The 56186-nt window shown below is 55.7% G+C and carries 56 protein-coding genes (1 of these 56 running past the window's edge); 18 read left to right on the forward strand and 38 right to left on the reverse strand.

The features are described from left to right. Positions 1–721 (forward strand): TIM-barrel domain-containing protein (locus NUX24_RS17030; protein ID WP_308280949.1); only part of this gene is annotated, 721 nt, incomplete at its 5' end. Positions 722–820: 99 nt separating this feature from the next. Here the strand turns inward: NUX24_RS17030 and NUX24_RS17035 are convergent. Further along, on the reverse strand, positions 821–2506 hold the full coding sequence (locus tag NUX24_RS17035; RefSeq protein WP_257833012.1) for an AsmA family protein: 1686 nt from the start codon (positions 2504–2506) through the stop codon (positions 821–823). Positions 2507–2625: 119 nt separating this feature from the next. After that, positions 2626–4017: a xanthine/proton symporter XanP gene (xanP, locus tag NUX24_RS17040; RefSeq protein WP_023309879.1), complete on the reverse strand. Its 1392-nt coding sequence runs from the start codon at positions 4015–4017 to the stop codon at positions 2626–2628. Between the two features lie 225 nt (positions 4018–4242). Between xanP and gltS the strand changes: the two genes are divergently transcribed. Continuing rightward, positions 4243–5445 (forward strand): sodium/glutamate symporter, encoded by a 1203-nt coding sequence (gltS, locus tag NUX24_RS17045; RefSeq protein ID WP_042714437.1) that lies wholly within the window; start codon positions 4243–4245, stop codon positions 5443–5445. Positions 5446–5447: 2 nt separating this feature from the next. Here gltS and recG read toward each other — a convergent pair whose 3' ends face one another. From recG to gmk, 5 genes are read right to left on the reverse strand one after another with little or no spacing between them, the layout of a single operon-like run. Continuing rightward, a complete protein-coding gene (gene recG, locus NUX24_RS17050; protein ID WP_257833016.1) occupies positions 5448–7529 on the reverse strand; it encodes an ATP-dependent DNA helicase RecG in 2082 nt (693 codons plus the stop codon). Positions 7530–7532: 3 nt separating this feature from the next. Next, the gene (gene trmH / locus NUX24_RS17055) at positions 7533–8222 is read right to left on the reverse strand and encodes a tRNA (guanosine(18)-2'-O)-methyltransferase TrmH (RefSeq protein ID WP_257833017.1); all 690 of its coding nucleotides are present in this window, start codon (positions 8220–8222) and stop codon (positions 7533–7535) included. Between the two features lie 4 nt (positions 8223–8226). Continuing rightward, the gene (gene spoT / locus NUX24_RS17060; protein ID WP_023309883.1) at positions 8227–10341 is read right to left on the reverse strand and encodes a bifunctional GTP diphosphokinase/guanosine-3',5'-bis pyrophosphate 3'-pyrophosphohydrolase; all 2115 of its coding nucleotides are present in this window, start codon (positions 10339–10341) and stop codon (positions 8227–8229) included. Between the two features lie 19 nt (positions 10342–10360). Beyond that, positions 10361–10636: a DNA-directed RNA polymerase subunit omega gene (gene rpoZ / locus NUX24_RS17065; protein ID WP_000135058.1), complete on the reverse strand. Its 276-nt coding sequence runs from the start codon at positions 10634–10636 to the stop codon at positions 10361–10363. Positions 10637–10690: 54 nt separating this feature from the next. Further along, the gene (gene gmk / locus NUX24_RS17070) at positions 10691–11314 is read right to left on the reverse strand and encodes a guanylate kinase (protein WP_010426438.1); all 624 of its coding nucleotides are present in this window, start codon (positions 11312–11314) and stop codon (positions 10691–10693) included. A gap of 251 nt (positions 11315–11565) precedes the next feature. Here gmk and ligB point away from each other — a divergent pair, with 251 nt between their 5' ends. Further along, the gene (gene ligB / locus NUX24_RS17075; protein ID WP_257833021.1) at positions 11566–13236 is read left to right on the forward strand and encodes an NAD-dependent DNA ligase LigB; all 1671 of its coding nucleotides are present in this window, start codon (positions 11566–11568) and stop codon (positions 13234–13236) included. A gap of 2 nt (positions 13237–13238) precedes the next feature. Here ligB and NUX24_RS17080 read toward each other — a convergent pair whose 3' ends face one another. Together NUX24_RS17080 and NUX24_RS17085 are read right to left on the reverse strand one after the other, a co-directional pair. Further along, complete coding sequence (locus NUX24_RS17080; RefSeq protein WP_023334014.1) at positions 13239–13856, reverse strand: trimeric intracellular cation channel family protein; 618 nt, start codon at positions 13854–13856, stop codon at positions 13239–13241. A 204-nt stretch (positions 13857–14060) separates the two neighbouring features. After that, positions 14061–14924: a YicC/YloC family endoribonuclease gene (locus NUX24_RS17085; protein ID WP_023309886.1), complete on the reverse strand. Its 864-nt coding sequence runs from the start codon at positions 14922–14924 to the stop codon at positions 14061–14063. Positions 14925–15049: 125 nt separating this feature from the next. On the opposite strand from NUX24_RS17085, the gene rph reads away from it, so the two are divergent. Both rph and pyrE read left to right on the forward strand, forming a co-directional pair. Beyond that, positions 15050–15766, forward strand: a complete 717-nt coding sequence (gene rph / locus NUX24_RS17090; protein WP_010426431.1) for a ribonuclease PH — start codon at positions 15050–15052, stop codon at positions 15764–15766. A gap of 67 nt (positions 15767–15833) precedes the next feature. Beyond that, positions 15834–16475 (forward strand): orotate phosphoribosyltransferase, encoded by a 642-nt coding sequence (gene pyrE / locus NUX24_RS17095; RefSeq protein WP_257833025.1) that lies wholly within the window; start codon positions 15834–15836, stop codon positions 16473–16475. A gap of 40 nt (positions 16476–16515) precedes the next feature. On the opposite strand, the gene slmA is transcribed toward pyrE, so the two are convergent. From slmA to coaBC, 3 genes are all read right to left on the reverse strand, one after another. Further along, positions 16516–17112, reverse strand: a complete 597-nt coding sequence (slmA, locus tag NUX24_RS17100; protein ID WP_010426428.1) for a nucleoid occlusion factor SlmA — start codon at positions 17110–17112, stop codon at positions 16516–16518. Between the two features lie 120 nt (positions 17113–17232). After that, positions 17233–17691, reverse strand: a complete 459-nt coding sequence (dut, locus tag NUX24_RS17105) for a dUTP diphosphatase (protein ID WP_257833027.1) — start codon at positions 17689–17691, stop codon at positions 17233–17235. Beyond that, entirely contained in the window at positions 17669–18880 is a 1212-nt protein-coding gene (gene coaBC, locus NUX24_RS17110) for a bifunctional phosphopantothenoylcysteine decarboxylase/phosphopantothenate--cysteine ligase CoaBC (protein WP_257833119.1), read from the reverse strand. Before coaBC ends, dut begins: the two co-directional genes overlap by 23 nt. A gap of 172 nt (positions 18881–19052) precedes the next feature. On the opposite strand from coaBC, the gene radC reads away from it, so the two are divergent. The 4 genes from radC (at position 19053) to mutM (ending at position 21248) form a co-directional block, all read left to right on the forward strand. Beyond that, complete coding sequence (gene radC, locus NUX24_RS17115) at positions 19053–19721, forward strand: DNA repair protein RadC (RefSeq protein ID WP_023309889.1); 669 nt, start codon at positions 19053–19055, stop codon at positions 19719–19721. A 218-nt stretch (positions 19722–19939) separates the two neighbouring features. Further along, entirely contained in the window at positions 19940–20176 is a 237-nt protein-coding gene (gene rpmB, locus NUX24_RS17120; RefSeq protein WP_002436699.1) for a 50S ribosomal protein L28, read from the forward strand. Between the two features lie 22 nt (positions 20177–20198). Beyond that, complete coding sequence (gene rpmG / locus NUX24_RS17125) at positions 20199–20366, forward strand: 50S ribosomal protein L33 (RefSeq protein WP_003024094.1); 168 nt, start codon at positions 20199–20201, stop codon at positions 20364–20366. A 72-nt stretch (positions 20367–20438) separates the two neighbouring features. Next, a complete protein-coding gene (gene mutM, locus NUX24_RS17130; RefSeq protein WP_023309890.1) occupies positions 20439–21248 on the forward strand; it encodes a bifunctional DNA-formamidopyrimidine glycosylase/DNA-(apurinic or apyrimidinic site) lyase in 810 nt (269 codons plus the stop codon). A 2-nt stretch (positions 21249–21250) separates the two neighbouring features. Here mutM and coaD read toward each other — a convergent pair whose 3' ends face one another. The 7 genes from coaD to rfaQ form a co-directional block, all read right to left on the reverse strand. Next, positions 21251–21730: a pantetheine-phosphate adenylyltransferase gene (gene coaD, locus NUX24_RS17135; RefSeq protein ID WP_063408583.1), complete on the reverse strand. Its 480-nt coding sequence runs from the start codon at positions 21728–21730 to the stop codon at positions 21251–21253. A 3-nt stretch (positions 21731–21733) separates the two neighbouring features. Then, positions 21734–22504 carry a glycosyltransferase family 2 protein gene (locus NUX24_RS17140; RefSeq protein WP_257833031.1) on the reverse strand — a complete coding sequence of 257 codons (771 nt, stop codon included), beginning with the start codon at positions 22502–22504 and terminating at the stop codon, positions 21734–21736. Beyond that, positions 22504–23778: a lipid IV(A) 3-deoxy-D-manno-octulosonic acid transferase gene (gene waaA, locus NUX24_RS17145; RefSeq protein ID WP_257833033.1), complete on the reverse strand. Its 1275-nt coding sequence runs from the start codon at positions 23776–23778 to the stop codon at positions 22504–22506. The genes NUX24_RS17140 and waaA overlap by 1 nt, the downstream gene beginning before the upstream one ends. Positions 23779–23844: 66 nt before the next feature. After that, complete coding sequence (locus NUX24_RS17150; RefSeq protein ID WP_257833035.1) at positions 23845–24834, reverse strand: glycosyltransferase; 990 nt, start codon at positions 24832–24834, stop codon at positions 23845–23847. A gap of 11 nt (positions 24835–24845) precedes the next feature. Further along, positions 24846–25946 (reverse strand): glycosyltransferase, encoded by a 1101-nt coding sequence (locus NUX24_RS17155; protein ID WP_214577289.1) that lies wholly within the window; start codon positions 25944–25946, stop codon positions 24846–24848. A 2-nt stretch (positions 25947–25948) separates the two neighbouring features. Further along, complete coding sequence (locus NUX24_RS17160) at positions 25949–27076, reverse strand: glycosyltransferase family 4 protein (protein ID WP_257833036.1); 1128 nt, start codon at positions 27074–27076, stop codon at positions 25949–25951. Then, positions 27073–28143 (reverse strand): putative lipopolysaccharide heptosyltransferase III, encoded by a 1071-nt coding sequence (gene rfaQ, locus NUX24_RS17165; RefSeq protein WP_257833038.1) that lies wholly within the window; start codon positions 28141–28143, stop codon positions 27073–27075. The genes NUX24_RS17160 and rfaQ overlap by 4 nt, the downstream gene beginning before the upstream one ends. Before the next feature lie 150 nt (positions 28144–28293). Between rfaQ and NUX24_RS17170 the strand changes: the two genes are divergently transcribed. Then, positions 28294–29256 carry a polysaccharide deacetylase family protein gene (locus tag NUX24_RS17170; protein ID WP_257833040.1) on the forward strand — a complete coding sequence of 321 codons (963 nt, stop codon included), beginning with the start codon at positions 28294–28296 and terminating at the stop codon, positions 29254–29256. A gap of 15 nt (positions 29257–29271) precedes the next feature. Here the strand turns inward: NUX24_RS17170 and NUX24_RS17175 are convergent, their stop codons facing one another. The 6 genes from NUX24_RS17175 to rfaD are packed head-to-tail and all read right to left on the reverse strand — an operon-like array spanning position 29272 to position 35389. Beyond that, positions 29272–30435, reverse strand: a complete 1164-nt coding sequence (locus NUX24_RS17175) for an O-antigen ligase (RefSeq protein WP_257833041.1) — start codon at positions 30433–30435, stop codon at positions 29272–29274. Further along, complete coding sequence (locus NUX24_RS17180; RefSeq protein WP_257833043.1) at positions 30422–31279, reverse strand: sugar glycosyltransferase; 858 nt, start codon at positions 31277–31279, stop codon at positions 30422–30424. Before NUX24_RS17180 ends, NUX24_RS17175 begins: the two co-directional genes overlap by 14 nt. 49 nt (positions 31280–31328) lie before the next feature. Further along, positions 31329–32417 (reverse strand): glycosyltransferase family 9 protein, encoded by a 1089-nt coding sequence (locus NUX24_RS17185; RefSeq protein ID WP_214577283.1) that lies wholly within the window; start codon positions 32415–32417, stop codon positions 31329–31331. A gap of 3 nt (positions 32418–32420) precedes the next feature. Beyond that, positions 32421–33404 (reverse strand): lipopolysaccharide heptosyltransferase RfaC, encoded by a 984-nt coding sequence (gene rfaC, locus NUX24_RS17190; protein WP_257833045.1) that lies wholly within the window; start codon positions 33402–33404, stop codon positions 32421–32423. A 3-nt stretch (positions 33405–33407) separates the two neighbouring features. Continuing rightward, positions 33408–34454 (reverse strand): ADP-heptose--LPS heptosyltransferase RfaF, encoded by a 1047-nt coding sequence (gene rfaF, locus NUX24_RS17195; protein ID WP_257833047.1) that lies wholly within the window; start codon positions 34452–34454, stop codon positions 33408–33410. Between the two features lie 2 nt (positions 34455–34456). Further along, positions 34457–35389, reverse strand: coding sequence for an ADP-glyceromanno-heptose 6-epimerase (gene rfaD / locus NUX24_RS17200; protein ID WP_008502707.1), 933 nt, complete (start codon positions 35387–35389; stop codon positions 34457–34459). Positions 35390–35604: 215 nt separating this feature from the next. Between rfaD and kbl the strand changes: the two genes are divergently transcribed. Together kbl and tdh are read left to right on the forward strand one after the other, a co-directional pair. After that, a complete protein-coding gene (kbl, locus tag NUX24_RS17205) occupies positions 35605–36801 on the forward strand; it encodes a glycine C-acetyltransferase (RefSeq protein ID WP_257833050.1) in 1197 nt (398 codons plus the stop codon). 9 nt (positions 36802–36810) lie between these two features. After that, positions 36811–37839 carry an L-threonine 3-dehydrogenase gene (gene tdh, locus NUX24_RS17210; protein ID WP_047651782.1) on the forward strand — a complete coding sequence of 343 codons (1029 nt, stop codon included), beginning with the start codon at positions 36811–36813 and terminating at the stop codon, positions 37837–37839. Between the two features lie 28 nt (positions 37840–37867). On the opposite strand, the gene NUX24_RS17215 is transcribed toward tdh, so the two are convergent. Both NUX24_RS17215 and NUX24_RS17220 read right to left on the reverse strand, forming a co-directional pair. Then, a complete protein-coding gene (locus NUX24_RS17215; protein ID WP_257833052.1) occupies positions 37868–38782 on the reverse strand; it encodes a hypothetical protein in 915 nt (304 codons plus the stop codon). A 15-nt stretch (positions 38783–38797) separates the two neighbouring features. After that, positions 38798–40003 (reverse strand): glycosyltransferase, encoded by a 1206-nt coding sequence (locus NUX24_RS17220; RefSeq protein WP_257833053.1) that lies wholly within the window; start codon positions 40001–40003, stop codon positions 38798–38800. Positions 40004–40207: 204 nt separating this feature from the next. Here NUX24_RS17220 and NUX24_RS17225 point away from each other — a divergent pair, with 204 nt between their 5' ends. Continuing rightward, a complete protein-coding gene (locus NUX24_RS17225; protein WP_257833055.1) occupies positions 40208–41008 on the forward strand; it encodes a glycosyltransferase family 2 protein in 801 nt (266 codons plus the stop codon). 3 nt (positions 41009–41011) lie between these two features. On the opposite strand, the gene NUX24_RS17230 is transcribed toward NUX24_RS17225, so the two are convergent. From NUX24_RS17230 to gpmM, 3 genes are read right to left on the reverse strand one after another with little or no spacing between them, the layout of a single operon-like run. Further along, positions 41012–41944, reverse strand: a complete 933-nt coding sequence (locus NUX24_RS17230) for a divergent polysaccharide deacetylase family protein (protein ID WP_257833057.1) — start codon at positions 41942–41944, stop codon at positions 41012–41014. Between the two features lie 3 nt (positions 41945–41947). Further along, entirely contained in the window at positions 41948–43207 is a 1260-nt protein-coding gene (gene envC, locus NUX24_RS17235) for a murein hydrolase activator EnvC (protein ID WP_257833121.1), read from the reverse strand. Between the two features lie 33 nt (positions 43208–43240). Next, positions 43241–44785: a 2,3-bisphosphoglycerate-independent phosphoglycerate mutase gene (gpmM, locus tag NUX24_RS17240; RefSeq protein ID WP_047651775.1), complete on the reverse strand. Its 1545-nt coding sequence runs from the start codon at positions 44783–44785 to the stop codon at positions 43241–43243. 247 nt (positions 44786–45032) lie between these two features. Here gpmM and NUX24_RS17245 point away from each other — a divergent pair, with 247 nt between their 5' ends. The 5 genes from NUX24_RS17245 (at position 45033) to cysE (ending at position 48142) form a co-directional block, all read left to right on the forward strand. Then, on the forward strand, positions 45033–45464 hold the full coding sequence (locus NUX24_RS17245; protein ID WP_023309913.1) for a rhodanese-like domain-containing protein: 432 nt from the start codon (positions 45033–45035) through the stop codon (positions 45462–45464). Between the two features lie 11 nt (positions 45465–45475). Continuing rightward, the gene (gene grxC, locus NUX24_RS17250; protein WP_023309914.1) at positions 45476–45727 is read left to right on the forward strand and encodes a glutaredoxin 3; all 252 of its coding nucleotides are present in this window, start codon (positions 45476–45478) and stop codon (positions 45725–45727) included. A gap of 32 nt (positions 45728–45759) precedes the next feature. After that, positions 45760–46227, forward strand: a complete 468-nt coding sequence (gene secB / locus NUX24_RS17255) for a protein-export chaperone SecB (protein WP_003860835.1) — start codon at positions 45760–45762, stop codon at positions 46225–46227. Further along, positions 46227–47246 carry an NAD(P)H-dependent glycerol-3-phosphate dehydrogenase gene (gpsA, locus tag NUX24_RS17260; protein WP_126330459.1) on the forward strand — a complete coding sequence of 340 codons (1020 nt, stop codon included), beginning with the start codon at positions 46227–46229 and terminating at the stop codon, positions 47244–47246. The genes secB and gpsA overlap by 1 nt, the downstream gene beginning before the upstream one ends. A 74-nt stretch (positions 47247–47320) precedes the next feature. Then, the gene (gene cysE, locus NUX24_RS17265; RefSeq protein WP_008502718.1) at positions 47321–48142 is read left to right on the forward strand and encodes a serine O-acetyltransferase; all 822 of its coding nucleotides are present in this window, start codon (positions 47321–47323) and stop codon (positions 48140–48142) included. Here the strand turns inward: cysE and trmL are convergent. From trmL to mtlD, 8 genes are all read right to left on the reverse strand, one after another. Next, positions 48139–48612: a tRNA (uridine(34)/cytosine(34)/5-carboxymethylaminomethyluridine(34)-2'-O)-methyltransferase TrmL gene (trmL, locus tag NUX24_RS17270; protein WP_033147028.1), complete on the reverse strand. Its 474-nt coding sequence runs from the start codon at positions 48610–48612 to the stop codon at positions 48139–48141. The two genes, cysE and trmL, sit on opposite strands and share 4 nt — an antisense overlap. A gap of 45 nt (positions 48613–48657) precedes the next feature. Next, on the reverse strand, positions 48658–49998 hold the full coding sequence (locus tag NUX24_RS17275) for an aromatic acid/H+ symport family MFS transporter (protein ID WP_257833063.1): 1341 nt from the start codon (positions 49996–49998) through the stop codon (positions 48658–48660). Between the two features lie 182 nt (positions 49999–50180). Continuing rightward, the gene (lldD, locus tag NUX24_RS17280; protein ID WP_047651772.1) at positions 50181–51368 is read right to left on the reverse strand and encodes an FMN-dependent L-lactate dehydrogenase LldD; all 1188 of its coding nucleotides are present in this window, start codon (positions 51366–51368) and stop codon (positions 50181–50183) included. After that, complete coding sequence (gene lldR, locus NUX24_RS17285; RefSeq protein WP_257833065.1) at positions 51365–52138, reverse strand: transcriptional regulator LldR; 774 nt, start codon at positions 52136–52138, stop codon at positions 51365–51367. The genes lldD and lldR overlap by 4 nt, the downstream gene beginning before the upstream one ends. Continuing rightward, on the reverse strand, positions 52135–53790 hold the full coding sequence (gene lldP, locus NUX24_RS17290; protein ID WP_257833067.1) for an L-lactate permease: 1656 nt from the start codon (positions 53788–53790) through the stop codon (positions 52135–52137). Before lldP ends, lldR begins: the two co-directional genes overlap by 4 nt. Positions 53791–54061: 271 nt before the next feature. Next, positions 54062–54424: a YibL family ribosome-associated protein gene (locus NUX24_RS17295; protein ID WP_010436679.1), complete on the reverse strand. Its 363-nt coding sequence runs from the start codon at positions 54422–54424 to the stop codon at positions 54062–54064. A gap of 58 nt (positions 54425–54482) precedes the next feature. After that, positions 54483–55073, reverse strand: coding sequence for a mannitol operon repressor MtlR (gene mtlR / locus NUX24_RS17300; RefSeq protein ID WP_023309920.1), 591 nt, complete (start codon positions 55071–55073; stop codon positions 54483–54485). Beyond that, positions 55070–56186: the 3' portion of a mannitol-1-phosphate 5-dehydrogenase gene (gene mtlD / locus NUX24_RS17305; RefSeq protein ID WP_257833070.1), read on the reverse strand. The gene runs 32 nt beyond the window's last position; 1117 of the gene's 1149 nt are visible here — the last part of the coding sequence; the start codon falls outside the window, past its right edge; it ends in the stop codon at positions 55070–55072. The genes mtlR and mtlD overlap by 4 nt, the downstream gene beginning before the upstream one ends.

Here is a 56186-nt window from a genome sequence, read left to right on the forward strand (position 1 = left end):
CTCCAGCCACAGCCGCCTGCACGGCAGCAAATCCTACCGCGTGCCGTGGGCGTACGACGACGAGTCCTGCGACGTGGTGCGCCACTTTACGCAGCTGAAATGTCAGCTGATGCCGTATCTGTATCGTCAGGCGGCGCTGGCCCGCGAGTTCGGCACGCCGATGCTGCGGGCGATGATGCTGGAGTTCCCGGACGATACGGCGTGCGATTATCTCGACCGCCAGTACATGCTGGGGGATGCGGTGATGGTCGCGCCGGTGTTCTCCGAGGCGGGCGACGTGCAGTTCTATCTGCCGGAAGGCCGCTGGACGCACCTGTGGCACAACGACGAAATTCAGGGCAGCCGCTGGCATAAGCAGCAGCACGATTTCATGAGCCTGCCGGTCTACGTGCGCGACAACGCCCTGCTGGCGCTGGGTAACAATAACCAGAAGCCGGACTACGCGTGGAACGCTGGGACGGCCTTCCAGCTGTTTAATCTGGACGATGGCGCAACGGCGGTGAGCGAAGTGCCTGCGGCGGACGGCTCCGTGGCGTTTACGCTGAAGGCGTCACGTCGGGGCGATATCGTGACCTTTACCGGCGCGGGAGACGCGCAAAACTGGTCGGTGTGCTTGCGCAACGTACAGAAGGTGAGCGGCGTAAAAGGTGGTTCACATGCGGGCAGCGAGTGGGGTGTAGTGGTGAAAGCCGAGGGGAATGAGGTGGTGGTTCACCTCTGAACCGCAAGGTATTGTGCGGTCTGATGCCCGCACCCTGACCCTCTCCCACAGGGAGAGGGAACAAACATCAAAAACGGCAACAGGGTTGCCGTTTTGCATTTACCTTGTGGTCGATACCTCGCCACCCGCCATAGTCTGCTGCACCTGCTGTTTATCCATATTTACCGCGCTCAGCTTCGCATTCACCGTTGGCTTCAGCGTGGCATTTGCCTGCACGCTGCCGCTGGCGGTGAGCTGAATATTGCCGTCGCCCGTAATCGGCAGCGCAGGCCAGCCCCACTGCTGCAGCACGTTGAGCGGCACGCCGCGCCCGTTCAGGCTCACCGTGGTCTGCCGCTGCGGCAGCTGTGAAACCGTCGCCGTGGCTTCCAGAATACCTTTTTCGGTAAAGGCGCTCAGGTCGGTAATGTTCACCGTGGCGGCGTTCGCATTCAGCGCCAGCGACGGACGGCGCACGTCCACGCGGTTAAAGGTGGCCGCCGCGCCGTTCAGCGTGGCGCTGCCGCCCCACACGCCCCACTTATGGTCTTGCGCTAGCTGCAGGTTAGCCCCATAGCCATCAAGAGAGGTGATCTGCCACGGGAAAGCCGGATCGATATCGATCACCAGGTTGCGGCTCAGGCCGAATTTTTTTAGCGTCACGCTGTTCAGCCATTCCGGCAGAGGCTCCATCCACAATGTTTTCCAGTTCTGCGGCAGGGTGTACTCCAGCCCGGCGATGGCAACATCGTCCAGCACCAGCGCTTTACCGTCGCGCAGCCAGTTACCGGACGTGCGCACCATGCCGCCCTCCCAGCGGGAGGTGAACTGACGCAGCGCCATGCCCTGCGGGGAAAACTCCGCATTCAGGATCGGATCAAAAAGATGCAGCGAGCCGTAGATAAACTCGCTGGCATTCATGGACAGCCGGCCTTCCTGGCTCTGCCAGTCGCCTTTGCTGAGAGTCAGGTTGCGCAGGCTTAGATCGAGATCGGTCACCGCCCAGTCCGGGCCCTGAAGCCGGGCGTCGGTTACGTCCAGACGACCAATCTGTAGAGAGGGGATAGTGGCCAGCGGCGCGAAGAACGCCATCAGCGTTTTATCGCTCTGCAGGCGGATCTCGTTCAGGCGCATCGTGTCGATAATCCAGCTCCCGTCGGCGTTGCGCAGGGCGGAGCCGGTGAGTGAGCCACGGGCCATATCGGCGCCAATCGTTTTCAGCACCACTTCCTTGCCGTTGAGCTGGCCCTCGATCAGCACGTTGGTCGCCGGTACACCGTTCAGGGTCAGCGAGCCCGCGCTCATCTGGATCTGCGCGTTGTTCCCCAGCACGTTGCCCGCTTCCGGCTGCCACGGGCTGACGCCGCCCGTGACCTTCTGCGCGCTCAGGTCCCATTCGGTATTCGGGCTGTTAAACGCCATGTTGTTCAGCTGCAGGCGATCCGTCTGGAAGGGCAGCGGTGCCGTCTGGGGCGAGAGATTCAGGGTGCCGTCGAACAGGGTGATGGTGTCCATATGCAGCGGATCGGTTATCTGGCGGCTGCTCAGGCCGATATCGACTTTTTTGGCGACCAGCGTGGCGGGTTTACCGTCCCGACCGAAGGTGACGTTTTCCAGAATGATGTGGGAAGGCGACGAAAAGCGGTGATTCATCTTGTCGAAACTGAGTTCGTAGTCGGTATTCACCGTCACCCAGCTGCTGACCTGAGACGCGCCCCAGCGGGTCTGGAGCAGAATGTAGAACGCCAGCAGCACAATGAGCAGGGCTACCAGAAGATAGATGAGGAGCTTTCCAATAAATTTCATGGTCTTCCATCCCGCAAAACGCACATAAGGGAGTTATGCACGATTTATGCGCAATCCTCAAGGCGGGAATGGTGTAATTAGATGTCACGGCAGGCATTGACTGCCTGCCGTGAAGAGGATCAGTTCTTTTCAGGCGGGAAAACGAGGTTCAGAACGATAGCGGTGATACCGCCCGCGGCAATGCCGGAAGAGAGCAGGTTTTTCACCCAGTCAGGCGCAAACTGCAGGATCAGCGGCTGCTGGGAAACACCCAGACCAACGGCCAGCGACAGCGCGATAATCATGATCGCGCGGCGGTTCAGCGGCTCGCGGGAGACAATACGCACGCCGGAGGCCGCGATAGTGCCGAACATCACCAGCGTCGCGCCGCCCAGCACCGGCTCAGGAATGTGCTGCACAAAGCCGCTTACCGCCGGGAACAGGCCGAGGACGATCAGCATCAGCGCCACCACGAAGCCAACGTAGCGGCTGGCCACGCCGGTCAGCTGGATCACGCCGTTGTTCTGACCGAAGCAGGAGTTCGGGAAGGTGTTGAATACCGCAGAGACAAACGAGTTCAGGCCGTTCGCCAGCACGCCGCCTTTCAGGCGCTTCATGTACAGCGGGCCGGAAACGGGCTGCTCGGAGACGTCCGAGGTAGCGGTGATGTCACCGATGGTCTCCAGAGAAGTGATCATAAAGACGAGCATCAGCGGCAGGAGCAGACCCCAGTCAATGCCCAGACCGTAGTACAGCGGCGTAGGAACGACGATCAGCGCACTGTTGGTCGGCGCGGTGTTTTCCGGCAGCATGCCCAGCGCCCACGCCAGCAGGTAGCCCGCCGCCATGGCGATCACCAGCGAGGCGACGCGGAGGTAAGGATTACGCTGACGGTTAAGCAGAATAATGATCGCCAGCACGACACCCGCCAGCAGCAGGTTTTTCGGCGCGCCGAAGGTGTGGTCGCTCATTGCGGCATAACCGCCGCCGATGGAGGTGAGGCCCACCTGAATCAGCGACAGGCCGATAATCATCACCACCACGCCGGAAACCAGCGGGGTAATGACGCGGCGAGCCAGATGCAGAACGCGGGAGATGACCATCTCCGTGCAGCTGGCCAGCATCAGAGTGCCGAACAGCGCCGCCATCATGGTTGGGACATCCGCACCACCGGTTTTCAGCGCCGTACCGCCCATGATCAGCGGTGCCACGAAGTTAAAGCTGGTGCCCTGAATCGACAATAAACCTGACCCCACCGGACCCCACGCTTTAATTTGAATAATCGAGGCCACGCCGGAGGCGAAGAGAGACATGCTGATAATGTGCTGCGTGTCCTGCGCCGGTAAGCCGAGCGCCTGACAAATCAGCAGCGCCGGGGTGATCACCGCAACAAACATCGCCAGAAGATGCTGGCAGGCGGCGAAAAGCGTTTGCGGCAGCGGCGGGCGGTCTTCAAGGCGGTAAATCAGTTCGCTATTTTGCTTCTGCGCAATCGGTTGCGCATCAGGCGACTCTATGGTGTTTACGGACATCGGCGGCAATCCCACGGTGGAAAAGCGGGCATTTTATCTGACCACCTGGTAAAAGCAAACGATTGCCAGCAAAAAAAGGGAAGAAAATCTGCCGTTGTGAGCAGGTTTTCTACAACGCGTGGGGAAAAAAAATTACACTTTTTGCGCCGGGGGCTCATGAAGAGCGCAACCCGGCCCAGGATAACGCCGCGTGTGTATGGAACACGCGCATTACAGGAGCCTTTTATGATTCATCTCGATACGTTGTCGACCCTTGTTGCCGCAACGCTGGTTCTTCTGCTTGGTCGCAAGCTGGTACATAGCGTTTCCCTTCTGAAGAAATACACCATTCCTGAACCTGTCGCCGGTGGCCTGCTGGTGGCGCTGGCCCTGCTGATACTGAAAAAAAGCATGGGCTGGGAAATCGATTTTGATATGTCCCTGAAAGACCCGCTGATGCTGGCCTTCTTTGCCACTATCGGCCTGAACGCCAACCTGGCGAGCCTGCGCTCGGGCGGTAAGGTGCTCGGCGTATTCCTGATTGTGGTGGTGGGGCTGCTGCTGATGCAAAACGCCATTGGCATCGGCATGGCAACGCTGCTGGGGCTGGATCCGCTGATGGGTCTGCTGGCGGGGTCGATTACACTTTCGGGCGGTCACGGAACCGGGGCCGCGTGGAGCAAGCTGTTCATCGAGCGCTATGGGTTTGAAAACGCGACGGAAGTGGCGATGGCCTGTGCGACCTTTGGTCTAGTGCTGGGTGGCCTGATTGGCGGCCCGGTGGCGCGGTATCTGGTGAAGCACTCCACCACGCCGAACGGCAGGCCTGACGATGAGCTGGTGCCGACCGCGTTCGAAAAGCCGGACGTCGGGCGCAGCATTACCTCGCTGGTGCTGATTGAAACTATCGCGATGATCGCCATCTGCCTGACCGTGGGCAAAGTGGTTGCGCAATGGCTGGCGGGTTCCGCGTTTGAACTGCCGACGTTTGTCTGCGTGCTGTTTATCGGGGTGATCCTGAGCAACGGTCTGGCGCTGATGGGTTTCTATCGTGTGTTTGAACGGGCGGTATCGGTGCTCGGCAACGTCTGCCTGTCGCTGTTCCTGGCGATGGCGTTGATGAGCCTCAAGCTGTGGGAGCTGGCCTCTCTGGCGCTACCGATGGTGGCGATACTGGCGGTGCAGGCGCTGTTTATGGCGCTGTACGCCATGTTCGTGACCTGGCGCATGATGGGCAAAAACTACGATGCGGCGGTGCTGGCGGCGGGTCACTGCGGGTTTGGTCTGGGGGCCACTCCAACGGCTATCGCCAACATGCAGGCGATCACCGAACGGTTCGGGCCATCGCACATGGCGTTTCTGGTGGTCCCGATGGTTGGCGCCTTCTTCATTGATATCGTCAACGCGCTGGTGATCAAGCTGTACCTGATGCTGCCGATGTTTGCCTGACATCAGGCGTTGGAATAACGCTCGGTTTCCGGCATCCAGCGCTCAATTAACGCTGCCGCCTGTTCGGGGTAGCGTTCATGAATATGGCGGGCGAGGCGCTGAACCTCGGGGATCATGGCCTGATCGCGCAGTAAATCCGCAACCTTGAATTCCGCGTTACCCGTCTGACGCGTGCCCAGCAGTTCGCCCGGGCCGCGGATCTCCAGGTCTTTTTGCGCAATCACAAAACCGTCGTTGCTGTCGCGCAGCACCTGCAACCGCATCTGTGCGGTTTTGGAAAGAGGTGCTTTGTAGAGCAGTACGCAGTGGGACGCAACCGCGCCGCGGCCGACGCGCCCGCGCAGCTGGTGGAGCTGGGCAAGGCCGAGACGCTCCGGGTTTTCGATGATCATCAGGCTGGAATTCGGGACGTCCACGCCAACTTCGATCACCGTGGTGGCGATCAGCAGATGTAAATCACCCTGTTTGAACGCCTGCATTACTGCCTGTTTTTCGGCAGGCTTCATGCGTCCGTGAACCAGACCCACGTTCAGCTCCGGCAGCGCCAGCTTAAGCTCTTCCCACGTTGCTTCGGCAGCCTGCGCTTCCAGCAGTTCAGATTCTTCAATCAGCGTACAGACCCAGTAGGCCTGACGCCCTTCCTGGGTGCAGGCGTTGCGCACGCGGTCGATGATATCGCTGCGGCGCGTGTCGGGAATGGCGACCGTGGTGACCGGCGTACGGCCCGGCGGCAGTTCATCGATGGTGGAGGTATCCAGATCGGCGTAAGCGGTCATCGCCAGGGTGCGTGGGATTGGCGTGGCGGTCATGATCAGCTGATGCGGGTGGAAGCCCTGCTGCAGCCCTTTCTCCCATAATGCCAGACGCTGATGCACGCCGAAGCGGTGCTGCTCGTCGATTATCACCAGCGCAAGACCGTTAAACTGCACCTGCTCCTGGAAGATGGCGTGCGTGCCGACAATCATCTGCACCTGCCCGCTGGCAATAGCCTCCTGTTGCGCAAGGCGCGCTTTGCCTTTTTGCTTTCCGGCAAGCCAGCCCACTTCAATCCCGAGTGGCGCAAACCAGGCGCGGAAATTGTTGGCGTGCTGTTCAGCCAGCAGCTCGGTCGGCGCCATTAGCGCCACCTGTTTACCGTTAGCAATCGCGCGCAGGGCCGCCAGCGCGGCAACCAGCGTTTTACCGGAGCCCACATCGCCCTGCACCAGGCGCATCATCGGCACGTCGAGCGCCATATCGCGTTCAATCTCGGCGGTGACGCGCGCCTGCGCGCCGGTGGGTTTAAACGGCAGCGAGGCCAGCAGCTTATCTTTGAGCGCATCATTCTGGCTTAACGGCTGAGCGTGGAAACGCTGCGCGCCCGCGCGAAGCGCCAGCATGCTCAGGTTATGTGCCAGTAATTCCTCAAGGATAAGACGCTGTTGTGCGGGGTGTTTGCCGCTTTCTAAATCGCTGAGCTGCAGCGTTGGCGGCGGGCGGTGCAGGGTTCGCAGCGCCTCGGGCAGGCTCATCATGCCCTGCGCCAGTTCGGGCGGCAGCAGCTCGGTAATGGCGCAGGTATCCAGCAGCTCCAGCGCCTGATCGGTGAGCTTGCGCAGCGTGGCCTGCTTGATGCCTTCGGTCGTCGGGTAAACCGGAGTGAGCGTCTCCTGCATTTCCGGCGTGCTGAGATCGCCCTGCACGCGGTACTCCGGGTGGATCATCTCTGCGCCGTATTTCCCGCGTTTGGCTTCGCCATAGGCCAGCACCCTGCGGCCCGTCGCCAGGCTGTTTTTCATCGCCGCACTGAAGTTGAAAAAACGCATGGTGAGAATGCCGGTGCCGTCGCTGATCTGGCAGGTCATCATCCGGCGTCCGCCGAAGGTGATGTTGCAGTTCAGGACTTCGCCTTCAACGGTGGCGTAAATGGCGGGAAGAAGATCGCCAATCTTGTAGAGCTGGGTGCGGTCTTCGTAACGCAGGGGGAGATGAAGCAGGAGATCCTGCACGGTGTGCAGGCCAATTTTTGCCAGCTTATTGCTTTGCGCCGCGCCCACGCCCGTCAGGCTGTTAAGCGGGATGGCATCCAGCAGGCGGCCTTTCATCGCTTACCCGGCGTACTGCATGGTGGCCCACCACTCGGCATCGGCTTCAATTTCGCCCTGCGCGTTGACGTGGGGGTAAGGCAATTTTTTCTGCTTCGCAACGCGAGCCAGCACCGGATAACCACCTTCAAACAGCAGGCGCTGCTGCTCATCTGCCGGCAGCATGCTGTTGCTGCGCTCGTACATCCCGGCGTTCTGACGCTGACGCTGCGCTTCATACAGAATGAGTGCGGACGCTACGGAGACGTTCAAAGACTGCACCATGCCGATCATCGGAATGATGATGTCACGATCCGCCAGATCCAGCGCTTCCTGGGTGATCCCGGTTTTCTCCTGACCCATCAAAATGCAGGTTGGGCGCGTGTAGTCGATCTCGCGGAAATCTACGGCTTTGGCGGACAGGTTAGTGGCCAGGATCTGCATCCCGCGCCCTTTCAGGTGCGATACGGCTTCGCCAATAGTGTGATGATTTTTGACAGACACCCAGCTGTTGCTGCCTGCCGCCGCCGAGACCGTATTGCGCATACGGCCGTCCGGCCAGACGGCGTGCACTTCATGCACACCGACGGCATCTGCGGTACGAACGATAGCAGAGACGTTATGAGGTTTATGCACCTGCTCCATGCAGACCGTCAGGTCAGGCTGACGCCTGGCGAGCATTTCGCAGATACGTGCATAACGTTGTGAATTCATAAACCTAGTTTCGGTTTCGGGTGACTTTAATCACGTCCGGCATGACGCGGATCTTGCGCATAATATTCGCCAGATGCACGCGGTCGCGGGCGGTCAGACGAATAAAGGCGCTGTACACGCGGCCATCTTTTTCTTCCGTATTCAGGCTCTGAATGTTGGAAGAAGCCGTGTTGATCGCTGCCGTCAGGTTCGCCAGGGCACCCTGATGGTTGAACATATCCACCTTAATTTCGGTGATAAATTCCTGCGCGGTCTCTTTATCCCACTCGACCGCCATAAACTTCTCGGCTTCTTTCTGGTAGCCGCGAATGTTACGACAGGACTCGTGGTGGATAACCAGCCCTTTACCCGGGCTGACGTGTGCAATAATCGGGTCGCCAGGTATTGGACGGCAACATTTTGCGAAGGTGATCAGCACCCCGTCTGCACCTTTAATCGGCAGGTGTCCATGGCTTTGCGTGGTTGCAGGCACCGCTGTCGTGTCGCCTTGCTGCAGGTTCTTCGCCACCACCACGCTCATGGCGTTGCCGAGGCCAATCTCTGCCAACAGGTCGTCAAGTGACGCGAGCTTCATGCGCTCCAGCTCACGCTGGACGTTCTCCTGCGGAATTTCAGCCAGCTTACGGCTGCCGCCCAACGCGTGGTTGAGCAGACGACGCCCCAGGCTGACGGAATCATCGCGCTTGAGGTTTTTCAGCAGCTGGCGAATTTTGGCGCGCGCTTTGGAGCTCACGACAAAGTTCAGCCAGGCCGCGTTCGGACGTGCGCCCGGCGCGGTAATAATTTCTACCGTCTGGCCGCTGGAGAGCGGCTGAGACAGCGGATAAGGCTGTCTGTCGACACGCGCGCCGACGCAGGCATGCCCGATATCGGTGTGCACGGCGTAAGCGAAGTCGACCGGCGTGGCGCCCGCAGGCAGTTCGACAATGCGACCTTCTGGGGTGAAAACGTAAATCTCATCCGGGAAGAGATCGGATTTAACGCTCTCGATAAATTCAAACGAGCTACCCGCACTCTGCTGAAGCTCCAGCAGGCTCTGCATCCAGCGCTGGGCGCGGATTTGTGCGGTTGTACTGCTTTCTCCACCGTGCTCTTTATACGCCCAGTGTGCGGCAACCCCCATCTCTGCCATCTGGTCCATGTCTTCGGTGCGAATCTGCACCTCAACAGGCACACCGTGTGGCCCGATCATCGAGGTGTGCAAAGATTGATAGCCGTTCGCTTTTGGAATGGCGATGTAATCTTTCATGCGCCCCGGACGTGGTTTGTAGAGGCTGTGCATCTGCCCCAGCACGCGATAGCAGGTGTCCGAGTCGTGGACGATCACGCGGAAGGCGTAGATGTCCATGATCGAGTGAAAACGCTGCTCCTTGAGCACCATTTTGCAGTAGATGGAGTACAAATGTTTCTCGCGACCGCTGACGCGGCACGGGATTCCCGCTTCCTGTAAGCGCCCTTCAATTTCCGAGAGGATTTTTTGAATCATCTCTTTACGGTTACCGCGTGCGGCTTTCACCACCTCTTTAATCACGCGATAGCGGTTCGGGTACAACGCTTCAAAACCCAGCTCTTCCAGCTCGGTTTTAATGTGGTGAATACCTAAACGGTGCGCCAGCGGACTGTAGATTTCAAGGGTTTCACGGGCAATGCGGCGACGTTTATCCGGGCGAAGTGAGCCCAGCGTGCGCATGTTGTGGGTACGGTCAGCGAGTTTGATGAGAATGACGCGGATATCCTGCACCATCGCCATAATCATCTTGCGGAAGTTTTCGGCTTGCGCCTCTTTCTTGTCGCGGAAATTCAGCTTATCAAGCTTAGAGACCCCTTCCACCAGTTCGGCAACGCTTTTGCCAAACAACTGTTCCATGTCCTGATAAGTGGCTGGGGTATCTTCGATCACGTCGTGCAGCAGAGCGGCCATCAGCGTTTCGTAGTCGAGTTTCATCTCGGCCAGAATACAGGCCACCGCTACCGGGTGCGTGATATAGGGTTCACCGCTTGAACGTGTCTGGCCCTCGTGAGCGTCACGTGCAACGAGATACGCCTGCTGAAGACGCTTAATCTGGTCTTCAGGCAGGTAGGTTTGAATCAGTTGATTCAGGCTTTCAAACAGATACAAGGGCGACCCGCAGGTTTAATTAACGACGACCTTCAGCAATAGCGGTTACGGCCTGCAGTTCTGCGGCTTCCTGCTCTTGCTGCTCCTGGCGCTCACGCACGTCGAGGATCTGGTTGTTGATCAGACCTTCTTCGATTTCGCGAAGTGCAATAACGGTGGTTTTATCGTTTTCTTCCGGTACCAGCGGATCTTTACCGCCTACCTGCATCTGACGAGCGCGACGCGCGGCGACCAGCACCAGGTCAAAACGGTTACCAATTTTCTCTACAGCGTCCTGAACAGTTACGCGTGCCATACTTAAAATGCTCCACAGGTGAAGAAATGACTGGGCATGATACTGAAAGTGGGTTCAGTCTGCCAACAGTTTGGTGATTAATGCGTCATGTCGCTGCTTCTGGCGGCTCATACGCAGACGTTCTGCACGAAGAATGGTTTTGAGATCGCTCAGCGCGGCATCAAAATCATCATTCACAATAAGGTAATCATATTCCGCGTAATGGCTCATTTCTGCAACAGCCTGTTCCATACGCTTTGCGATCACTTCTTCGCTGTCCTGACCGCGGCCACGCAGGCGGCGATCCAGCTCATCTTTCGATGGCGGTAAAATAAAGATACTGCGCGAGTCAGGCATTTTCTTACGAATTTGCTGTGCGCCCTGCCAGTCGATATCCAGGAACACATTCACGCCCGTGGCCAGAACCTGCTCAATGGTTTCACGCGAGGTACCGTAGTAATTACCAAATACTTCAGCGTGTTCAAGAAACGCGTCTCTGCCGATCATCGCTCTGAACTCGTCGTGATCCACAAAGAAATAGTGTTCACCGTGCACTTCACCCGGACGCGGCGCTCGCGTGGTGTGAGAAACAGAAACCTGCGTGTCGTACAACGGTTGGGTTTTTAACAGTGCCTGAATAAGGCTGGATTTACCCGCGCCACTAGGGGCAGAAACAATATAAAGCGTGCCTTGAGCCATGAGAGTCTTTTGTATGTGTTAACGAAGAAGTCCTACATACGGGCTTATTATACACGTCACCGCCGTGTGACGTAGCCTTTGTCACACTTTTTCCCCTGGATTATTGAATTTTGCGTGCCGTTTTCAGGTTTTATCTGTGGTTTTCAGCAACCAAAAGAAACACCGGATAGCGTCTCGCATTGTGAAATGTTGCCGTTAGCGTTGTTTCAGGCATCCGGGTATACCTCCTGCAATGAAAAGGAGGGGTAGCGATGTGGCGATGGATAAGCGGGTTAATGCTGTTGTGGTGTGGCTATGGCGCGGCGGTGTGCCCGGTGTGGTCGCAGGCAAAAGCAGAAAAAGAGATGGCGTCGTTAAGCGCGCAAATCAAAGGTTGGGATGAGGCTTACTGGAAGCAGGGCGTGAGTGAAATCAGCGACGAGGCTTACGACCAGCTTCACGGGCGGTTAACGCAGTGGCAGCGCTGTTTTGGCAGTGAGCCTTCAGAAGAGAAACTCCCGGCGCTGACGGGAAGCGTAAAACATCCCGTTGCCCACACGGGCGTGCATAAGGTGGCTAGCAAAGAGGAACTGAGGCAGTGGATGCGTGCCCGACAGCATCTGTGGCTGCAGCCGAAAGTTGACGGTGTGGCGGTGACGCTGGTCTATCGTGACGGAAAGTTAGTCCAGGCCATCAGTCGCGGTGATGGCCTGAAAGGGGAAGACTGGACCGATAAGGTGCGTTTAATCCCGTCGGTTCCGCAAAAGCTCACCGGCGCGCTGGCGAATAGCGTCTTACAGGGCGAGCTTTTCTGGTTATGCGACAACCACATTCAGAACCAGATGGGCGGAATGAACGCTCGCGCAAAGGTAGCGGGGGCGATGATGCGGCAAAAGGATAACTCGCTATTGAGCAAGATCGGCGTATTCATCTGGGCCTGGCCGGACGGACCGAAAGATATGCAGACCTCTTTAGCTGAACTGTCTCAGGCTGGTTTTACGCTGTCGGCACGGTACACGCTACCCGCCGATTCTGTCGATGCCGTCGAGAAGCAGCGCGCTGCCTGGCACGTGACCGCATTACCCTTTGCCACGGATGGCATTGTGGTGCGTTCGGAGGATGAACCTGCGGGCGAAGAGTGGTTACCGGGAGAAGGCCACTGGGTTGTCGCGTGGAAATATCCTCCTGCAGCCCAGGTCGCTGAGGTGAGTGATATTCATTTTTCCGTGGGGCGCACGGGCAAAATTTCCGTTGTAGCAGCGCTGGAACCCGTACAACTGGATGATAAACAGGTGCAGCGGGTGAGTCTGGGCTCGGTTGGGCGCTGGCAGAGTCTGGATATTGCTCCGGGGGATCAGATACAGATCAGCCTGGCCGGGCAGGGTATCCCCCGGTTTGATAAGGTGCTCTGGCGCGGAACGGACAGACATAAACCAGAGCCACCAGTCTCGCGCTATCATGCTCTTAGCTGCTTCTATGCTTCGCCGGAGTGTATGGAGCAGTTCTTTGCCCGGCTAACCTGGCTCAGTTCAAAGCAGGTATTCGATATTGAAGGAGTAGGCGAGTCAGGCTGGCGGACCCTCTGGCAGGCGCATCATTTTGAACATCTCTTTTCATGGCTGTTATTAACGCAGGCGCAGCTGCAGGCTACACCGGGTTTTTCCTCAGCACGCGGGCTGGCGCTCTGGCACCGATTTAATCTGGTGCGCGAGAAGCCGTTTATCCGCTGGCTCATGGCAATGGGTGTGCCATTGACCCAGGCTTCGCTGAAGGCGATGGGAGACATATCGTGGCAGAAGATGAGCGGGCGCAACGCAAAGGACTGGCAGACCCTGCCGGGAACAGGAGAGGAGAAAGCACGACAAATCGTTAACTGGATTCACGCGCCTCAGATTGATGTGCTGGCGAAATGGCTCGCTGAACAGCACATCAACGGGTTCTGAAGCTAGTGGGCGCTGTGTTTGTAATGAAAAACGGGCAGCCCGAGCTTCAGACGCAGCGCCAGCATGCGGGCCGTAAAGCCAAACAGCAGCGTCGAGATGACCACCACATCATGGTTTGAAACGTAATGCTGCAGAGCGATATAAAGTACTGCTGCCGCAAAGGAGATGCCGGCATACAGCTCTTTTTGAAAGACCAGGGGGATGCGTTTGCAGAACATATCGCGCAGCACACCGCCGAATACGCCCGTGACCACGGCGGCGATGGTGGCGATAACCGGTCCTTCCCCCATATCGAGCGCGATTTGCGCGCCAATGATCGAAAATACAATCAGCCCCAGCGCATCAAGCACCAGGAACAGGCGGCGAAGATGGGGCATAACGGGCGCCACGATGGTGGTTAACACGGCGGCCGTTGCCACGATAATCACGTACTCAGGGTGTTTAACCCAGCCGAGCGGGTAATGGCCAAGCAGAATATCGCGCACGGAACCGCCGCCCAGTGCGGTCGCCGTAGCAATAATGATCACGCCGAAGGTGTCCATACGGCGACGCCCGGCGGCAAGTGCGCCGGTCATGGCTTCTGCGGTGATGCCAATGAGATAAAGGATGTGAAGCAGCATATACCCTCCGGTGTGAACGCGGGGAGGTTAGCGATTTGTGCGCAAGATCACGATTGAGATTTTCTAAGGCGAGCCAGTTTGCCCTATAAATTTTTATCAAGCTCTATAGAGAAAGCTTTATGAAAGGCGGTAAAGCGACAAAATGGGCGTTGAAATGGATTAGAAATAGTAATGGGTGGTGCATTCGACACCACCCGAAAGGCATTACTCAATGTTCTGGATCTGCTCGCGCATCTGTTCAATCAGCACTTTCAGCTCAATCGCTGAATTCGTCACTTCTGCATTGATCGATTTAGACGCCAGGGTGTTCGACTCGCGGTTGAACTCCTGCATCATAAAGTCCAGACGGCGGCCCACAGCTTCTTTCTTCTTCAGAATGTTGTAGGTTTCTTTAACGTGCGCTTCCAGACGGTCCAGCTCTTCAGCGACATCAATACGCTGCGCCATCAGCACCAGCTCTTGTTCCAGACGGGTGTTTTCCAGCTGAACTTCCGCTTCTTCCAGTTTGGCGACAAGGCGCTCGCGCTGCCATTGCAGCACTTCTGGCATATGGGTGCGGACTTTCGCTACTTCGGTGCTCACGCCTTCAAGGCGCTGCTCAATCATCGCTTTCAGCGCCTGGCCTTCGGTTTCGCGGGCAACGATAAAGTCGTCCAGCGTGCCGTCGAGGGCTGCCAGGATTTCAGCGGCAATGGCATCCAGATCCTGCTCACCGGCCGCCATGACGCCAGGCCAGCGCAGAATATCAACCGGGTTAATTTCGCCTTCATCGCTCTGCATTTTGACCCAGTTCGCCGCATTCACGAGCTGTTTCGCCAGTTTTTCGTTGAGGATGAGCTCGCCCTGTGCGCTGGCATCAGGCTCAAAGCGCAGGTTACATTCCACTTTCCCGCGCGTCAGACGCGTACGGATACGTTCACGTACAACAGGCTCAAGGCTGCGGAACTGCTCCGGCATACGGAAATACGTTTCCAGGTAACGCTGGTTTACCGAGCGCATTTCCCATGTGGCGCTGCCCCAGCTACCCTTGATTTCACGCCGGGCGTAGGCGGTCATACTGCGGATCATAGACATTCCCGTTTTTAAAGGAGAGATGGGGGGATTATAGCTTTCGGGGGCTTCTCAGGATAGGAATAAGCGTCCTTTATCCGTATAATGCGCAGCCACATTCGTTTCAAGCCGGAGAATCCATCATGCGTCCATCAGGTCGTAGCGCCAACCAGGTGCGTCCCGTCACCCTGACCCGTAACTATACAAAACACGCTGAAGGCTCCGTGCTGGTTGAGTTTGGTGACACTAAAGTGCTGTGCACCGCCTCCATCGAAGAAGGCGTTCCGCGGTTCCTGAAAGGTCAGGGCCAGGGCTGGATCACCGCAGAATACGGCATGCTGCCGCGTGCGACCCATACCCGTAATGCTCGTGAAGCGGCAAAGGGTAAGCAGGGCGGCCGTACCATGGAGATTCAGCGTCTGATCGCGCGTGCGCTGCGCGCCGCCGTTGACCTGAAAATCCTTGGTGAATTCACCATCACGCTGGACTGCGACGTGATTCAGGCAGACGGCGGTACGCGTACGGCGTCGATTACCGGCGCCTGCGTGGCGCTGGCCGATGCCCTGAACAAGCTGGTTGCGGCCGGTAAGCTGAAAACCAACCCAATGAAAGGCATGGTTGCGGCGGTTTCTGTAGGTATCGTTAACGGCGAAGCGCTTTGCGATCTGGAATACGTTGAAGATTCCGCAGCCGAAACCGACATGAACGTGGTGATGACCGAAGATGGTCGCATCATTGAGGTACAGGGCACGGCGGAAGGCGAGCCGTTCACCCACGAAGAGCTTCTCTCCCTGCTGGCGTTGGCCCGAGGGGGAATCGAATCCATTGTAACGACGCAGAAAGCGGCGTTAGAAAATTGATTTTAAAGGCGACCAATGAGTCGCCTTTTTTTTGCCTGTAAGACAGAAAAACCTAAGGAGCAAATCCATGAAATCGTATCAGCGCCAGTTTATTGAGTTTGCGCTTAACAAGCAGGTACTTAAGTTTGGCGAATTTACGCTGAAATCAGGGCGTAAGAGTCCCTATTTCTTCAACGCCGGGCTGTTTAATACCGGGCGCGATCTGGCACTGTTAGGCCGTTTCTATGCCGAAGCGCTGGTGGATTCCGGGATTGATTTTGACCTGCTGTTTGGCCCGGCCTATAAAGGCATTCCAATTGCGACCACCACCGCGGTGGCGCTGGCGGAACACCATGACCGCGACGTGCCGTACTGCTTTAACCGCAAAGAGGCCAAAACCCATGGCGAAGGCGGGAATCTGGTCGGCAGCGCGCTGCAGGGCCGCGTCATGCTGGTCGATGACGTGATTACTGCGGGTACGGCGATCCGTGAATCGATGGAGATTATTCAGGCCAACGGTGCGACGCTTGCTGGCGTGCTGATTTCTCTGGATCGTCAGGAGCGTGGTCGCGGTGAAACTTCCGCTATTCAGGAAGTCGAACGCGATTACAGCTGTAAAGTGACGTCGATTATTACCCTGAAAGATCTGATTGCGTATCTGGAAGAGAAGCCTGAGATGGCGGACCATCTGGCAGCGGTAAAAGCGTATTGCGAAGAGTTCGGGGTGTAATTAAATCGCCCGGTGGCGCTACGCTTACCGGGCTTACGGATTACTGCAACTGAGCAGCCACTAACGGCCAGCGGGCGTCAAAATCGTCCGTTGGACGGTATTTGAATTCGCTACGCACAAAGCGGGAGAGCATCCCTTCACAAAACGCCAGTATCTGGCTCGCCAGCAGCGTCTCATCGATGGTGTAACCTTCGCCTTCACGCATTTTCTTTTCGCGCAGTACCTGGCGCAGCTGCGCTTCAATACGTTCGAAAAGCTGGTTAATGCGGCCCTGCAGTCTGTCCTGTTCAAACATCAGCGCGTGGCCGGTGAGAATGCGGGTTAAGCCCGGATTGCGTTCACCGAAGCCCAAAATTAACAGCACAATCAGACGCAGACGCGCGGTGGTGTCTTTTTCGTCTTTCAGAATCAGGTTGATGCGCGTAATCAGGCTGTCTTCAATAAACTCGATCAGACTGTCGAACATCCGGGTCTTGCTTGGGAAATGACGGTACAGCGCCGCCTCAGACACGCCTACAGAGGCGGCCAGTTTAGCGGTGGTGATGCGTTGACTGCCATCGCTGGATTCAAGCATCAGAGCCAGAGATTGAAGTATTTCTTCGCGACGATTCCTTTTCGCGGTTTGTTTTTCTGCCATGTTACAAAATACCCCTGAAAATAAGCACTTGCCAGGCTGGCATCCACACAGCGACCGCAAACGGGCGTTTGCGGTTTGTTATTGCATTATGACGCTGTGAGATACGTGTCTTTCGGGCCGTTATTTGCGCCCGGAATGGCCGAAGCCGCCTTCGCCACGGTCGGTGGCGTCAAAGTCTGCCACCAGGTTAAATTCTGCCTGTACCACCGGTACAAAGACCATTTGTGCGATACGCTCGCCCGGTTCAATGGTGAAGCTGTCCTGGCCGCGGTTCCAGACGGAAACCATCAGCTGACCCTGGTAGTCGGAGTCGATCAGGCCCACCAGGTTACCCAGCACAACGCCGTGCTTATGGCCCAGACCAGAACGCGGCAGGATCACCGCTGCCAGAGACGGGTCAGCAATGTGAATTGCCATGCCAGTTGGAACCAGGGTAGTGGCACCCGGAGCCAGTTCTACGGCGTCATCGAGACAGGCGCGCAGGTCAAGACCGGCAGAACCGGAGGTGGCATAGGTTGGCAGCGGGAATTGCTCGCCAACACGCGGGTCCAGAATCTTAACGTCGATTTTTTTCATCATAACGGGTAACGATCTCGTCCAGTAATTGTTGGCCCAGGAGTTCCTTGCGCTCAAGCGGTAAGACTTTATCTCCATCCTGCCAGAAAAGGTGCAGTGCGTTGCTGTCGCTGTTAAATCCTTGTGTGGCCAGCGATACGTCGTTCGCGCAAATCAAATCGAGGTTTTTGCGGGTACGTTTTTGCCGGGCATATTCTTCCACATTATTCGTTTCTGCGGCAAACCCAACAACGTATGGACGATGGCTTTTTAGTGCGGCGACACCGGCAACAATGTCCGGGTTTTTCACCATTTTTAGTGTTAATTCATCGCCTTGCTTTTTAATTTTAGCCTCGGCGATCGTTTCGGCACGATAGTCTGCGACGGCCGCACAGCCGATAAAAATCTGCTGGCTTTGCGCATGTGCCTGCACGGCGGCTTCCATCTCCAGCGCGGTGGTGACGTCGATTCGCTTCACAAACGCAGGGGTAGGCAGCGATACCGGGCCGCTCACCAGCGTGACGTTCGCGCCGCGCTTCGCCGCTGCGGCGGCAATCGCAAAGCCCATCTTACCGGAGCTGTGATTGGTGATATAGCGCACCGGGTCCAGCGGCTCGCGCGTAGGGCCCGCGGTAATCATGATGTTGAGATGTTGCAGATCGTTGACAGGCGAAAAATGGGCTGCGGCCATATCAACAATCGTCAGCGGATCAAGCATGCGACCCGGGCCAAGGTCGCCGCAGGCCTGGCTGCCGCTGTCCGGACCCCAGATAAGCAGGCCGCGTGAGGCCAGCGTCTCCAGATTGTGCTGGGTGGCCGCGTTACGGTACATCTGCTGGTTCATGGCAGGAACGACGGCAACAGGCGCAGGCGTGGCCAGACAAATGGTGGAGACCAGATCGTTGGCCATACCGGCCGCCACCCGAGCGATTAAATCAGCCGTGGCGGGGGCGAGGATAACCAGGTCTGCCCATTTACCCAGCTCAATATGGCCCATCGCGGCTTCGGCGGCCGGATCGAGCAGGCTGTCAGATACCGGGTATCCTGAAACGGCCTGCAGGCTCAGGGGAGTGATAAAGGCTTTACCGCCTTCGGTTATCGCGACCCGCACGTCAGCTCCGCGCTCGCGCAGACGACGCACCAGCTCCGGCGCTTTATAGGCGGCAATACCGCCGCTCACGCCAAGAACGATTTTTTTACCGGCCAGGCTCATCATGATTCTTTCCTGTTGGGTTTCACCAGAGAGCGGGCATTTTATCACAATCCCCAAAGTGGAGTGATTTTGTCCTTCGACCACTTTGCGAGGCGCTACGCAAGAACGCAACGTGGCCGTCGAGCGACGGATTGGCCTGTGGCAGCATGAGGTTAAAAAGGGGAGAAAGAGCATGGAAGAAGAGGATGAGGAGCTGCTGCCGCGCGAAAAACTGCTGCGCTATGGCGTCACCCTGTTAAAAGACGATGAACTGTTAGCGCTCTTTTTACGTACCGGAACGCCCGGAAAAACGGTATTTACGCTGGCAAAAGAGCTGATAGCACATTTCGGTTCGCTGTACGGTTTACTGACCGCCGATCTGGCGCAGTTTAAGCACGTTGAGGGGATTGGCGTGGCGAAATATGCCCAGCTGAGGGGCATTGCTGAACTTGCCCGCCGTTTTTACAATGTCCGCATGGAGAAGGAAGATCCGATCCTGACGCCAGAAATGACGCGCGAATTCCTGCAAAGCCAGTTAACCGATATTGAACGCGAGATCTTTATGGTGATCTTTGTCGATAACAGAAATCGGGTGCTGAAACATAGCTGTCTCTTTGCGGGCACGTTGAGCCACGTTGAGGTGCATCCGCGTGAAATTGTGCGGGAAGCGATAAAAGTGAATGCAGCGGGCGTGATCCTCGCGCATAATCACCCCTCTGGCTGTGCAGAACCGAGCAGAGCGGACAAAGAAATCACCGAACGCATTATCAAATGCTGTCAATTCATGGACATTCGTGTGCTGGACCATCTGATAATTGGCCGCGGTGAGTACATTTCTTTCGCAGAACATGGCTGGATTTAGGCTATTTCTCGCGATCCATCGGGATCTTTGTCTGTTCGGGACTTGAGCACACCGCCGAGTCAGCGTATACTACGCCACCTTTGAGAATCTCGGGTTTGGCATTTGGGCCTGGCAATCGAGAGTTCACTTAGAACTATGCGATGACCGGGCTGTAAAGCCTGACGAGGCGCCGATACCCCATACGAAGCTCGAGCTAATTTGATTTTTGGAGAATAGACATGTCCCGAGTCTGCCAAGTTACTGGCAAGCGTCCGGTGACCGGTAACAACCGTTCCCACGCACTGAACGCGACTAAACGCCGTTTCCTGCCGAACCTGCACTCTCACCGTTTCTGGGTTGAGAGCGAGAAGCGTTTTGTCACCCTGCGCGTATCTGCTAAAGGTATGCGTGTAATCGATAAGAAAGGCATCGATACAGTTCTGTCTGAACTGCGTGCCCGTGGCGAAAAGTACTAAGTACTTAAAGAGGAAATAAATCATGGCTAAAGGTATTCGCGAGAAAATCAAGCTGGTTTCTTCTGCTGGTACAGGTCACTTCTACACCACCACGAAGAACAAACGTACTAAGCCGGAAAAACTGGAACTGAAAAAATTCGATCCAGTTGTACGCCAGCACGTACTGTACAAAGAAGCTAAAATCAAATAATTTTAGTCTCCTTGTATCGAAAAACCCCGCAACTGCGGGGTTTTTTGCATTCTGTATCTCAACGGAGGAACCATGCCTGAATTACCTGAGGTAGAAACCAGCCGTCGCGGCATTGAGCCCCATCTGGTCGGCGCGACGATTCTTCACGCGGTGGTCCGCAATGGACGTCTGCGCTGGCCGGTGTCCGATGAGATCCATGCCCTGAGCGATAAACCCGTCCTTAGCGTACAGCGTCGCGCGAAATACCTGCTGCTGGAGCTGCCCGACGGCTGGATTATTATCCACCTGGGGATGTCCGGGAGCCTGCGCATTCTTACCGAAGAACTGCCTGCGGAAAAGCACGACCATGTCGATCTGGTGATGAGCAACGGCAAAGTGCTCCGTTACACCGACCCACGGCGCTTTGGCGCGTGGCTGTGGACGAAGGAGCTGGAAGGACATAACGTGCTGGCGCATCTGGGCCCGGAGCCGCTCTCAGACGCGTTTAACGCGGAATACCTCAAGGCGAAGTGTGCGAAGAAGAAAAGCCCAATTAAGCCCTGGCTGATGGATAACAAGCTGGTGGTCGGCGTGGGGAATATCTACGCCAGCGAATCGCTGTTTGCGGCCGGGATCCATCCCGATCGGCTGGCCTCTTCGCTGTCGGCGCAGGAGTGCGAGCTGCTGGTTCGGGTGATTAAAGCTGTATTGCTTCGCTCGATTGAGCAGGGCGGGACAACGTTGAAGGACTTCCTGCAAAGTGACGGCAAGCCGGGCTATTTTGCCCAGGAGCTGCAGGTATATGGCCGTAAAGGCGAACCGTGCAGAGTCTGCGGCACGCCCGTTATTGCCACGAAGCACGCCCAGCGCGCCACGTTCTACTGCCGTCAGTGCCAGAAATAGGGTTACTTTAGCTTTTCCATCAGTGCATGGTGGACGTTAGTTGGCAGGAAATGGGTGACGTCGCCGTGATGACGCGCCACCTCTTTTACCAGTGTGGAAGAGATAAACGACCACTCTTTGGAGGGCATCAGGAACACGCTCTCCAGCTCCGGCATCAGGTGGCGGTTCATGTGCGCCAGCTGCATCTCATACTCGAAGTCTGCCACCGCGCGTAAACCGCGGATCAGAATATTGGCCTGCTGAGCGCGGGCGAAGTTTGCCATCAGGTCGCTAAACCCGACCACCTCAACATTCGGCAGGTGCGAAATGGCATCGGTGGCGAGCTGTACGCGCTCGTTGAGGTCAAACATCGGCTTTTTGCTGGGGCTGGCGGCAATGGCCAGGATCACCTTGTCGAACATGCACGCCGCACGGGTGATGATATCAAGATGACCGTTGGTGATCGGATCGAAGGTACCCGGATAAATCGCTTTTGTGCTCATGACTCACGTTTTCTCTGAGTAGCCGCGGCAGAGCGCCCACAGCTCGGTGTATTTGTTGAAAGTATACTGGGCATTCACTACCGCGAGTAACCAGCCCTGCTTGCCGTCCAGGACGCCACCACGCAGCAGCAGCGTTTTCAGGAACGCGCCCAGCGTATGGGTGAAGATACCCGTCAGCGAGGCCTTCTTGCCGCGCTGGTGACGCTCCTGCGCCCATGCGGTGGCATAGTTGAGCTGTTTACGCTGGAAGCTGGCGAAATCACGGCAGGTCAGGTGCAGCAAATCGCCCGTCAGGGGAATGACCTGAGCGCTATCGCAGCTCAGGGATTCATGTACCAGATTGTCGTTGTACTGATACCGCTCGCGCTCGTAGAGGCGCATCACGCGGTCAGGATACCAGCCGCTGTGACGCATAAAACGGCCAAGGAAGTAGTTGCGGCGGGCAATGCTGTATACGGCGCCAGGCTGGGGCGAGGAAAGCACTGCCTGAATGGCCTGCTGAAGCTCCGGCGTGATGCGTTCGTCGGTGTCGAGCATTAGCACATAATCGCCCGCGGCATATTCCTGCGCGCGCTGGCGCTGAATGCCATAACCTTGCCAGTCAGTGTTGGTATAGATTTTCGCGCCTGCAGCGCGGGCGACGTCCACCGTGTTGTCCGTGCTGCCGGAGTCAAGAATGACTATCTCGTCAGCCCAGGCAACCGACGCCAGGCAGTCCGGAAGCAGATCGGCGGCGTTTTTGGCGATCATGACGACCGACAGACGCGTTGACATCAGTGGCTCCGCTGGGGCAGATAAGGTTGCAGAAGCTGCAGCAGACGGGTCAGTGCGCCCTGGTTCTGGTGCAGCACTTCGACGGCATGACGCCCGTACCACAGGCGATAATCTTCGTCAGTCAGAAGGGTCGATACCTCTTTGACCACCGAATCTGCATCGGTCACGGTAATTAAACCATCGGCCTGCTGTAATTTCGCGCAGATATCTTTGAAGTTAAACGTGTGCGGCCCCATCAGTACCGGAATGGCGTGGGCTGCCGGCTCCAGCGGGTTATGGCCTCCGCGTTCGACCAGGCTGCCACCGACAAACGCCAGGTCAGCAATGCCGTACAGCAACATCAGCTCGCCCATCGTATCGCCAATCACCACCTGGGTGCTGCCGGAAGGGATTTCACCACTACTGCGCAGCGTGAAGCTGAAGCCGCCTTTCTGAACCATTTCACGGGCATCTTTAAAACGCTCCGGATGGCGAGGCACGAGGATCAGCAGTAAATCAGGGAATTTTTCCAGCAGCTTGCGGTGAGCCTGCAGGATGATCTCTTCTTCGCCATCATGGGTACTGGTCGCAATCCAGACCTGACGACGCGGGGCCCACTGGCGACGCAGCGTGATGGCTCGGGCGGCGAGCTCAGGGGTAACGGAAATATCGAACTTCAGGCTGCCCGTTACCGCAAGCTGGTTGCGTTTCAGGCCCAGAGAGATAAAGCGCGCTGCATCTTCTTCGTTCTGCGCGGCAATCAGCGTGATTTTGCTCAGCAGGCGACGCATAAATATACCCAGCTTGCCGTAACCTTTCGCCGAGCGCTCAGAGAGGCGCGCGTTGGCAATGACCAGCGGAATTTTACGGGCATGCAGAGCGGAAATCATGTTCGGCCACAGTTCGGTTTCCATCACGATCACCAGCTTCGGGCGCACGGTGTTGAGGAAACGATTCATGGCGCAGGGCAGATCGTAAGGCAGATAGACGTGCTGCACGTCTTTACCGAAAGCGGATAACGCGCGCTCCGAGCCGGTTGGCGTCATCGTCGTGACGGTGATTGGCAGCGAAGGGTAGCGGTGACGCAGGGCGCGAACCAGCGGGATCGCCGCCAGCGTTTCACCGACAGAAACGGAATGCAGCAAAATACCGTCCGGTACGACTTTATTGCGGCAGAAGCCATAGCGTTCAGCCCAGCGTTTACGATACGCAGGCGCTTTCCGGCTACGAAGCAACAGTCTCAGCCACACCAGTGGCTGAATGATGTAGAGCAGAGCGGTATACAACAATTCCAAGCGATTATCCGTTTTTTTAGTTTCGGCGGGCAAATTCTAAGCATTTAGGCCAGGTAAAGCTATCTCTTATGCCAGATACCGTTTCAAACGGAAATAACGTCGACCCAGCCGCCAGCGCAGACGCGGGCTTTTTGCACTTTTCCAGATGAGTTTCCAGATGCCTGTTTCGAAGAACTCTTTAATAATCATTGATTTCTTCTTCTCATCCTTCATGTTGTCGAAGGTGTGAATAATGCCCAGTCCCTCTTTGGCAATTTGCCAGTGGCAGGCTGGGATCCCTTTCACTTTATCCGGGTAGCGCTGATTGATGGCGTCGAGCATCTGCAGGATTTTCATGTAGTGACGCGCGGAACGAATCAGCGTGTCGTCATTGTCCGGCATATGGGACACCGATGCAGAGTGAATGTAGTAATCGTAATAACGTTCACTGGTGTACTGAACCCGCTCTGCCGCAAGCAGCACTTCGGTGGTCCACGGAATATCCTGATGGCGCAGGCCGGGTTCGAAATGGAAACTGTGTTTACGGATAAAGTCGTGGCGATAGATGTTCAACCAGGTGACGTGAAGGAATTTACGAGAGTCCAGCGCCATTTTTAACCACGCAGGGCCAGTCATAACCCCTGTCGAAGCCAGTTTGTCTTCAGGGAAGATCGGACGTGAAGGTTTCTTGTTGTTTTCCCAGACGTAGTTCCCGTTACAGGTGGCGACATCCAGATCCTGCGTGACGGCCATATCCAGCAGGCGCTGGTACATGCCGGGTTTAAAGACATCATCAATATCCGGGAAAGAGAGATATTGACCGGTTGCAACGGCCAGACCGGTGTTACGCGCGATGGATACGCCCTGGTTTTGCTGTTCTATGACCTGCATCTGCGGCAGTTTTTCTCGCCAGTTTTCGACGATCTCCATCGAGCGGTCAGTAGAGCCATCATTGACAATGATGACTTCCATGCTGTCTATGCGTTGATTGACAAGGCAGGTAAAGAACTGATCCAGGAAAGCTTCACCGTTATAAACGGCAACCACCACGCTTAACAATGGGGCTGAATTTTGCATAAGAAACCTGATTATTTTTGATTGTCGACCAGAGCAATATATTGCTGGCAAATGGCATTGATACCGAACGACGCGATGGTTGCATCGCCAACGACCGGCGGGGCGGTATAAATATCCGCCAGCGTTTTTGCCAGTGACTCGTCATTTAACTCTGCCAGCCCGCGCGCTAAAGCGCCGGTGAGGATTTCGGCGGGGCCTCCGGGGCAATTTGTACTGACCGGTGGCGTCTGGCAGATAATGGCTTCGACCAGCACATTACCAAAACCTTCGCAGTCAGAACTTAACACTAAAAGGCGTGCCCCTTTAATCCAGGGATAGGGATTGGACTCGAACGGGCGGAAAACCGTTTTGTTTTCAATACCCAGCTCGGCAGCAAGCTGCTTGAGTTTTTGAATTGGAGCGTCAGATCCATTGCCCATCATGACCAGCGTTGTGTCAATTTTACTCAGGGCGAACGCACGTAAGAGTCGGTCGTGGCGTTTGTGCTCATGGAAGCGGCCAACATGAATAATGTAATCCTTTCCCTGCATCTCGAAGGGCGCATCCGCCAGACGCTGAATTTCAGGAATATCGAAAGGATTATGGATAACCGCTTTGCGTCGAAGATTGAGCGCCAGCGTCTCGGAAAGATCTTTCAACACGGCGCCTGAGACGGCGACAACGTTGCGGTTTTCGTAGGTATGACGGATTTTAAGATGTTTAAACCAGCGCGAAAGTCCGCTGCGATGGCGAAGATAGGAAAACGAGAACATGCCGTGCACGCAGAACCAGACTTTGTCACGTTCCAGCGCGCGGCAGTGCGCCACAATGCGGTCTGTTTTGTGCAGGTGAGAGAACACCACATCAAATTTGCCGCTGCGCTCAGCTCGCTCAATCGCCTGATCCAGAAGTTGGGCGCGGCGTGGGATTTCCGTCAGCTTTCGCCACGGTTTTTTACATGTGTCCTGAACAACCTGATAATCGATGCCTTCCGGGATGGCGTAGTCGCACACTTTCCGCAGAGAGAATAGAGAGACCTGATGCCCCATTTCTATTAATCCACGGGAGAGTGTAAGAACCGTTTTTTCGGCTCCTCCACCGGGTAAACCATCAATAATCATTAGGATGCGCATTTTTAATCCAGTAATTTTTGATAAAGCGTAATAAGCTGACTTGATAGTTTTTCGGGAGTGGCGTCTTTTACACGTTCACGTGCCGCTCGTCCCATATTGTTATTTTTTTCCAGTGAAGGAATGGCGGCTACCGCTTCCTTCAATGTACTGATATCAAGTGCGTCACAATAAAATCCGTTCTGGCCTTGTTGAATAAACTCTGCACCACCGCAACTCTCTGAAGTAATGACGGGCAAGCCGCAGGCCATCGCTTCAAGAATGACGTTAGGAAAGGGATCATACAGCGTTGGCAACAGTAAACCATCGGATAGCTGATAAAAAGGCAGAGTTTCTTTTTGTACCCCCAGGAAACGGATTTGCCCCTCGCAGCCTAACGAACGGGCGAGGTCGCGATAACGACGTTCTGCTTTATCTTGCCCAACCACAATCAGGCAGGCTGATGTTCCAGCGATAGCGCGTATGGCGCTGGCTAATCCTTTTCGTTCAAACCCTGAGCCTACGAAACAGAACACAACGGCATCGGCTGGCAAACCAAATTGTTGGCGCAGCATCGCACGCTGTGCCTCCTGGGCCGGAACGAAGCGGCTGGAATCAATAGAATTATAAATCACATGAATTTTATTTGCGTCAATATCAAAGTCTTCAACGATTTCGCGTTTGATCATTTCCGCATTACAGATTACGGCTTTTAACTCAGGCGCCTGATACATTTCCCGTTCCGCACGCATCACGTAGCGGTGATAGCGGTCATACATCAGCATTTGCGCACGCCAGGCAGGTAAAATGCGCGCGCGCTGCAGCAGCCAGCGACGATGCACCCCATCACCCGCGCGATAGATATCACAACCCGGGATGCGCTCATGGCTTTGAACAATATCAAACTGCTGTTGCTGCCACAGCGCGCGTGCGGCCTGTGCAAATCCGCGTTCCCGACTGATGCGACCCCATTTTTGAGGGTTGCAAATGTGGATATGCCAGTCGTCTTGCTTCTCTCCCTGCCACTCACGCGTGATGACGTTGAGCTCAAGGTTCTGATTGCTCAGCGCGGTGAGAGCGCGCGAAACGAAGCGTTCCGCTCCGCCATCAGGGCGATATTTTTGGCGAACAATGGCCAGACGATGGTGTTTCATGACAGATATCTCCTTGCGGCGGAGACGACAGCATCAACGGGAATGGCGTCGAGATAGCGTTCTTTCGTTTTGGTATCAATGGCATCCGGATCGGGTAGCGGGCCGTAATTGCCGGCCCAGATGACTTCACCGTTGACTTGCCATGGAGACCAAAACGTGAGTTTAGAAGGACCAAACAGCGCCACGCAGGGCGTCTGCAGCGCGGCGGCCATATGCATTGGAACGGAGTCAACGCCAATAAAAAGACGCGCATGATCGATAAGTGAGGCCAGCTGGCGCAACGTCAGCTGGCCCGCCAGCGAGACGACTCCCGTCTTTGGCGAGGCGGCGAGAATGCGATCGATCATCGCCAGCTCTTTTTTATCCGGCCCCGCGGTGAGCACAACCGTATGACCATCCTGCTGCAATGCAGTAATGGTTTGCGCCATTTTGTCTTCGCTCCAGCATTTAAAGAACCAGCGGGACGTCGGCTGGATCACAATGTAGCTGTCGCCCACACCCGTCTGCGTCAGTCTTTGACGGGCATGATCCCAGTCTTCGGCGGTATAGGCCATGGTGACGGCAGGCCGCGGCGCGACCGGTAATGGTGCCAGAATGGAGAGATTCTGTTCGACCGTATGCAGGGATTTGTGGCCGTCGACAGAGACCAGATCGGTGTGACAAAAACGCCAGAAGGCGCTGTTGCGTTTGTTAAACGCGAATCCGAGGCGAACGGGGGCACCGGTGAAGCGGGTGACGATCGCGCTACGCCATTGATCGGCAAGGTTAATGACCAGATGATAATGCTGATTTCTTAACGCACACAGCAACTGCCACTCTTTTTGAAGATGCTTCAGCGTGCCCAGCTGTTTCCATTTGCGATCGATTCCATAAATTGTACCGATCGCTGGATGCGCGGCGAGCATATCGCGCGTTTCTTCATACAGCAGGACATCAATCTGCGCCTGCGGCCATTTTTGACGTAACGAATCAATGACGGGAGTGGTCAGCAACATGTCGCCATGATGGCGGAGTTTGATCAGTAAAATGCGCAAATCAGGTGTGTCAGGTAAGTTATTCATCATCATCTTATCGGCGTTGTACTAATGGCAATTCTAATAGACCTGATAGCGACTTGCACTCTTTCTCCATAATCTCAGTAATTTCCCCGGAAGGGTTTACTCATGCTTTGGAGAGTGCGTAACATAGCGCTAACTTTCCTGTCTTGCGGACTCATTATGAACAAACCAGCGTTTATCATCACAATTGATACTGAGGGCGATAATCTCTGGCAAAATCACCGCGTCATTAAAACGGAAAATGCGCGTTATCTGGCGCGTTTCCAGGCGCTTTGTGAGCGTTTCGGCTTTAAGCCCGTGTGGCTGACCAATTACGAGATGGCGATCGAGCCCGTTTTCATCGAATTCGCCAGGGACGCGATCGCCCGCGGTCAGGGGGAGGTGGGAATGCACCTTCACGCATGGAATAGCCCGCCGGAACACGATCTCACGGGCGATGACTGGCGATGGCAGCCTTATCTGGTTGAATTTTCGGATGAGGTGATGCGAGAAAAAGTGCTGTTCATGACCCGCCTGCTGGAAGAGACCTTCCAGACCAAAATGTTAAGCCACCGTGCCGGACGTTGGGCATTTGACAGTCGCTACGCAAAATTGCTCGTTGAACTGGGCTACCAGGTTGATTGCTCCGTGACGCCACGCGTGAACTGGCGCAATGCGAAAGGCGCCCCGCAGGGGAATGGCGGAACGGATTATCAGCATTTCCCCGACCACGCCTATTTCATGGATTTAGATAATATTTCCCGGGCGGGCAATAGCCCATTACTCGAAGTGCCGATGAGCATTCAGTATAAACACCCGGCGTGGTTGAACACTATCAAACAGGGTTACGACAGGCTTCGGGGTAAATACCGCTCTCCCTCTGTGAACTGGCTAAGACCGTCCGGTGGGAATGCGGCGCAAATGATTCAGGTCGCACAGCAATGCCTGTCGCAGGGAAGTGAGTACGTGGAGTTTATGCTTCATTCGTCGGAATTTATGCCTGGCGGAAGCCCGACGTTTAAAGATGAGGCGGCGATTGAAGGGTTGTATCAGGATTTAGAAACGCTCTTTAGCTGGTTATCCGACAAGACTGTAGGGATGACGCTGGCGGAGTTTTATTCCCAAAAAAATAGCGCCGGGTAACCGGCGCTGTAAGGTTTATTTTTGCAGAACCATTTTAACGGGAGTGCTGAAAATAATGGCGAATGGCAGCCAGAACAGAACCCAATATTCCCGTGGGTTACTGATAATAAACATACCCTGAGTGATATAGAACATCAGTGCGAAGACAATGACAGCGATTTCCGCCTTATGATCGGCCGCGAGGTGACGAAGAGACTGTCTGGCGGCATATAAAATCATACCGACGAGTAGCAGAAGCCCCACGATCCCACCCTTAAGGAAGGTAGCTAAATAGAGGCTGTGCGTTGTGGAAATGGCCTGGCCATAGCCATTAATGAACTGAAGCTCTTTGTTGAAACCCCATCCGAAAATCGCTTTCTGTTTTGCAACTTCAACGGCGTGTTGCCAGATACCAAAGCGCACGGTGCTTGCACGAGAAGACTCTTCTGCTCGATTGATAAATATATCGATTGAGCCGCTAAAATAGAAAGCGAGACCGATCAATAACAATATAATAACCGAACTTATCAGTAACTTAAAATTCCACTTGGGTTTACAAAGAAACGCTACTGTTGAGGCTCCCACCAGGGAAAGGAACGGTCCGCGACTTTGAGTCAATATTAAGCAGGCCAGCAGCAACGGGACTGGAAGATAAAACCAGACGTTACGCGTTTCCCGCACCAATATAGCGCTTAATAAAACCCCTAGTGCCATATATCCGCCGAGGTCAATGACGTTATCAGGCGCATAAGGGAAAGCATTCGAAAGTCTGTTATAAAAAATGTTCGCTTTATCAACATAAATCAGGGTGAGAATGGCGAGTGCGACAATACCTGCATAAGCTGCGCCAATGACAAATTTTTTCTTTCCCTGCAATTCACACTGACGGTAAAGACATATGAAAATAAATAAATAGAATGAATGTGTTAAGGCAGAGCTTACCTGAGACGATTCAGCCCAAAGATTCGAAAGTGAAAAATATATTAAAAAGGCACCCGTTATGCCCAGAGCGGGTAGAAAGGTACGGTCATTGATAAAACGTACTCTGAATTCATTGCTAGCAATTGTGGCAATGATAAATAGCCCGAGTGCAATATGGAATAAGGTGTTTACGCGAGAAACTCCGCAAAAAATTATGCTTAAAAATACAAAAAGCGTAAAAGGATAGAACGGAATGCGTTGGTGATTAATTGAAAACATCTGTAAAATCCTTTCTGGGGAATACAAAATCAGGGATAGCGCTTTGAGGTGATAGATTAACAACAATGATGTTGTCTTTTTGCATAATATTGCTTGCTAGTGTGAATGCGGGGATCACAGTATTCTGTACTTTGTCTCCAAGGAATGAAGGCAACATGTTATTACCGTTTTCATAAAATCGCGGTTGATTGAAATTATTCATATCAAGACCAGCGATATAAATCTTATTAAATCTCAGAAAATAAATTACCTGTAGTGCCCAATACATTACGGTACCGGCATCTACCACACCGCGCCTCACATCACGACTAAAAGCAATATTGGGATGGCTATCGGAAAAGACGATCCCTGGCGTATCCCCTAATGCTTGGTGCAAATTGTCCCGTTTAATCGAGGGTTTATAAGTCTCATAGCAAATATCTTCAATAATGCATATTTCGCATCGGATATTTTCATATGAAAAACGGTTTATAAGCTTAACGATCCCCATTACGGTTGTAAACAAAATGACATTTTTACAGCCAATGACCTGCTTTAAAATTGCAGTCTGACGGTCGATGAACGTCATGTCGACCACAAAATAGAGACTAAAATGTAGCTGGTCATTGAGATGCCATGCTCCGTTCACACCAGCGGTAACTACGGTGGATGACAGGTTTTCAAAATTAATATTTTTGATTGAAGGGCCAGTTGCGGCTATCAGGATCTCACCCTCAAACCTATCCTGAATCGAGGTAAGCGTGGTGAGGTTAATGCTCTGGCCTTTATAGTTTAAATCAGAAATCTCCCCTGTTTCATTGCGAGATAATTTAATGAAGGGCCACAGATTTTCGTTATGGCGCATATTGCGCTTATGCGTGTATCGGTAGAGTTGTTTAGTTAGAGAGCTCATTTTACGCCTCTGGTAATGCTTTTTTATTTACGGTCGTCAATAAACTCACTATGTTATCCATATCAACGTCGTCTATAGCAAAAAGTTTTTCTTTCGGCTGGCTGAAATAATAACGTGTTTCAAAAACGTAGGAGTTAATGTTTTCATCATTACCAATCAACAGAACGTTACCGAGAGGACGCTGTTCATAGTGGCAACAAGGCCCGAACAGTAAGATTACCGGCACGCCTACCGCATCGGCAATGTAGACATTCCCCGAGTCAGACGCGATATAGCAATCCATTTTAGAAATGGCCCACGGCAGCTCTTCGAGTGAGATTTTGCCAATCAGATTAATAAAGTTGGGCAGTTCGCCGTAAGCGCGGGTGATGTCATCCATCCACGATTGTTCATTCGGCGCGCCAAACACATAAAATTCGCAGGGCAGGTCGGCGAGACGATCGGCAATTTGTTTCCAGATGACCGGCGGAACGGTTTTCGCTTTATTCCCGGCGGCTACGCTGATGCCAATGCGGATCACGCCGGGTTTATCGAGGATTGCCGGATAGGTTGCCGGTTTGAAAAGCGGCTTTGTGGCGTGCTTTGGCGAGTCTTGCCAGGTTAAGGTGCGATCGGCCAGTTTGAGATAGTTCGTGACCGACAGCGTCTTTCTACCGTGTTCAACAGTGCCGTCTGCCGTTGCAAAGAAAATACCGTGATACCATCTGCGCGTGTAAGTGCTTAAAAACTGTTTGTTTTTAGCGTTACATACGGAGGCGAAAAAGAGGTTCACGCTGTTGGGTTGCAGGAGATAGACATTGTCATAGCGGTTCATGATCCGGCAGGCAAAGACCAGCTTTCGCCACAGGTTACGCTTATGCTGCTCGATAAAAAAAATCTTATCGATCGTCTCATCATGCTTCGCCAGCGCACCCACGCTACGGCTGATGAGCACGTCGCTTTTTTGCAGGTATGCCAGAAGGGGCGTTGCATTAACAAAATCGCCGATTTTTGCTGTCTGAATGACCAGGTTTTTACCTGTCTCTTTGCGGAACAGCTTCCGGATAAGCTTCACCGGAAAAAGTAAAATCAGCAGAAATACGTAACTCATGCGTTAGATATCCCTGTTGGAAAGCCAACGGCTGCCCTGTAAAAATGAAAAAATAGCATCTACGCTGATATCCTTCGTTTGCTGGGTCGGGCTGACCATCTGATGCTGGTTTTTACCGTAACCCCCGATCAATCCAGGATCGGTCGGACCAAAAATCGTAATATTCGGACGATCCAGCGCCGCGGTTAAATGGCTTAAGCCGGTATCAACGGAAACAACAGCATTCGCTCCCGCCAGCTGTGCTGCAACCTGTGCCAGCGTGAGTTTCGGCAATACCTCGACGTGCGAAAAGCCTGCTGCCAGACGCTCTGCACGCTGCCGCTCATGTTCAGCGCCCCAGGGCAGTTTAATATGGATGCCGGTAGGTTGCATTAGTTCAATCAGGCTTCGCCAGTGCGTTTCCGGCCAGTGTTTATCGTCGCGCGTTGTGGCATGCAGGAAGACAAGATAAGGCTGAACACAGGGATCTGTATTGCGCAAAAAGTGCTGCGCAATCGCGTAGTCGCCCTGGATTTCCGGTTTCGCATAGCCCAGGCTTTTTGCAAACAGCTCGCGGGTACGTTCTACGGCATGCTGTTGCTTTGCGATGTGGTGGCGACGGTTATAGAACAGACTCGCCAGCGGTTCGCGGGCGGAGTGCCAGTCCATGCCGTGCTTTACGCCGTGTGCCAGACGCGTCACCAGCGCGGCGCTTTTCACCAGCCCCTGGGCGTCGATGATGGCGTCGTAATGCTGTGCCTGCACCGCCTCACGGAAGGCTTTGCGTTCGGCTTTAATCGGCGCGGAGAACCACGCTTTGCGCCAGCGGCGAATCGCCACTGGGATCACGCGGTCAACCGCTTCATGCCAGGTGGGGATCTGCGCGAAGCCTTCTTCCACTACCCAGTCAAAACGAATGTCGGGAATGGCCCGCATGGCGTCCGTCAGTGACGGGAGCGTATGCAGAACATCGCCCATCGAAGAGGTTTTAACGATCAATACCCGCATTCGTTATCCTTCTTCGCTCAACAGCAGTTCGTTAAGCTCTTCGAGAACGCGCTCTGGCGTAATGTCGATCAGGCTCTGATGGTAGCCTTCTGCGGCATCGCCCTTGCGCACTTTGTGGTAGCCGGTGATCAGGCGAATGACGCGCGCTTTATGAGAAAGCGGGGGCGTGAAGTCCGGGCTACTTGGGCCATACAGCGCCACCAGCGGGCGGTTGAGCGCTGCGGCGACGTGCATCAGGCCCGAATCGTTGCTGACCACGGCCTTACAGGCGGCAATCAGAATAACCGCCTGTTCAAGCTGCGTTTCTCCCGCCAGGTTGCGGCACCAGGCCTGCTGTTCATTACTGAGCGTCGCGAGAATTTCGTTGCCTGCCTCGTGGTCCTTTGCCGAACCGAACAGGACAATCTGGTGGCCTTCGTCAATCAGCTGTTTCGCCAGCTCCGCATAGTGATAGTGCGGCCAGCGTTTTGCCGGGCCGAACTCGGCGCCGGGGCAGAAGCCAATCATCGGGCGTTCAGACGATAGACCAAACGCGTTACAGGTCTGGGATTTTTCGCCGTCGTTAACCTGAAGCTGCGGCCAGAGCAGCGGCTGCGGCAGGTCTTTCGCACTGCGCATCACGCCTTTGTCGTAGGCCAGCGCCACATAGCGCTCCACCATCAGCGGCCAGGCCTCTTTATCCAACACCCGCGCGTCGTTCAGCAGGCCGTAGCGCATTTCGCCGCGCCAGCCGGTGCGATGTGGAATGCCCGCAAAAAAAGGCACCAGGGCGGATTTAAAGGAGTTTGGCAGGACATACGCCCGATCGTAGCGCTTCTCGCGCAGGCTATGACCGAGCTTGCGGCGTTCGCCGATTTCCAGCGCCCCGTGGCCAAGCGGCATCGGGATGGCTTCATTCACTTCCGGCATACGCGACAACAGCGGACGGCACCACGCGGGTGCCATCACGTCGATTATCGCCTGGGGATAGCGCGCCTTGAGCGTGCGATAGAGACTTTGCGACATCATCATGTCGCCCACCCATGACGGGCCGATCACCAGAATCTTCATACTTATGCGTCGCGGTTCAGCCAGGCCATATATTCCGTTACGCCTTCGGCAACGGTCTTGAACGGCTTGTCGTAGCCTGCGGCGCGCAGGTTGGTGAGGTCAGCCTGGGTGAACGCCTGGTAACGGCCTTTCAGCTTATCAGGGAACGGGATGTACTCAATGCTGCCTTTTTTGTGATACGCCAGCGTTGCGTCAGCCACCGCCTGGAAGGACTCCGCGCGGCCGGTACCCAGGTTGAAGATGCCGGATACGCCGTTTTCCCAGAACCACAGGTTCACTGCGGCAACGTCGCCCACGTAAACGAAGTCGCGCTTAAAGCCGTCGCTGCCTTCGAACAGTTTCGGGCTTTCGCCGTTATTCAGCTGGGTGTTCAGGTGGAACGCCACGCTCGCCATGCTGCCTTTGTGGCCTTCGCGCGGTCCGTAGACGTTGAAATAACGGAAGCCGACGATCTGTGAGTTCGCTTCTGGCAGCACCTGACGCACGTACTCGTCGAACAGGAATTTGGAGTAACCGTAGACGTTCAGCGGCTGCTCATACTCGCGGGACTCGATGAAGTCAGAGGTGCGGCCGCCGTAGGTTGCCGCGGAAGAGGCGTACAGGAACGGAATTTCACGCTCCAGGCAGTAGTGCAGGATCTCTTTGGAGTACTGATAGTTGTTGTCCATCATGTACTTACCGTCCCACTCGGTGGTGGAAGAACACGCACCTTCGTGGAAGATAGCTTCGATCTCGCCGAACTCTTCGCCTGCCATAATCTGGATAAGGAAGTCTTCTTTATCCATGTAGTCAGCGATGTTCAGATCCACCAGGTTGACGAACTTGGTGCCGTCTTTCAGGTTGTCAACCACCAGGATGTCGGTGATGCCTTTGTCATTGAGAGCCTTAACAATATTGCTGCCGATAAAGCCCGCGCCGCCGGTAACGATGATCATAACTGTAACCTTTGAAGTGTGGAGCCCGGGGACAATCCCGGACGCTAATGTCTCTATCATATCATTAGTATGGCTGCCCTTCAGCCATTCACCTTCACAGCGCAGGGGTACGCGTGATTTATGCTGCAAAAACGACAAGAGATGACGTGTCATCTCGTCATGAACTATAGGTTTGGGTAATATGTCCCGAAATTTGCCGAGTCTGGAGAATTGCAATGCGTGGTGATTTTTACAAACAGTTAAACAGCGACCTCGACACCGCACGTGCGGAAGGGTTGTTCAAGGAAGAGCGTATTATCACGTCTGCCCAGCAGGCGGACATCACCGTTGCCGACGGCAGCCATGTGATCAACTTTTGTGCGAACAACTACTTAGGTCTTGCGAATCACCCTGAGCTGATTGCCGCTGCAAAAAACGGCATGGACACCCACGGTTTCGGCATGGCCTCCGTACGCTTTATCTGCGGTACGCAGGACAGCCACAAGCAGCTTGAGCAAAAGCTGGCGAGCTTCCTCGGAATGGAAGACGCGATTCTGTATTCCTCCTGCTTTGACGCCAACGGCGGTCTGTTTGAGACCCTGCTTGGCGCAGAAGATGCGATTATCTCCGACGCCCTGAACCACGCCTCCATCATCGACGGCGTACGCCTGTGTAAAGCGAAGCGTTTCCGCTACGCCAACAACGACATGGTCGAGCTGGAAGCGCGCCTGAAAGAGGCGCGTGAAGCTGGCGCTCGCCACGTGCTGATCGCCACCGACGGCGTGTTCTCCATGGACGGCGTGATCGCCAACCTGAAGGGCGTGTGCGACCTGGCGGATAAATACGACGCGCTGGTGATGGTCGATGACTCTCACGCGGTCGGTTTTGTCGGCGAAAACGGCCGCGGTTCCCATGAATACTGTGACGTGATGGGCCGCGTGGACATCATCACCGGTACGCTGGGCAAAGCGCTCGGCGGCGCGTCCGGCGGCTATACCGCCGCGCGTAAAGAGGTGGTCGAGTGGCTGCGTCAGCGCTCCCGCCCGTATCTGTTCTCCAACTCCCTGGCGCCGGCCATTGTTGCCGCCTCCATCAAGGTACTGGAGATGGTGGAGTCCGGCGCTGAGCTGCGCGACCGCCTGTGGTCCAACGCCCGCCTGTTCCGTGAAAAAATGAGCGCCGAAGGTTTCACCCTGGCCGGTGCTGACCACGCGATCATTCCGGTTATGCTGGGCGATGCGGTCGTCGCGCAGCAGTTTGCCCGCGAGCTGCAGAAAGAAGGGATTTACGTCACCGGGTTCTTCTTCCCGGTGGTGCCAAAAGGTCAGGCGCGTATCCGCACCCAGATGTCTGCGGCGCATTCGCCTGAACAAATTGAACGTGCGGTGGAAGCCTTTACCCGCATCGGTAAACAGCTGGGCGTCATTGCCTGAGGACGTGTGATGAAAGCGTTATCCAAACTGAAAGCGGAAGAAGGGATTTGGATGACCGACGTGCCGGAGCCGGAAGTCGGTCATAACGATCTGCTGATCAAAATTCGTAAAACCGCCATCTGCGGTACTGACGTTCACATCTACAACTGGGACCAGTGGTCGCAGAAAACCATTCCGGTACCGATGGTTGTCGGTCACGAATATGTCGGTGAAGTGGTGGGTATCGGCCAGGAAGTGAAAGGCTTCCAGATTGGCGACCGCGTCTCCGGTGAAGGCCATATTACCTGCGGCCACTGCCGTAACTGCCGCGGCGGGCGTACGCACCTGTGCCGTAATACCATTGGCGTGGGCGTAAACCGTCCGGGCTGCTTCGCGGAATACCTGGTGATCCCGGCGTTTAACGCGTTCAAAATCCCGGACAATATCTCTGACGATCTGGCCTCCATCTTCGACCCGTTCGGTAACGCGGTGCACACGGCGCTCTCCTTCGACCTGGTCGGTGAAGACGTGCTGGTCTCCGGCGCGGGCCCAATCGGCATTATGGCGGCAGCCGTGGCGAAGCACGTGGGCGCGCGCAACGTTGTGATCACCGACGTGAACGAATATCGTCTGTCGCTGGCGCGCAAAATGGGCGTGACCCGCGCGGTGGATGTCTCGAAAGAGAGCCTGACCGAAGTGATGGAAGAGCTGGGCATGACCGAAGGTTTTGACGTGGGCCTGGAGATGTCCGGCGCGCCACCGGCGTTCCGCACCATGCTCGACACCATGAACCACGGTGGCCGTATCGCGATGCTGGGTATTCCGCCGTCAGACATGTCTATCGACTGGAACAAAGTCATCTTCAAGGGGCTGTTCATCAAGGGCATCTATGGCCGCGAGATGTTCGAGACCTGGTACAAGATGGCGGCGCTGATCCAGTCCGGTCTGGATCTGTCCCCGATTATTACTCACCGTTTCTCCATCGACGAGTTCCAGCAGGGCTTCGACGCGATGCGTTCCGGCCAGTCAGGAAAAGTGATCCTGAGCTGGGATAAGTAATCAAAAAAGGGGCCTCAGGCCCCTTTTTTTATTGGCTCTTTTTCTCTTCGTCCGTCAGGTAACGCACCTTGCGGGTGTAGTCCTGACCTTTAAACAGCAGTTTGTTATCCGGCGATTCAAGATACTTCTGCCATTCTGAGAGAGGGAAACCGCCGTGCGCGCCAATTACCTCTTTCGGTACCACGGCTTCCTGGCCGCCGATTTTTTTCGAGACCGGCCAGTTCATCCAGTCACCCAGGTTAACCGTTTTTAAATCCAGCATGTCCAGCAGCGCGGCGAGCGGCAGCTGATCGGTCGGCGGCTGCGTATCATCCATCAGCTCCCAGGTATCCTGGAACAGCGTCAGCCACAGCGGGCAGATACGGCGCCAGGTTGTTTTGGTTGCCGCAAGAAACGCGCCGTTAACGTGATCGACCAGATACGGGCGCACCGTCTCCTTGTAATACGCCGGCACTTTCTCCGCTGGCGCACCGTCCAGCTTGGCAATCATTTTGCCCTGACGGAAGCTGGAGTAGATGTGCATATCGGCCATGTTGATCTCGGGCATCTTGAGCAAGTTGAGATCGGAATCGATCATCAATACGCCTTCACCGCGCGCCTGCAGCGGGGCGTTAAGCTTCACCAGACGGCTGAGGTAGATCTGCTTATAGCGGTAACTTTCCTCACGAACCGGAAGATTTAGCGTCACTACGCGGGTTTTCGGCGGCAGTACCCCAAAGGCGGATTCAGGCTGATCGCTGACGATGACGATTTCGCTCACCCCGGTGGCATAACGTTCCGCGAAGGTGGCAGAGAGTAATGCTTCTTCGACGAAATCTGCGCCGGTACACGGAATCACAATAGAATCCACCGCAGCAAGCGCGCCCGTCACGGGCAGAGAGCTGTAAGGAATGTTGTGTCGCCCGGTGATATGACGATAGCGAGCATTAAGAAATTTAAACATAATTATCTCGTTTGGTTAGTGCGCGCCAAGCACGGCTTCGACACCGCTGACATAGTTTTCGATAGCATAGGTATGACAGACGTTCTGGTATGCAGCTGCCGCCAGTCGAACCCGCAGATCCGCGTCTGCCCAGATATTGTCCAGATGCTGTGCAAGCTGTGAAACATCGCTCCAGGGGAAGAGCAGCCCTGTCGAATCATGGTCAATCAATTCCGCCGTGCCGGTCACCTGAGAGCCAATAACGGGGATATTGAGAAGCATCGCTTCCAGCACCACGCGCGGCAGCCCTTCGCTTTTTGAGGCCAGAATAAAGGCGTCAAACGTAGCGAGGTAATCAAATGGGGTATTCTGAAAACCGGTGAAGATGACGCGGGATTCAATTCCCAGCGCTCGGGCCTGTTCTGTTAAAGCGCGGCGTTCGGCACCTTCGCCGACCAGCACCATTTTCCATTTCGCCTCGGGATGCTTCTGGCTGAACTGTGCCAGCGCCTCCAGCGTGTGGTGGTTGGCTTTGCGAGGGATTAACGACCCAATACTGCCGAACACAAACGTGTCGTCATCGATGTTCAGGCGCTGGCGCATCGCGCGTCGATCAGGTAAAGGCTGGTGGATGTCGATGGCATTATTGACCGTCGTACACAGTTCGGGCCTGACGCCATGCTGAAGCAACACGCGTTCAACGCCGTGCGAGACGGCGATGATTTTTGTGGCATGGGCATTAACCAGCTTTACCAGCGGCGGGGTCAAAACAGGCTCAATGCGGCAGTGCTGGATCAACCGCGCCTGCAGGTTCGCCGCCGCCAGATAGCCTTCCTCGTTAGAGCCCGGCTGGTTATTCATATAGAGCGTATCGAAACCGCCCTGCGTGAAAAGGGTCTCGATTTTGCTGACATTAGGCCTGATGCGCCACATGATATCCACGTGACGCGTCAATGCCTTGCGGGCGCTGCGTGAGAAAAACAGCAGGCTACGTCCCGCTTCCTTCAACAATTTGGCCCAGACCGGCTGCGGACGTTGAGGGATCACGATGAGCGGGATGCCGATGCCGTTGAGCACCTGGCCAATCGTCTCACCTTCAGCACGACTATAATCACTGTAAAAACAACAGGTAATATCGAATTTATCGCGATTGATTCGCTTCAGGAGCTCAAGCATACTGTTGGTGCCTCCCCCCCATTCTTTACCCGTATCCAGGAGGAGAATTTTACTTTTGTGCGGCATGTCTGAATCCGTGTGCTACCCTTCACCTGACTGCATTATAAAGAATCTGTTGAAATAAAATAGATTTTTCTATTTTATTGCGTTTCAGGATTAGACAAAATTTCAAGCGTGCTTATTTTAAAAGTGTGAATCAGGACTTTAATCGTCTCTACTCATTTATATAGTATTAATAATATTAATTTAGGCTGCTATTGAGAGTGGGAAATGTTTAAAATAACGGTCTGCTTATTAACGTTTAATTCTGAAAGATTATTGCATGATGTTATCCCGCCTCTTTTGAAAATAGCGGATGAAATTGTCGTGGTCGATTCTGGCAGTACGGACAAAACACGATATATTTGTGAAAGCTTTGGACTGCAACCCGTCTATAAAAAATTTGTCTGGCATGGGGAGCAGATGAACCATGCCATATCCTTAGCCAGCCATGACTGGGTCCTGTGCATCGACAGCGACGAAATACTTGACCAGGAAACGGTTAATGCCGTTTTAACGTTAAAAGCAGGCGATGAGCCTGACCCCGGAATGGCATGGCGAATATGCCGCCACTGGTTTGTTCTGGGTGAAGAAGTCCGGACGATTTATCCTGTTTCATCTCCCGATTATCCTGTGCGTCTTTTTAACCGTAACCAGTCCCGGTTTAATAACAGACCGGTAGACGATCAGGTCGAAGGTTTTCTCCGTTGTGAACGTATTCCGGGTTATGTAAAACATGATACGTTTCCCACGCTGCATGAGCTTTTTAACAAATTAAATTGTTATACAACTCGCCTGGTTCAACATCAAAAAATACGGCCCTCTATTGGGCGCGGCGTAATCAGCGCCCTAGGGGCTTTTTTCAAATGGTATCTGTTTAGCGGCGCCTGGCGTAAGGGCAAAGTGGGGGTGGCGACGGGACTGTATGCCACAGCCTATAGCTTTTTAAAGTATTTCAAATCCTGGTATCAGCATCAGGAAAAAAAAGAGTCCGTTGCTAACGAGCATACGGACTCTCAGATTGCGAAATAAGCGTCAGGCTTTCTTACCCCATCCCTGCCACTGCTGCTGGACGTATTTCACCAGGGTGCTGTTACTGATGCTGTCTCCGATGACGGAGAAGAAGCGGGTCGCATAGACCGGTTCAGGCGGTTGCTTAGGTACACAGCGCTTCACGCCGCGGAACGGATTACGCGGCGCTGTCGGGACGGGCTGCGCAGAATTTGGTGTAGAGGTATCTACCTGCGGCTCGTTCAGCAGATCGCTCGGACGCACCAGCGTGATATCGGCAGGCAAGGTCGGCAGCATCTGCTGCAGGACGCGAACGGTAGACGGGTGTGGGTGACCGATGGCGATGGCTGAGCCATTGCGGCGGGCCAGCTGTACCGCGCGATTAAACTGCATGCGGATATCGGCTTCGTTCTGGGTATCATCCAGGAACACCTTGCGCTTAATCACCTTTACGCCCGTTCCCTGAGCGGCACGCATCGCCTGGCTGTTGCCGATGGTCATGCTGTCGAGGAAGTAGAGATTGTAACGCTCCAGCGCCTGCATCACTTTGAGCATCCCGTACAGGCTTGATGTCATCGCGCTGCCCATATGGTTGTTCAGCCCTACGGCATACGGCACTTTGTTGTAGGCGTCGCGGATGATGCGCTCGATCTCCTCGCTGCTCATGTCCGGGCGCAGGGTATCTTTTTCCAGCGGCTGCTTGCTGAGCGGGGCCATCGGCAGGTGGATCAGCACCTGATGACCGCTGCTGTGGGCTTTGGTCGCCATTTCGCGCGCGTGGGGCGCATTTGGAAGAACGGCGACAGAGATGGCCGACGGCATCGCCAGCACCTGATTTTCATAGTGCGGACGATAACCGAAGTCATCAATCACGATAGCGAGTTTACCTGCGTATACCGGTGCAGCCAGCGCCAGCGCGCTGACGACGGAGAAAACCATTCGACGAAATTGAAGCAAAACTTATCTTCCCAACCACGGCTGTGGATTGACCGCCTGACCCTGGCGACGAATTTCGAAATAGAGTGACGGGCGGCCCTGACCGCCACTGCTGCCCACAAGGGCGATGGGTTGGCCTGCGCGCACCTGCGTGCCGACGCTGACCAGCGCGCTCTGGTTGTAGCCGTAAAGGCTCATATCACCTTTACCGTGTTCGACCACGACCACAAGTCCGTAACCCTGCAGCCAGTCGGCCAGAATCACGCGGCCATCGGCAATGGCTTTTACTTCGCTACCTTCAGACGCACCGATAACTATCCCTTTCCAACGTAGCTCACCCTGCAGCTGTTCGCCATAACGATGCAGAATTGAACCGCGAACGGGCCAGAAAGCCTGACCGCGAGGAGAGCCCAAACCGCCGGTACGCGACATAAGAGAACGCTCGCTCTCGCTTGGCTTGTAGGTAGTCCCTTTGCGGGAGGCTTCCTGCTGCTTGTCGCGAACGGCCTGCGCCTCGCGAGCCTCTTTTTCGGCGCGCGCTTTCGCCGCCGCTTCCGCACGGGCGATGCTGTTACGCAGTTTTGATTCGTTGGCGCGCATTTCGCTGAGCTGGCTCTGACCTTCCTGAATGGAGGATTCAAGGCCGGAAAGGGTTTTCTTACGCTCGTTGCGAGCCTGCTCAAGCTTCGCCTGCTGGGCCTGCTGATCGTAGAGCAGAGTTTGCTGCTGGCTCTGTTTCTCTTCCAGCTCGGCTTTTTGCGTGGAGACCTCTTCGCGCGTCTGCTTCAGCTGCGCGATCGTCTCCTGACGCGCCTGGTTGAGATAGCCAAAGTAGGCCTGCAGGCGCTGGCCGCGCTGGCTCTCTTCGCCGCTGAGGATCAGCTGGAGTCCGGTATGTTCACCCTGGCGGAATGCGGCATCAAGCTGTGCGGCAAGATTGCGCTCCTGCGCATCGCGCTGGCGCTCCAGTTTGGCAATCGATGCGTTCATCTCGTCGATCTGCTTGTTCAACAGAGCGAGGGTGTTTTGCGTTTCACGGAGTTTACGCGCGGCGGCGGAGATCGCCTCTTCCTGCTGCTTAAGCTGGGCGAGGAGGGCAGAGCGCTGCTGCTGCTGCTGGCGTACCGCACGCTCTTTGGCGGCGATATCGGCCTGAATGGATTTCAGCTGGTCGCGGTCATCCGCGTGGGCGGATGCGGCGCACAGCAATACGCCAGCGCTGAGTGCGCTGGCGTAAAACAGAGGTCTGACTGATAACCTAAGCGGCTTCACGACCCATGTGATTGAAAAAATCGCCTTTCCCCTCATGGGGAGCGATTATTCCACGATGAACAGCGGCTTACCAGTCATCTCTTCAGGGATCGGCATACCCATCAGCGACAGCATGGTTGGCGCGATGTCAGAAAGCTTGCCGCCTTCCACTGCTTTCAGTGATTTATCACCCACATAAATCAGCGGAACAGGCAGGTTAGTATGGGCCGTGTGGGCTTGGCCGGTCGCCGGGTCGCGCATCTGTTCAGCGTTACCGTGGTCAGCGGTAATCAGCAACTGGCCGCCGACGGATTCAACCGCTTTCGCAACCTGCTCAACGCAGTGGTCCAGCGCTTCAACCGCCTTCACTGCCGCTTCCATCACCCCGGTATGCCCAACCATGTCGCCGTTCGGGTAGTTACAGATGATGGTGTCGTACTTACCGCTCTCGATGGCCGCAACCAGTTTTTCAGTCAATTCTGCAGAGCTCATTTCTGGCTGCAGATCGTAGGTAGCGACTTTCGGAGAGTTTATCAGAATGCGGTCTTCGCCTTTGAACGGCTCTTCAACGCCGCCGTTAAAGAAGAAGGTCACGTGCGCGTATTTTTCAGTTTCGGAAATACGCAGCTGCGTTTTGTCGTTCTTCGCCATCCACTCGCCGAAGGTATTTGCCAGCGATGCCGGTGGGTAAGCGCAAGGCGCTTTGATGTCTGCGGCGTATTCGGTCAGCTGGATGAAATCGAGTTTCACCACTTTCTTACGGGCAAAACCGTCGAAGTCGCTGTTGACGAAAGCACGGGTAATTTCACGCGCGCGGTCAGCGCGGAAGTTCATGAAGATCAGCGCGTCGCCATCTTCCATGGCGGCGTCGGCCTGGCCTTCAGCGCGAATGACGGACGCTTTGACGAATTCGTCGTTTTCATCACGTGCATAGGCCGCTTCCAGCGCTTCAACGGCGGTCGCGAACTGGAACTCACCTTTTGCCTGGGTCATCAGGTCATAGGCCTGTTCAACGCGATCCCAGCGGTTGTCGCGGTCCATAGCGTAGTAACGGCCAATGATGGACGCTACGCGGCCTTTACCCAGCGCGGCGAATTTCTCTTCGAAGGCCTGCAGAGAGCCTTTTGCGCTGCGTGGTGGCGTATCGCGACCGTCCAGGAAGGCGTGCAGATAGATTTTTTCCGCACCGCGCTCGGCGGCCAGTTCAACCATCGCCATGATGTGATCTTCGTGGCTGTGAACGCCGCCCGCAGAGAGCAGGCCCATGATGTGTACGGCCTTGCCAGCGGCAACGGCTTTATCGACCGCGCCAGACAGCGTTGGGTTGGAGAAGAAGGTGCGTTCTTTGATTTCAACGTCCAGACGCGTCAGATCCTGATACACAATACGCCCGGCGCCCAGGTTTACGTGACCGACTTCGGAGTTGCCCATCTGGCGGTCCGGCAGGCCCACTTCCAGGCCAGACGCGTCAATCAGCGTATGCGGACGTTTCGCCCACAGGGCATCCATGACCGGGGTTTTGGCGTTGAAAATAGCGTTATCCTGGCTATCTTCACGGTAGCCATAGCCATCCAGAATCACCAGTACCATAGGTTTTTTAGAAACCGACATTGCGACAACCTCATGCTCAAGAGTCAAAATTTGCGTAATTTTACTACAGCTGAATCGATCAAATAGCCGCAGAAGATCAAAGAAAGCGCAGGGGCAAGATGTTCACCAGACCATTTTGAGGCATTTTTTTAGGTGGCATGCCGCAGAAAATGGATTAGGTTATGGTCGCTGGCTGTATTTGCCAGAACGCACAGGTATACTCCTGTCCTGGTTTTTTTTATCACTTAGTCGGGAGTAGTTACCCTCCATGCAAGAAATTATGCAATTCGTTAGCCGCCATCCGGTTCTGAGCATCGCGTGGATTGGCCTGCTGGCTGCTGTGCTGTTCACCACATTTAAGAGCCTGACGTCTAAAATTAAGGTTATCACCCGTGGTGAAGCGACGCGTCTGATCAACAAAGAAGATGCCGTCGTGGTCGATCTGCGTCAGCGTGACGATTTCCGCAAAGGTCACATTGCGGGCGCAATCAACCTGCTGCCAGCTGAAATCAAAGCGAACAACGTCGGTGAGCTTGAGAAACACAAAGCCCAGCCGATTATCGTTGTCGATGCGACCGGCATGCAGGCACAGGAATCTGCCAGCGCGCTTCATAAAGCAGGCTTCGAAAACGTAACGGTGCTGAAAGAAGGTATTTCCGGCTGGAGCGGGGAAAATCTTCCTTTGGTACGCGGTAAATAAGGAGTTCAGTCATGGCCAATATTGAGATCTATACCAAAGCGACGTGCCCGTTCTGTCATCGTGCGAAAGCGCTGCTGAACAGCAAAGGCGTCACGTTCCAGGAACTGCCGATTGACGGTGACGCGATTAAACGCGAAGAGATGATCAAACGTAGTGGTCGCACGACGGTTCCGCAGATTTTTATTGATGCGCAGCACATTGGCGGCTGTGATGACTTGTATGCGCTCGACGCCCGTGGTGGACTCGATCCGCTGCTGAGCTAAGAGACTTTAGGACAATTAAAAAGGGTATTTCCATGTCAGAACAAAACAACACCGAAATGACTTTCCAGATCCAGCGTATCTACACCAAGGACGTCTCTTTCGAAGCGCCAAATGCGCCACATGTTTTCCAGAAAGACTGGCAGCCAGAGGTTAAACTTGATCTGGATACCGCATCTACCCAGCTGGCTGATGACGTGTATGAAGTCGTGCTGCGTGTGACCGTTACCGCGTCCCTGGGCGAAGAAACTGCATTCCTGTGTGAAGTTCAGCAGGGCGGCATCTTCTCTATCGGCGGTATCGAAGGCAACCAGATGGCGCATTGCCTGGGTGCGTACTGCCCGAACATTCTGTTCCCGTATGCGCGTGAATGCATCACCAGCCTGGTTTCTCGCGGTACATTCCCGCAACTGAACCTTGCGCCAGTTAACTTTGATGCGCTGTTCATGAACTATCTGCAGCAGCAAGCTGGCGAAGGTGCTGAACAACATCAGGATGCCTGATGAGCACTGTTAATGCGTCAATGACTGTGATCGGTGCCGGCTCATACGGCACCGCTCTTGCCATCACGTTGGCAAGAAATGGTCACGATGTGGTCCTGTGGGGCCACGACCCAAAACATATCGCAACGCTGCAACGCGACCGTTGTAACGTGGCGTTTCTTCCGGACGTTCCGTTCCCTGACTCCCTGCACCTTGAAAGCGACCTTGCGACCGCGCTGGCGGCCAGCCGCAACATTCTGATTGTGGTTCCGAGCCATGTATTTGGCGACGTGCTGCGTCAGATTAAGCCGCTGATGCGCCCGGATGCGCGCATTGTCTGGGCGACAAAAGGACTGGAAGCCGAAACCGGACGCCTGCTGCAGGACGTTGCCCGCGAAGCGCTGGGTGATGCGATCCCGCTGGCGGTCATCTCCGGCCCGACCTTTGCCAAAGAGCTGGCCGCTGGCCTGCCGACGGCGATTTCGCTGGCCTCCACCGATCGGGCCTTCTCCGACGATCTTCAACAGCTGCTGCACTGCGGTAAGAGCTTCCGCGTCTACAGCAACCCCGATTTTATCGGCGTGCAGCTGGGCGGTGCGGTGAAGAACGTGATTGCGATTGGGGCAGGGATGTCAGACGGCATTGGTTTTGGTGCCAATGCGCGTACGGCGCTGATCACCCGAGGGCTGACCGAGATGTCCCGCCTGGGCGAAGCGCTGGGTGCCGATCCGGCCACCTTTATGGGGATGGCTGGCCTGGGCGACCTGGTGCTGACCTGTACCGACAACCAGTCTCGTAACCGCCGCTTTGGCATGATGCTCGGACAGGGCAGCGATGTTAAAAGCGCGCAGGAGAAGATTGGTCAGGTGGTTGAAGGCTACCGCAATACCAAGGAAGTCCGCGAGTTGGCGCACCGTTTCGGTGTCGAAATGCCAATAACCGAGGAAATTTATCAGGTATTGTATTGCGGAAAAAATGCGCGCGAGGCAGCATTGACCTTATTAGGTCGTGCGCGCAAGGACGAGCGCAGCAGTAACTAGTCGGAACCGTTGTCACCTGAATGACCCAGCCAGCGCAGAACTGGCTGGTCATTAACTATCGTCTGGAGTAAGCAATGCCGTGTGAAGAACTGGATATCGTCTGGAACAATATTAAAGCCGAAGCCCGGGCGCTTGCCGACTGCGAGCCTATGCTGGCCAGTTTCTACCACGCAACGCTACTTAAGCACGAAAACCTCGGCAGTGCGCTGAGCTATATGCTCGCCAACAAGCTGGCTTCCTCGATCATGCCCGCTATCGCTATTCGTGAAGTGGTGGAAGAGGCTTACGCTGCAGACCCGGAAATGATCGCCTCTGCCGCCTGCGATATTCAGGCCGTGCGCACGCGTGACCCGGCGGTCGATAAATATTCTACGCCGCTGCTGTACCTGAAAGGCTTCCACGCCCTGCAGGCTTACCGCATCGGCCACTGGCTGTGGAATGAAGGCCGCCGCGCGCTGGCGATCTTCCTGCAAAACCAGGTTTCCGTGACGTTCCAGGTCGATATTCACCCGGCTGCGAAAATTGGCCGCGGGATCATGCTCGACCACGCCACCGGGATTGTCGTCGGGGAAACGGCGGTCATTGAAGATGACGTCTCGATCCTGCAGTCGGTTACCCTGGGCGGTACCGGTAAAACCAGCGGCGATCGCCATCCGAAAATCCGTGAAGGGGTGATGATTGGCGCGGGTGCCAAAATCCTTGGCAATATCGAAGTCGGGCGCGGCGCGAAGATTGGCGCAGGCTCCGTGGTGCTCCAGCCCGTACCGCCGCATACCACCGCCGCTGGCGTACCGGCGCGCATCGTCGGTAAACCAGACAGCGACAAGCCGTCCATGGACATGGATCAGCACTTCAACGGCATTCACCATACCTTCGAGTATGGCGACGGCATTTAACTTCTGAGAATGGCGCCCGGATATCCCAGCTGGCGCCAGGCTTCATACACCACCACCGACACCGCGTTCGATAGGTTCATGCTGCGGCTGTCCGGCATCATCGGAATACGGATTTTCTGCTCAGCGGGCAGGGCATCCAGGATCGTGGCCGGCAGGCCGCGGGTTTCCGGGCCAAACATCAGATAGTCACCTGCCTGATAGCTCACGGCGCTGTGCGCTGGCGTGCCTTTGGTGGTCAGGGCGAACATGCGCTGCGGCTTCTCTGCTTCCAGAAACGCAGCGTAATCGTGATGGCGAACGACGGCGGTAAATTCATGATAATCCAGCCCTGCGCGACGCAGGCGTTTGTCGTCCCACGTAAAGCCCATCGGCTCAATGATATGCAGACGAAAACCGGTGTTGGCACACAGGCGGATAATATTGCCGGTATTCGGCGGAATTTCTGGTTCGAATAAAACGATGTTAAGCATGCTGCCCCCTTAATTGCGGGGGCAGAATAGCAGAAAAGAGAGGAACTACGCGACGCCGGGTTCCTGCGAGCGGCTGTACAGCATTTTGTAGACGGTTGCCGCAGCGGCCACCAGAGCGGGCACGCTGAGGATCATTAAAATACTGTCTGCCTGCCACTGCATAGCGAGAAGCTGGGCGCTGGTCATGGTTCCCGCCACGCCGCCAAAGCGGCCGATCCCCTGCATCCAGGCGATGCCCGTCGCGCGGCACTCGGTAGGGTAAAAGGTGGCGGCCAGGGTTTGCATGCCCGATTGCGCGCCGTTCATCGCGATCCCCATCAGGAAAATCAGCCCGCCAAACAGGGCGATATGGTTATGCTCAATGCCAAGCAAAAGAATGAGGCCCATTGTCAGCACGAAACCACACGCGACCACTTTATGCGCTTCCCAGCGGTCCATCATCCAGCCCGCGAGCAGAATGCCTGCGGTGCCGCCGAAGGTGAACAGCGAGGTGAGCCAGGCGGATTCCGCCAGCGCATAGCCCATCTCCTGCATCAGCGTTGGCATCCAGCTAAGCAGGACGTAGTAAATCACCAGCCCCATAAAATAGGTCACCCACAGCATCAGGGTGCCGGGCAGCCAGGGCATGGAAAAGAGCTGCGACACGCTCCCTTTTTTAGAGGCGAGCTTCTCCTCCGCCAGGAAGAAGCCCGTGACGCTATCCAGCGTGCTGCGGGCGAACCGGCTGGCGATACGGCTGACCTGCATGACGTCTTTCCCGCGCTGCACCAGAAACTTCACGGACTCCGGTAAAAACAGCGCCAGCAGCAGCGTTAAAATCAGCGGCGCAATCGCGCCGGTCAGCAGCACGCTTCGCCAGCCGTGGTGGGGGATAAGCCAGGAAGAGATCGCGCCGCCGCCCGCCGCACCGAGAGGGAAGCCGCAGTACATAGTATTAATCGCCATGGCGCGGCAGCGCTGGGGGGCAAACTCGGAGATCAGCGTGATGGCGTTAGGCATTGCGGCACCGAGGCCCAGGCCCGTCAGAAACCGCCACAGCGTGAGCGTATTCAGACTTTGCGCCCAGGCCGTCCCCAGGCTCGCAAGGCCGAAGAACAGGCACGAAAAAACCAGCACGCGCTTGCGCCCCATCCGGTCCGATACCGGACCGGCAATCAGCGCGCCCAGCGACAGCCCCAGCAGCGCAGCGCTCAGCACCGGCCCTAGATCCTGTTTATGGATCCCCCATTCTGCCGACAGCGTGGGCGCAATGTAGCCCATCGCCGCCGTATCAAAACCATCGATCGCCAGAACCAGAAAGCCCAGCACAATGAGCAGCCAGTGAAACCCTGAAAAGGGACTCTCATCGATCACCTGCTGAATATCCACCTTACCTGAATACGCCATACGCTCCCCTCCGATCTGATGTTGTTTTTGTGTTCTTGTATTTGCTTGTCTATACAATTGCGGACGGCAGGTGGATGTCAAATTTTCTTATCCAATATGTTATCTGGATGTTATTTTTGGCGTAAAAAAGCGCCCGAGGGGAAAATCGGGCGCGAGAAAAAGGTGTATTAACGGAGGAGAATTTAGGCCGCGTTTCCCTGAGCAAGTGGCGCCAGCGCCGCCGGTAATTTGCTTAACTCCTGCACCAGAGAATCCTTACTGATTTCGCTAATCGTTCTTGCACCTGTCAGCGTCATCGCCACCTTCATCTCTTTTTCGATCAGGTTGAGCAGATTCGCCACCCCTGCCTGGCCCGCCGTCGCCAGCGCATACAGATACGCGCGCCCCAGCAGCACGCTGTCGGCGCCCAGCGCAATCATACGCACCACGTCCAGCCCGTTGCGGATGCCGCTGTCGGCCAGGATCGCAATATCGCCTTTCACCGCATCGGCGATGGCCGGCAGGGCGCGTGCGGAGGAGAGCACCCCGTCAAGCTGGCGTCCGCCGTGGTTAGAGACCACAATCCCGTCTGCGCCAAAGCGCACCGCATCGCGGGCATCTTCCGGATCGAGGATCCCTTTGATTACCATCGGGCCGTCCCAGAACTCGCGGATCCACTCCAGGTCTTTCCACGAGATCGACGGATCGAAGTTGTTCGCCAGCCAGCCAATGTAATCCTCCAGTCCGGTCGGTTTACCGAGGTATGCCGAGATATTGCCCAGATCGTGCGGACGACCGTGCAGGCCGACATCCCAAGCCCACTGCGGGTGAGTAACCGCCTGCCAGTAGCGGCGGAGCGCAGCATTCGGGCCGCTCATGCCGGAGTGGGCATCACGATAGCGCGCGCCGGGCGTCGGCATATCGACGGTAAAGACCAGCGTGGAGCAACCCGCCGCTTTGGCGCGCTCGAGCGCGTTACGCATAAAGCCGCGATCGCGCAGGACGTACAGCTGGAACCACATCGGGCGCTTGATGGTCGGGGCGACCTCTTCAATCGGGCAGACGGACACGGTGGAAAGGGTAAACGGAATGCCTTTGGCATCCGCTGCCGCTGCCGCCTGCACTTCACCGCGGCGGGCATACATGCCGCATAAGCCTACAGGCGCGAGCGCCACGGGCATGGAGAGCGTTTCGTTGAACAGCTTTGTCTCAAGGCTCAGGTCAGACATATTCTTCAGCACGCGCTGGCGCAGAGCCACCTCCGACAGATCTTCCACGTTGCGGCGCAGGGTGTATTCGGCATACGCCCCGCCGTCGATATAGTGGAACAGGAACGGGGGCAAAATGCGCTGCGCCGCGGCGCGATAGTCACTGGCTGCTGAAATGATCATGCTTTGTTCTCCCTGGAAATATCACTGTCGCCAGGCAGACGGGTAATACGCGCCTGTCGGGCCTGGTCTTCATCGAATCGTTTAATGGTGGTGTGCACGAAACCGAGATGCGCCATCATCGCTTTGCGCGCGGCCTCGGCATCACCGGCCAGAATGGCGTTGAGCACCGCCTCGTGTTGTTCGGTCAGCTGGGCAAACACCGGCGGAACCAGATACATGCGCTGGCGGCTCTGCTTCACGGAGGATTGCAGCAGGTCGAAGAACCCGCGCATGGTCTGAAGCAGCACCACGTTGTGCGACGCCTCGGCAATCGCCAGGTGAAAACGGACGTCCGCCTGGGAGGCGATATCCGGGTCGCTGCTTTGCGTGGCCTCAAAGCAGGCGATGAGTTTCTCTTTGTCGGCGTCGGTTGCCCGCATGGCCGCGTGCCAGGCGGTACTGGTTTCGATGGCGTGACGCGCTTCAAGGATGTCGAAGCTGTAGTCCGGGTCGTTCTCCATCAGCGTCTTCAGCGGCTGCACGATGTTTTGCTCGGACCAGTCGTCATGCTGCCAGCGCACAAAGGTGCCGCCGCCGCGACGGCTCACCAGCACACCTTCGCTGACCAGCGTCGCCAGCGCCTCGCGCAGTGAATTGCGCGACACGCCAAGCTGGGTGGCAAGCTGGCGTTCGGCGGGCAGCTTCATGCCCGCTTCCAGCTGTTGTTCTTCAATCAGCGCCCGCACGCGAGAGGCAATCTCGTCGGACAGGCGTCTGGGCATCACTATCATGGGATCATCCAGGTTAAGACATAGGCCTGCAGGGTGGTGATCACCCCGACCATGCAGGTGAATATCAGGCTGTGTTTCACGGTAAAGCGGAACAGATCCGACTCTTTACCGACCAGTCCCACCGCCGCACAGGCAATGGCGATGGATTGTGGAGAGATCATTTTCCCGGTCACGCCGCCGGTGGTATTCGCGGCCACCAGCAGGACGTCCGACACGCCAATCTGCTGGGCTGCCGTGGCCTGCAGCGCGGCAAACAGGGCGTTAGACGAGGTATCGGAACCGGTCAGGAACACCCCCAGCCAGCCGAGGAACGGCGAGAAGAAGGTGAAGGCGTGGCTGGTATGGGCCAGCGCCAGCGCCAGCGTCGATGACAGGCCGGAGTAGTTCGAGATAAACGCGAACGCCAGCACCATGCCGATGGAGTAAATCGGCAGCATCAGCTCTTTAATGGTCGCGGCAAAGGTCTGCACCGCGGCCGCAGGCTTCATGCGCAGCCACACCACGGAAAGGATAGCGGCAAACAGGATGGCGGTACCGGTGGCGGAGAACCAGTCGAATTTATAGACCGCGGCATACGGCGTGGCGGCGTGTACCACCGGCGGCATACGGGCGACCATCTTGTCGAGGAACGGCACGGAAATATTAATCACCATGTCATACAGCACCCCGCCCGGCGCGAACAGGGCTTTAAACGGCGGAATGCTCCACAGGGTGACCGTTGCGGTCAGGAACAGGAACGGCGACCAGGCGCGGATCACCTGTCCCGCGGTATAGCCCGTACGCGCCAGGTTTTGATCGACCTGCGAGGCGCCCATGTCGGCGAAGCGGAAGATACGCACCGGCTGCCAGCGTTTCAGGAACAGCGTCAGACAGACCAGCGACACCAGCGAAGAGATGATGTCCGGCAGTTCCGGGCCGAGGAAGTTCGAGCTGAGGTACTGGGCAATCGCGAACGAACCGCCCGCCACCATCACCGCAGGCCAGGTCTCCTTCACGCCGCGCCAGCCGTCCATAATCGCCATGATCCAGAACAGGACGATAATGGTCAGGAAGGGCAGCTGGCGGCCAACCATCTGGCCGATCTCGAAGCTGTCCAGCCCGGTGACCTGTCCGGCCACCAGAATTGGAATACCCATCGCGCCAAACGCAACCGGCGCGGTGTTCACAATCAGGCACAGGCCCGCGGCATAGAGCGGGTTAAAGCCCAGACCCACCAGCAGCGCGGCGGTGATCGCCACCGGTGCGCCAAAGCCTGCCGCACCTTCCAGAAACGCCCCGAAGGAGAAGCCGACAATCAGCATCTGCAGGCGCTGGTCCGGCGTGATGGAAAGAATCGACGAGCGGATTATGTCGAACTGCCCGGTTTTCACCGAGATTTTATAGACAAACACCGCGGCGATGATGATCCACGCAATCGGCCACAGGCCGTAGAAGAAACCGTAGACGACGGAGGCCAGCGCGCGATCGACCGGCATTTTGTAGAAGAACAGCGCCACCAGCAGGGCGATGGCAACGGTATACGTAGCGGCAAGGTAGCCCTTCAGCTTGAGCTTAATCAGCGCAAAGAAGAAGAACAGGATCGGAAGCGATGCGATCAGGCTCGACAGCCAGATATTTCCGGCCGGGTCGTAGTTTTGTTGCCAGAGGCTCATGCAGGTCTCCTGGGGACCAGACAGCCTGCGCTGCGGGTGAGTCTCCGCTCAACTCTGCGTCACAGGTTGTGTAAAAGTGGTCCTGCCAATGTTGTGTTGTAGGGTTAATGACAATGAATGGTTAACCAAATGTTATGAGTGGGCAATGAGTTTGTGAGCGGAAATAATGGAATTGTGAACCGGGGAAGGATTGGTTGCGCTATTGGTTGGACCAATTCACACGAAGGGGAAAAGAGTAGGCCGGGTAAGCGCAGCGCCACCCGGCATGAAATCAGAACGCGGTCTTACAAAAACCCGTCATCTCTTTCAGGCCCATTTCGCGGCCAAGCTCAGTCATCGGGTGTACCACCACCAGACCACGGACGCTTTTTTTCAGCTTGCCCATGTCGGCCTGTTCTTTTTTGGTGATCGCGCGGCGGTGCGGCATGTTCATCAGCTTCTGCGCTTCTTTGCTCAGCTTCTGGCCCTTCACTTCGCGCAGACGTTCGATTTCTGTTTCCAGCGTGGCGGCTTCTTTTTCCAGCTCGGCGTACTTCTCGGCGGAATCGACCAGTGACAGGCCAGCCATCTGGTGGCGGATCAGATCCAGGCGATCGCTCAGGCGTTTAATTTCGTTCTTTTCGACTTCTTTCATGACAAATAACTCTGAAAACGGGGAATTTACAGGGAAGGATACACCAATGTGAGCAGGCTTACTTCTGAAACGCTTTTTTTAAGCTGATTCGGGAAATCAGCTCAGTCAGGGAGAGAACCATCGTGGAACGGACAACCTGTTGATAACGCAGCTTTTGCATCGCGTAGAGCTCAGGGTCGCTGTTATCAAAATGGGGCGCAGGGGGCAGCGCGGTGACGCAGTGCAGCTCGCCGAAGGGCCCCAGGATCTCATCATCGGTAAAGGTATACTCGTTACCGTCATGATTGAGTTCTTCGCGCAGCGCCATTAACAGCTCCGCATCTTCATACTCTTGTCGGTTGAGCACGCCAAGACCATAAATCAGCTTCAGACGCACGGATAGATCGCCCAGCGGTCCGTCTCCGTCCAGTAACGGTTCTACAGCATACTTTACCGCGTAGTCGTCTTTGCGAAACACCTGAAGCACCAGGATATTCACCGCCTCGGTTAACAGCTCGACGGCGGCAATCAGGAAGCTTCGTACGGTTTTGCCAGCATTCAGACGCTCAAGCACACGATTTTCAAAGGCCTGGGTTTGTTCCATTATTGCCTGCATATCTGACAATCTATTATTTGGGCGCAGGTTAACCTGCGCCGCACTGTGCATCATTTGGTTGCGTTGTATGCGTTAACCGCCTCCACAACCACGTCGCTGTTGGCGTCCAGACCGGAAATCTGCGCCAGCGCAGCCTGCCCGCCTTTGTCATCAATCAGCTGAGCCAGTTCCTGCGCCTGTGGGTCCTGCTCGCTGCGGTAGTGCATCGCGGCGGCAATCCCTTTCACCAGGTTGGCGTGCGGCAGGCCGTATTCCAGCGTGCCCAGCAGCGGCTTAATCAGACGGTCGCCCGCGCTCAGTTTGCGCAGAGGCTGACGGCCCACGCGCTCAACGTCATCTTTCAGATACGGGTTTTCAAAGCGACCGAGGATTTTCTGGATGTATGCTGCGTGTTTCTCAGCATCAAAACCGTAGCGTTTGATCAGCACCGCGCCGCTCTCTTCCATTGCCCCTTTTACCACCGCGCGGATCTTCTCATCGAGGATCGCGTCACGAATGGTCTGATGACCGGCCAATTTTCCGAGGTACGCGGTTATAGCATGCCCGGTGTTCAGCGTGAAGAGCTTGCGCTCGACAAATGCCATCAGGTTATCGGTTAATTCCATTCCCGGAATGGTCGGCAGGGCGCCTTTAAACTGGGTTTTATCAACGATCCACTCGCTGAAGGTTTCCACGGTCACTTCCAGCGGATCGTTGGTGGCGGATTCAGAAGGTGGGACGATGCGGTCCACGGCGGAATCCACAAAACCCACGTGCGCTTCAACCCAGGCTTTGTCTTCGTCTGCTACAGCGTTAAGCACGTGGCCTTTCAGCTGCGTGGTGCCGCGCACCATGTTTTCACAGGCGATGATATTCAGCGGGGTGTCGATACCCTGCGCTTTACGTTTTGCCAGGCCTTTCGCGACCGCAGGGGCGATGCGCTCAAGCACAACCGGGCCCACGGCGGTGGTGACCAGATCGACGCTGGCGATGAGGTCGATAACGTCTTCGCCGATGCTGCTGACCGCATTGACGCCGGATACCGTCTCAACCTGTTCGTTTTCGCCGACCACATGGACCTGATAGCTATGACGCGCATTCAGGGCATCCAGGACCACCTGATTCACATCGGCGAATGTCAGCGTAATGCCCGCGTCTGCCAGCAGTTTACCGATAAAACCACGACCG

The sequence above is a fragment of the Enterobacter sp. HG048 genome (genome assembly GCF_024702055.1).
GTDB lineage: Bacteria > Pseudomonadota > Gammaproteobacteria > Enterobacterales > Enterobacteriaceae > Enterobacter > Enterobacter dykesii.

Excerpts from the sequence above, each read along its gene's own strand:
- NUX24_RS17185 (WP_214577283.1), bottom strand. The coding sequence starts at position 32,417 with ATGAGTTACGTATTTCTGCTGATTTTACTTTTTCCGGTGAAGCTTATC.
- pyrE (WP_257833025.1), top strand. The coding sequence starts at position 15,834 with ATGAAATCGTATCAGCGCCAGTTTATTGAGTTTGCGCTTAACAAGCAG.
- tdh (WP_047651782.1), top strand. The coding sequence starts at position 36,811 with ATGAAAGCGTTATCCAAACTGAAAGCGGAAGAAGGGATTTGGATGACC.
- dut (WP_257833027.1), bottom strand. The coding sequence starts at position 17,691 with ATGATGAAAAAAATCGACGTTAAGATTCTGGACCCGCGTGTTGGCGAG.
- slmA (WP_010426428.1), bottom strand. The coding sequence starts at position 17,112 with ATGGCAGAAAAACAAACCGCGAAAAGGAATCGTCGCGAAGAAATACTT.
- NUX24_RS17295 (WP_010436679.1), bottom strand. The coding sequence starts at position 54,424 with ATGAAAGAAGTCGAAAAGAACGAAATTAAACGCCTGAGCGATCGCCTG.
- gmk (WP_010426438.1), bottom strand. The coding sequence starts at position 11,314 with ATGGCTCAAGGCACGCTTTATATTGTTTCTGCCCCTAGTGGCGCGGGT.
- gltS (WP_042714437.1), top strand. The coding sequence starts at position 4,243 with ATGATTCATCTCGATACGTTGTCGACCCTTGTTGCCGCAACGCTGGTT.
- xanP (WP_023309879.1), bottom strand. The coding sequence starts at position 4,017 with ATGTCCGTAAACACCATAGAGTCGCCTGATGCGCAACCGATTGCGCAG.
- NUX24_RS17175 (WP_257833041.1), bottom strand. The coding sequence starts at position 30,435 with ATGTTTTCAATTAATCACCAACGCATTCCGTTCTATCCTTTTACGCTT.
- kbl (WP_257833050.1), top strand. The coding sequence starts at position 35,605 with ATGCGTGGTGATTTTTACAAACAGTTAAACAGCGACCTCGACACCGCA.
- NUX24_RS17035 (WP_257833012.1), bottom strand. The coding sequence starts at position 2,506 with ATGAAATTTATTGGAAAGCTCCTCATCTATCTTCTGGTAGCCCTGCTC.
- trmH (WP_257833017.1), bottom strand. The coding sequence starts at position 8,222 with ATGAATTCACAACGTTATGCACGTATCTGCGAAATGCTCGCCAGGCGT.
- cysE (WP_008502718.1), top strand. The coding sequence starts at position 47,321 with ATGCCGTGTGAAGAACTGGATATCGTCTGGAACAATATTAAAGCCGAA.
- rfaF (WP_257833047.1), bottom strand. The coding sequence starts at position 34,454 with ATGAAGATTCTGGTGATCGGCCCGTCATGGGTGGGCGACATGATGATG.
- radC (WP_023309889.1), top strand. The coding sequence starts at position 19,053 with ATGGAAGAAGAGGATGAGGAGCTGCTGCCGCGCGAAAAACTGCTGCGC.
- recG (WP_257833016.1), bottom strand. The coding sequence starts at position 7,529 with ATGAAAGGCCGCCTGCTGGATGCCATCCCGCTTAACAGCCTGACGGGC.
- coaD (WP_063408583.1), bottom strand. The coding sequence starts at position 21,730 with ATGAGCACAAAAGCGATTTATCCGGGTACCTTCGATCCGATCACCAAC.
- grxC (WP_023309914.1), top strand. The coding sequence starts at position 45,476 with ATGGCCAATATTGAGATCTATACCAAAGCGACGTGCCCGTTCTGTCAT.
- rph (WP_010426431.1), top strand. The coding sequence starts at position 15,050 with ATGCGTCCATCAGGTCGTAGCGCCAACCAGGTGCGTCCCGTCACCCTG.
- lldP (WP_257833067.1), bottom strand. The coding sequence starts at position 53,790 with ATGAGCCTCTGGCAACAAAACTACGACCCGGCCGGAAATATCTGGCTG.
- NUX24_RS17155 (WP_214577289.1), bottom strand. The coding sequence starts at position 25,946 with ATGCGCATCCTAATGATTATTGATGGTTTACCCGGTGGAGGAGCCGAA.
- ligB (WP_257833021.1), top strand. The coding sequence starts at position 11,566 with ATGTGGCGATGGATAAGCGGGTTAATGCTGTTGTGGTGTGGCTATGGC.
- NUX24_RS17170 (WP_257833040.1), top strand. The coding sequence starts at position 28,294 with ATGAACAAACCAGCGTTTATCATCACAATTGATACTGAGGGCGATAAT.
- rpoZ (WP_000135058.1), bottom strand. The coding sequence starts at position 10,636 with ATGGCACGCGTAACTGTTCAGGACGCTGTAGAGAAAATTGGTAACCGT.
- coaBC (WP_257833119.1), bottom strand. The coding sequence starts at position 18,880 with ATGAGCCTGGCCGGTAAAAAAATCGTTCTTGGCGTGAGCGGCGGTATT.
- trmL (WP_033147028.1), bottom strand. The coding sequence starts at position 48,612 with ATGCTTAACATCGTTTTATTCGAACCAGAAATTCCGCCGAATACCGGC.
- NUX24_RS17150 (WP_257833035.1), bottom strand. The coding sequence starts at position 24,834 with ATGCAAAATTCAGCCCCATTGTTAAGCGTGGTGGTTGCCGTTTATAAC.
- mtlR (WP_023309920.1), bottom strand. The coding sequence starts at position 55,073 with ATGATGCACAGTGCGGCGCAGGTTAACCTGCGCCCAAATAATAGATTG.
- secB (WP_003860835.1), top strand. The coding sequence starts at position 45,760 with ATGTCAGAACAAAACAACACCGAAATGACTTTCCAGATCCAGCGTATC.
- rpmG (WP_003024094.1), top strand. The coding sequence starts at position 20,199 with ATGGCTAAAGGTATTCGCGAGAAAATCAAGCTGGTTTCTTCTGCTGGT.
- lldR (WP_257833065.1), bottom strand. The coding sequence starts at position 52,138 with ATGATAGTGATGCCCAGACGCCTGTCCGACGAGATTGCCTCTCGCGTG.
- mutM (WP_023309890.1), top strand. The coding sequence starts at position 20,439 with ATGCCTGAATTACCTGAGGTAGAAACCAGCCGTCGCGGCATTGAGCCC.
- NUX24_RS17225 (WP_257833055.1), top strand. The coding sequence starts at position 40,208 with ATGTTTAAAATAACGGTCTGCTTATTAACGTTTAATTCTGAAAGATTA.
- NUX24_RS17080 (WP_023334014.1), bottom strand. The coding sequence starts at position 13,856 with ATGCTGCTTCACATCCTTTATCTCATTGGCATCACCGCAGAAGCCATG.
- gpmM (WP_047651775.1), bottom strand. The coding sequence starts at position 44,785 with ATGTCGGTTTCTAAAAAACCTATGGTACTGGTGATTCTGGATGGCTAT.
- NUX24_RS17215 (WP_257833052.1), bottom strand. The coding sequence starts at position 38,782 with ATGTTTAAATTTCTTAATGCTCGCTATCGTCATATCACCGGGCGACAC.
- rfaD (WP_008502707.1), bottom strand. The coding sequence starts at position 35,389 with ATGATCATCGTTACCGGCGGCGCGGGCTTTATCGGCAGCAATATTGTT.
- NUX24_RS17085 (WP_023309886.1), bottom strand. The coding sequence starts at position 14,924 with ATGATCCGCAGTATGACCGCCTACGCCCGGCGTGAAATCAAGGGTAGC.
- NUX24_RS17220 (WP_257833053.1), bottom strand. The coding sequence starts at position 40,003 with ATGCCGCACAAAAGTAAAATTCTCCTCCTGGATACGGGTAAAGAATGG.
- NUX24_RS17180 (WP_257833043.1), bottom strand. The coding sequence starts at position 31,279 with ATGCGCCATAACGAAAATCTGTGGCCCTTCATTAAATTATCTCGCAAT.
- rfaQ (WP_257833038.1), bottom strand. The coding sequence starts at position 28,143 with ATGATGATGAATAACTTACCTGACACACCTGATTTGCGCATTTTACTG.
- lldD (WP_047651772.1), bottom strand. The coding sequence starts at position 51,368 with ATGATCATTTCAGCAGCCAGTGACTATCGCGCCGCGGCGCAGCGCATT.
- NUX24_RS17245 (WP_023309913.1), top strand. The coding sequence starts at position 45,033 with ATGCAAGAAATTATGCAATTCGTTAGCCGCCATCCGGTTCTGAGCATC.
- gpsA (WP_126330459.1), top strand. The coding sequence starts at position 46,227 with ATGAGCACTGTTAATGCGTCAATGACTGTGATCGGTGCCGGCTCATAC.
- NUX24_RS17275 (WP_257833063.1), bottom strand. The coding sequence starts at position 49,998 with ATGGCGTATTCAGGTAAGGTGGATATTCAGCAGGTGATCGATGAGAGT.
- NUX24_RS17140 (WP_257833031.1), bottom strand. The coding sequence starts at position 22,504 with ATGTCAACGCGTCTGTCGGTCGTCATGATCGCCAAAAACGCCGCCGAT.
- NUX24_RS17160 (WP_257833036.1), bottom strand. The coding sequence starts at position 27,076 with ATGAAACACCATCGTCTGGCCATTGTTCGCCAAAAATATCGCCCTGAT.
- rpmB (WP_002436699.1), top strand. The coding sequence starts at position 19,940 with ATGTCCCGAGTCTGCCAAGTTACTGGCAAGCGTCCGGTGACCGGTAAC.
- rfaC (WP_257833045.1), bottom strand. The coding sequence starts at position 33,404 with ATGCGGGTATTGATCGTTAAAACCTCTTCGATGGGCGATGTTCTGCAT.